Origin of the sequence: Albidovulum sediminis, assembly GCF_025380365.1 — a bacterium.
Lineage (GTDB): Bacteria > Pseudomonadota > Alphaproteobacteria > Rhodobacterales > Rhodobacteraceae > Albidovulum > Albidovulum sediminis.
Map to the genome: position 1 here is coordinate 1,496,538 of NZ_JAOCQF010000001.1, position 55,182 is coordinate 1,551,719.

The 55,182-nt window shown below is 66.6% G+C and carries 57 protein-coding genes, 1 tRNA gene and 1 pseudogene (2 of these 59 running past the window's edge); 17 read left to right on the forward strand and 42 right to left on the reverse strand.

Going from position 1 to position 55,182, the window contains the following annotated elements:
* Positions 1-531, reverse strand: the 5' portion of a protein-coding gene (locus N5I32_RS07480; protein ID WP_261494774.1) for a recombinase family protein. 159 nt of this gene lie to the left of the window's left edge; only the first 531 of its 690 coding nucleotides appear in the window; its start codon is at positions 529-531; its stop codon lies beyond the left edge, outside the window.
* A 252-nt stretch (positions 532-783) separates the two neighbouring features.
* On the opposite strand from N5I32_RS07480, the gene N5I32_RS07485 reads away from it, so the two are divergent.
* On the forward strand, positions 784-957 hold the full coding sequence (locus N5I32_RS07485; RefSeq protein WP_261494775.1) for a hypothetical protein: 174 nt from the start codon (positions 784-786) through the stop codon (positions 955-957).
* 173 nt (positions 958-1,130) lie between these two features.
* Here N5I32_RS07485 and N5I32_RS07490 read toward each other — a convergent pair whose 3' ends face one another.
* From N5I32_RS07490 to N5I32_RS07505, 4 genes are all read right to left on the reverse strand, one after another.
* The gene (locus N5I32_RS07490; protein ID WP_261494776.1) at positions 1,131-1,880 is read right to left on the reverse strand and encodes a nuclease-related domain-containing protein; all 750 of its coding nucleotides are present in this window, start codon (positions 1,878-1,880) and stop codon (positions 1,131-1,133) included.
* A 164-nt stretch (positions 1,881-2,044) separates the two neighbouring features.
* Complete coding sequence (locus N5I32_RS07495; RefSeq protein WP_261494777.1) at positions 2,045-2,587, reverse strand: phage terminase small subunit P27 family; 543 nt, start codon at positions 2,585-2,587, stop codon at positions 2,045-2,047.
* Positions 2,584-2,754 (reverse strand): hypothetical protein, encoded by a 171-nt coding sequence (locus N5I32_RS07500; protein ID WP_261494778.1) that lies wholly within the window; start codon positions 2,752-2,754, stop codon positions 2,584-2,586. Before N5I32_RS07500 ends, N5I32_RS07495 begins: the two co-directional genes overlap by 4 nt.
* Positions 2,751-4,037: a site-specific DNA-methyltransferase gene (locus N5I32_RS07505; protein ID WP_261494779.1), complete on the reverse strand. Its 1,287-nt coding sequence runs from the start codon at positions 4,035-4,037 to the stop codon at positions 2,751-2,753. Before N5I32_RS07505 ends, N5I32_RS07500 begins: the two co-directional genes overlap by 4 nt.
* Positions 4,038-4,287: 250 nt before the next feature.
* Here N5I32_RS07505 and N5I32_RS07510 point away from each other — a divergent pair, with 250 nt between their 5' ends.
* From N5I32_RS07510 to N5I32_RS07575, 14 genes and pseudogenes are all read left to right on the forward strand, one after another.
* On the forward strand, positions 4,288-4,923 hold the full coding sequence (locus N5I32_RS07510) for a sulfotransferase family protein (RefSeq protein ID WP_261494780.1): 636 nt from the start codon (positions 4,288-4,290) through the stop codon (positions 4,921-4,923).
* 636 nt (positions 4,924-5,559) lie between these two features.
* Positions 5,560-6,444, forward strand: a complete 885-nt coding sequence (locus tag N5I32_RS07515) for a hypothetical protein (RefSeq protein ID WP_261494781.1) — start codon at positions 5,560-5,562, stop codon at positions 6,442-6,444.
* A gap of 144 nt (positions 6,445-6,588) precedes the next feature.
* Complete coding sequence (locus tag N5I32_RS07520) at positions 6,589-6,822, forward strand: helix-turn-helix transcriptional regulator (RefSeq protein WP_261494782.1); 234 nt, start codon at positions 6,589-6,591, stop codon at positions 6,820-6,822.
* A 330-nt stretch (positions 6,823-7,152) separates the two neighbouring features.
* A pseudogene (locus tag N5I32_RS07525) lies at positions 7,153-7,587 on the forward strand (DUF2924 domain-containing protein); the annotation flags it as partial.
* A gap of 101 nt (positions 7,588-7,688) precedes the next feature.
* Positions 7,689-8,999, forward strand: coding sequence for a recombinase family protein (locus N5I32_RS07530; protein WP_261494783.1), 1,311 nt, complete (start codon positions 7,689-7,691; stop codon positions 8,997-8,999).
* Positions 8,996-9,379, forward strand: a complete 384-nt coding sequence (locus tag N5I32_RS07535) for a hypothetical protein (RefSeq protein ID WP_261494784.1) — start codon at positions 8,996-8,998, stop codon at positions 9,377-9,379. The genes N5I32_RS07530 and N5I32_RS07535 overlap by 4 nt, the downstream gene beginning before the upstream one ends.
* 468 nt (positions 9,380-9,847) lie before the next feature.
* On the forward strand, positions 9,848-10,732 hold the full coding sequence (locus tag N5I32_RS07540) for a LysR family transcriptional regulator (protein WP_261494785.1): 885 nt from the start codon (positions 9,848-9,850) through the stop codon (positions 10,730-10,732).
* Positions 10,733-11,218: 486 nt separating this feature from the next.
* Positions 11,219-12,136 carry an SH3 domain-containing protein gene (locus N5I32_RS07545; protein WP_261494786.1) on the forward strand — a complete coding sequence of 306 codons (918 nt, stop codon included), beginning with the start codon at positions 11,219-11,221 and terminating at the stop codon, positions 12,134-12,136.
* 5 nt (positions 12,137-12,141) lie between these two features.
* The gene (locus N5I32_RS07550; protein ID WP_261494787.1) at positions 12,142-12,483 is read left to right on the forward strand and encodes a GlsB/YeaQ/YmgE family stress response membrane protein; all 342 of its coding nucleotides are present in this window, start codon (positions 12,142-12,144) and stop codon (positions 12,481-12,483) included.
* Positions 12,467-13,465 carry an SH3 domain-containing protein gene (locus tag N5I32_RS07555; protein ID WP_261494788.1) on the forward strand — a complete coding sequence of 333 codons (999 nt, stop codon included), beginning with the start codon at positions 12,467-12,469 and terminating at the stop codon, positions 13,463-13,465. The genes N5I32_RS07550 and N5I32_RS07555 overlap by 17 nt, the downstream gene beginning before the upstream one ends.
* A 24-nt stretch (positions 13,466-13,489) precedes the next feature.
* On the forward strand, positions 13,490-14,182 hold the full coding sequence (locus N5I32_RS07560) for a hypothetical protein (RefSeq protein WP_261494789.1): 693 nt from the start codon (positions 13,490-13,492) through the stop codon (positions 14,180-14,182).
* A 51-nt stretch (positions 14,183-14,233) separates the two neighbouring features.
* Positions 14,234-14,566: a hypothetical protein gene (locus N5I32_RS07565; RefSeq protein WP_261494790.1), complete on the forward strand. Its 333-nt coding sequence runs from the start codon at positions 14,234-14,236 to the stop codon at positions 14,564-14,566.
* Positions 14,567-14,630: 64 nt separating this feature from the next.
* Positions 14,631-14,900, forward strand: coding sequence for a hypothetical protein (locus N5I32_RS07570; RefSeq protein WP_261494791.1), 270 nt, complete (start codon positions 14,631-14,633; stop codon positions 14,898-14,900).
* 91 nt (positions 14,901-14,991) lie between these two features.
* The gene (locus tag N5I32_RS07575; RefSeq protein WP_261494792.1) at positions 14,992-15,630 is read left to right on the forward strand and encodes an outer membrane protein; all 639 of its coding nucleotides are present in this window, start codon (positions 14,992-14,994) and stop codon (positions 15,628-15,630) included.
* 42 nt (positions 15,631-15,672) lie between these two features.
* On the opposite strand, the gene N5I32_RS07580 is transcribed toward N5I32_RS07575, so the two are convergent.
* Positions 15,673-15,843 (reverse strand): hypothetical protein, encoded by a 171-nt coding sequence (locus tag N5I32_RS07580; RefSeq protein ID WP_261494793.1) that lies wholly within the window; start codon positions 15,841-15,843, stop codon positions 15,673-15,675.
* A gap of 24 nt (positions 15,844-15,867) precedes the next feature.
* On the opposite strand from N5I32_RS07580, the gene N5I32_RS07585 reads away from it, so the two are divergent.
* On the forward strand, positions 15,868-17,511 hold the full coding sequence (locus N5I32_RS07585) for an alpha/beta fold hydrolase (RefSeq protein WP_261494794.1): 1,644 nt from the start codon (positions 15,868-15,870) through the stop codon (positions 17,509-17,511).
* 749 nt (positions 17,512-18,260) lie between these two features.
* Here N5I32_RS07585 and N5I32_RS07590 read toward each other — a convergent pair.
* The 35 genes from N5I32_RS07590 to N5I32_RS07760 form a co-directional block, all read right to left on the reverse strand.
* A tRNA-Ser gene (locus N5I32_RS07590) sits at positions 18,261-18,350 on the reverse strand.
* A 66-nt stretch (positions 18,351-18,416) separates the two neighbouring features.
* A complete protein-coding gene (locus tag N5I32_RS07595; protein ID WP_261494795.1) occupies positions 18,417-19,136 on the reverse strand; it encodes an alanyl-tRNA editing protein in 720 nt (239 codons plus the stop codon).
* Entirely contained in the window at positions 19,133-21,565 is a 2,433-nt protein-coding gene (locus N5I32_RS07600; RefSeq protein ID WP_261494796.1) for a DUF3772 domain-containing protein, read from the reverse strand. Before N5I32_RS07600 ends, N5I32_RS07595 begins: the two co-directional genes overlap by 4 nt.
* Positions 21,565-22,596, reverse strand: a complete 1,032-nt coding sequence (locus N5I32_RS07605; RefSeq protein ID WP_261494797.1) for a cysteine synthase A — start codon at positions 22,594-22,596, stop codon at positions 21,565-21,567. The genes N5I32_RS07600 and N5I32_RS07605 overlap by 1 nt, the downstream gene beginning before the upstream one ends.
* Positions 22,597-22,647: 51 nt before the next feature.
* Positions 22,648-23,775, reverse strand: coding sequence for an NUDIX domain-containing protein (locus N5I32_RS07610; protein ID WP_261494798.1), 1,128 nt, complete (start codon positions 23,773-23,775; stop codon positions 22,648-22,650).
* Positions 23,776-23,779: 4 nt separating this feature from the next.
* Complete coding sequence (locus tag N5I32_RS07615; RefSeq protein ID WP_261494799.1) at positions 23,780-24,220, reverse strand: TrgA family protein; 441 nt, start codon at positions 24,218-24,220, stop codon at positions 23,780-23,782.
* Complete coding sequence (locus N5I32_RS07620; RefSeq protein WP_261494800.1) at positions 24,220-25,434, reverse strand: SAM-dependent methyltransferase; 1,215 nt, start codon at positions 25,432-25,434, stop codon at positions 24,220-24,222. The genes N5I32_RS07615 and N5I32_RS07620 overlap by 1 nt, the downstream gene beginning before the upstream one ends.
* A gap of 41 nt (positions 25,435-25,475) precedes the next feature.
* A complete protein-coding gene (locus N5I32_RS07625) occupies positions 25,476-26,888 on the reverse strand; it encodes a cryptochrome/photolyase family protein (RefSeq protein WP_261494801.1) in 1,413 nt (470 codons plus the stop codon).
* A 10-nt stretch (positions 26,889-26,898) separates the two neighbouring features.
* Complete coding sequence (locus N5I32_RS07630) at positions 26,899-28,137, reverse strand: aminotransferase class V-fold PLP-dependent enzyme (RefSeq protein ID WP_261494802.1); 1,239 nt, start codon at positions 28,135-28,137, stop codon at positions 26,899-26,901.
* A 65-nt stretch (positions 28,138-28,202) separates the two neighbouring features.
* A complete protein-coding gene (locus N5I32_RS07635; protein WP_261494803.1) occupies positions 28,203-29,096 on the reverse strand; it encodes an amino acid ABC transporter permease in 894 nt (297 codons plus the stop codon).
* Positions 29,097-29,141: 45 nt separating this feature from the next.
* Positions 29,142-29,972, reverse strand: a complete 831-nt coding sequence (locus N5I32_RS07640) for a transporter substrate-binding domain-containing protein (protein ID WP_261494804.1) — start codon at positions 29,970-29,972, stop codon at positions 29,142-29,144.
* 28 nt (positions 29,973-30,000) lie between these two features.
* On the reverse strand, positions 30,001-30,840 hold the full coding sequence (locus N5I32_RS07645) for an amino acid ABC transporter permease (RefSeq protein ID WP_261494805.1): 840 nt from the start codon (positions 30,838-30,840) through the stop codon (positions 30,001-30,003).
* 2 nt (positions 30,841-30,842) lie between these two features.
* Complete coding sequence (locus N5I32_RS07650; RefSeq protein ID WP_304504753.1) at positions 30,843-31,586, reverse strand: amino acid ABC transporter ATP-binding protein; 744 nt, start codon at positions 31,584-31,586, stop codon at positions 30,843-30,845.
* A gap of 177 nt (positions 31,587-31,763) precedes the next feature.
* Positions 31,764-33,167: an MATE family efflux transporter gene (locus N5I32_RS07655; protein ID WP_261494806.1), complete on the reverse strand. Its 1,404-nt coding sequence runs from the start codon at positions 33,165-33,167 to the stop codon at positions 31,764-31,766.
* Between the two features lie 97 nt (positions 33,168-33,264).
* Entirely contained in the window at positions 33,265-33,597 is a 333-nt protein-coding gene (locus tag N5I32_RS07660) for a Rieske 2Fe-2S domain-containing protein (RefSeq protein WP_261494807.1), read from the reverse strand.
* On the reverse strand, positions 33,594-34,556 hold the full coding sequence (locus tag N5I32_RS07665) for a fatty acid desaturase family protein (protein ID WP_261494808.1): 963 nt from the start codon (positions 34,554-34,556) through the stop codon (positions 33,594-33,596). Before N5I32_RS07665 ends, N5I32_RS07660 begins: the two co-directional genes overlap by 4 nt.
* A 76-nt stretch (positions 34,557-34,632) precedes the next feature.
* Positions 34,633-35,214 carry a helix-turn-helix domain-containing protein gene (locus N5I32_RS07670; RefSeq protein WP_261494809.1) on the reverse strand — a complete coding sequence of 194 codons (582 nt, stop codon included), beginning with the start codon at positions 35,212-35,214 and terminating at the stop codon, positions 34,633-34,635.
* Positions 35,211-35,801, reverse strand: coding sequence for a VOC family protein (locus tag N5I32_RS07675; RefSeq protein WP_261494810.1), 591 nt, complete (start codon positions 35,799-35,801; stop codon positions 35,211-35,213). The genes N5I32_RS07670 and N5I32_RS07675 overlap by 4 nt, the downstream gene beginning before the upstream one ends.
* A 99-nt stretch (positions 35,802-35,900) precedes the next feature.
* The gene (gene recN / locus N5I32_RS07680; RefSeq protein ID WP_261494811.1) at positions 35,901-37,544 is read right to left on the reverse strand and encodes a DNA repair protein RecN; all 1,644 of its coding nucleotides are present in this window, start codon (positions 37,542-37,544) and stop codon (positions 35,901-35,903) included.
* Between the two features lie 34 nt (positions 37,545-37,578).
* Complete coding sequence (locus N5I32_RS07685) at positions 37,579-38,421, reverse strand: outer membrane protein assembly factor BamD (RefSeq protein WP_261494812.1); 843 nt, start codon at positions 38,419-38,421, stop codon at positions 37,579-37,581.
* A 118-nt stretch (positions 38,422-38,539) separates the two neighbouring features.
* A complete protein-coding gene (gene lpxC / locus N5I32_RS07690) occupies positions 38,540-39,460 on the reverse strand; it encodes a UDP-3-O-acyl-N-acetylglucosamine deacetylase (RefSeq protein WP_261494813.1) in 921 nt (306 codons plus the stop codon).
* Positions 39,461-39,695: 235 nt separating this feature from the next.
* Positions 39,696-41,297 carry a cell division protein FtsZ gene (gene ftsZ, locus N5I32_RS07695; RefSeq protein ID WP_261494814.1) on the reverse strand — a complete coding sequence of 534 codons (1,602 nt, stop codon included), beginning with the start codon at positions 41,295-41,297 and terminating at the stop codon, positions 39,696-39,698.
* Positions 41,298-41,466: 169 nt separating this feature from the next.
* Positions 41,467-42,798: a cell division protein FtsA gene (gene ftsA / locus N5I32_RS07700; protein ID WP_261494815.1), complete on the reverse strand. Its 1,332-nt coding sequence runs from the start codon at positions 42,796-42,798 to the stop codon at positions 41,467-41,469.
* Positions 42,795-43,688: a cell division protein FtsQ/DivIB gene (locus N5I32_RS07705; RefSeq protein WP_261494816.1), complete on the reverse strand. Its 894-nt coding sequence runs from the start codon at positions 43,686-43,688 to the stop codon at positions 42,795-42,797. Before N5I32_RS07705 ends, ftsA begins: the two co-directional genes overlap by 4 nt.
* Positions 43,676-44,599, reverse strand: a complete 924-nt coding sequence (locus tag N5I32_RS07710) for a D-alanine--D-alanine ligase (protein WP_261494817.1) — start codon at positions 44,597-44,599, stop codon at positions 43,676-43,678. The genes N5I32_RS07705 and N5I32_RS07710 overlap by 13 nt, the downstream gene beginning before the upstream one ends.
* 61 nt (positions 44,600-44,660) lie before the next feature.
* On the reverse strand, positions 44,661-45,590 hold the full coding sequence (gene murB / locus N5I32_RS07715) for a UDP-N-acetylmuramate dehydrogenase (RefSeq protein WP_261494818.1): 930 nt from the start codon (positions 45,588-45,590) through the stop codon (positions 44,661-44,663).
* A 94-nt stretch (positions 45,591-45,684) separates the two neighbouring features.
* Positions 45,685-45,912, reverse strand: coding sequence for a hypothetical protein (locus N5I32_RS07720; RefSeq protein WP_261494819.1), 228 nt, complete (start codon positions 45,910-45,912; stop codon positions 45,685-45,687).
* A 36-nt stretch (positions 45,913-45,948) separates the two neighbouring features.
* Positions 45,949-46,161, reverse strand: a complete 213-nt coding sequence (locus N5I32_RS07725) for a hypothetical protein (protein ID WP_261494820.1) — start codon at positions 46,159-46,161, stop codon at positions 45,949-45,951.
* 64 nt (positions 46,162-46,225) lie between these two features.
* Entirely contained in the window at positions 46,226-46,441 is a 216-nt protein-coding gene (locus N5I32_RS07730) for a hypothetical protein (RefSeq protein WP_261494821.1), read from the reverse strand.
* A gap of 35 nt (positions 46,442-46,476) precedes the next feature.
* Positions 46,477-46,689, reverse strand: coding sequence for a hypothetical protein (locus N5I32_RS07735; RefSeq protein WP_261494822.1), 213 nt, complete (start codon positions 46,687-46,689; stop codon positions 46,477-46,479).
* Positions 46,690-46,934: 245 nt separating this feature from the next.
* Positions 46,935-48,341, reverse strand: coding sequence for a UDP-N-acetylmuramate--L-alanine ligase (murC, locus tag N5I32_RS07740; protein WP_261494823.1), 1,407 nt, complete (start codon positions 48,339-48,341; stop codon positions 46,935-46,937).
* Positions 48,338-49,432: a UDP-N-acetylglucosamine--N-acetylmuramyl-(pentapeptide) pyrophosphoryl-undecaprenol N-acetylglucosamine transferase gene (locus tag N5I32_RS07745; protein WP_261494824.1), complete on the reverse strand. Its 1,095-nt coding sequence runs from the start codon at positions 49,430-49,432 to the stop codon at positions 48,338-48,340. The genes murC and N5I32_RS07745 overlap by 4 nt, the downstream gene beginning before the upstream one ends.
* A complete protein-coding gene (locus tag N5I32_RS07750; protein ID WP_261494825.1) occupies positions 49,432-50,598 on the reverse strand; it encodes an FtsW/RodA/SpoVE family cell cycle protein in 1,167 nt (388 codons plus the stop codon). Before N5I32_RS07750 ends, N5I32_RS07745 begins: the two co-directional genes overlap by 1 nt.
* A gap of 236 nt (positions 50,599-50,834) precedes the next feature.
* The gene (gene rpoH, locus N5I32_RS07755) at positions 50,835-51,728 is read right to left on the reverse strand and encodes an RNA polymerase sigma factor RpoH (RefSeq protein ID WP_261494826.1); all 894 of its coding nucleotides are present in this window, start codon (positions 51,726-51,728) and stop codon (positions 50,835-50,837) included.
* Positions 51,729-51,890: 162 nt separating this feature from the next.
* Positions 51,891-52,928 carry an RluA family pseudouridine synthase gene (locus N5I32_RS07760; RefSeq protein WP_261494827.1) on the reverse strand — a complete coding sequence of 346 codons (1,038 nt, stop codon included), beginning with the start codon at positions 52,926-52,928 and terminating at the stop codon, positions 51,891-51,893.
* On the opposite strand from N5I32_RS07760, the gene N5I32_RS07765 reads away from it, so the two are divergent.
* Complete coding sequence (locus N5I32_RS07765; RefSeq protein WP_261494828.1) at positions 52,927-53,247, forward strand: DUF6476 family protein; 321 nt, start codon at positions 52,927-52,929, stop codon at positions 53,245-53,247. The two genes, N5I32_RS07760 and N5I32_RS07765, sit on opposite strands and share 2 nt — an antisense overlap.
* Before the next feature lie 104 nt (positions 53,248-53,351).
* Here the strand turns inward: N5I32_RS07765 and N5I32_RS07770 are convergent, their stop codons facing one another.
* Positions 53,352-55,182, reverse strand: partial view of a beta-galactosidase gene (locus N5I32_RS07770; protein WP_261494829.1) — the 3' portion only. The gene runs 158 nt beyond the window's last position; only the last 1,831 of its 1,989 coding nucleotides appear in the window; the start codon falls outside the window, past its right edge; the stop codon is at positions 53,352-53,354.

A 55,182-nucleotide genomic window follows, 5' to 3' on the forward strand; every position in this document is an offset into this window, starting at 1 on the left:
GGCGAAGGCCTGCGCGTTGTCAGTAACCTGCGCTCGCAGCGCGGCTCCCCCTTTTCCCGCCCTCCTGAGCGCTGCCGCCCCGTTCGGGTTCCCCAGCTTCACGCCGCGCGCCTTGGCCACGGCCAGCGCCTCCTTCGTCCGGCGACTGATGGCTTCGCGTTCCTGCTGAGCGACGAGTGCCATGATGCCCACGGTCAGGTCATTAGCTTCCGGCATGTCGCAGGCGACGAACTTCACACCGGAGTCCCGAAGCGTCAGAAGGAAGGCTGCGTTGCGCGACAGCCGGTCGAGCTTGGCGATGACGAGCGTTGCGCCTGTGAGCCGGGCCAGCTGAATGGCCTTGCCGAGTTCGGGCCGATCGGGGTTGCGCCCGCTCTCGACCTCGGTGAAGCGGGCCAGGACGTCGGCCCCTCGCGACCCAGCGAAGGCGTCGATCGTGTTCCGCTGCGCCTCGAGCCCCAGACCCGACTGCCCTTGCCTGGCGGTGGAAACCCGCTCGTAGGCGATGAACCGGGGCGATGGGGCTGTCATGGGCGGGGTGTACACAACTGCCTAACGTTCGTTGCGCAGGTGTGTACCGTAGGTTTGAGACATCGCGTAGCAGTTTCTCCTGGTGGGGGAGCCTCTCAATTTCTCATTGTGCGCCAATGCCCTATGGGCTGTGATTTGGCCAAGTGGGGTGCTTACTGAAGCAGGCAGCCGATTAATGTATCTATTTGTCGAGCCCAAGCGTACACAGTGCCACAGGCGCGAATACTCGCTCCGAGGAAAGGCTCTCATCTGATGACGATGTTTTCCATGAAGCCGCAGTTCAACCTTGCGGAGTTTCTTGCCGCGAACGGCCCGCGAGAACGACCCACCGCCACGTCGAAGCCGAAGCGGCGAAGCCCAAAGGTTGCCGATCACAAGCCAACTGAAGGGCATGGTGCGGCAAAGCCTGAGAAAGACATGAAATAGGCACCGATGCCTCAAGACACCTCTACCTGTCGTCCGATCAGGATGCTTGATCTGCCCGAGTGCTCAGAGCCATTCGTCAGGTGTCGGCTATGCGGGACAGAGCGGTCGTTCATTTCCTCGGCCTCGAACGGCCGTTTCTGAGCCGGAACGAACATCAGTTATGTATCCGAGCTTCACCGAATCTGCCGCGAGCCTTGGCATTTCGGGTATCGCGAACAGCCGAAGAAGCTTTGGCCGGTTTTGCGATTTGCTCTCTCGACCATCTTAGCTCCGCATCGAGGGCAACCAAGCGGCTCAGTTTCTTTCTGGCTGACCTTCCCCCGGACGTGTTGGACGTGCGCTTGCCGAGTGTCCTTGCTTGCGTCCAAGGCGCTGCTTCGGAGTTTGTTGGCGAAATCGCGCACCTCAGTGTCGGTGAACCGAACGTTTTTCTGCGCAGAAATGTGATTGAGTAGATCGTTCCTGCTCCAAAACACTTTGCCGGGCATCTCGGTCCTCGGCTCGGCTGTGCCTACGAATGCGACCAGATTTTCGACTTGGTCAAGCTTTACTCCGAGTAACTGCTGGACGACCTTTACGTGAAGGTAGTTCTGGCGGAGGGGGTTTTGAAACCGTGCTTTGTGGCCTCGCATGACCTGCGTCCAACGCGCCTGACTCTCACCTCCGAAAATCCAACCCGACATGTTCTTGGTTTCAACGACGAATATGCCGAAGCGCGATAAGACGATGTGATCGATTTGTGTCGTTCCTTGCGTCGTAGGCAAGGTGAGGTCTTCGAGAAGGATGTAATCCTGAGCATCAAGGTTTCGGCTGAATGTCGCGTTAACCCGCCGTTCGCCCGCAGCTCCAATTACTGATGGGGAGCGAAGGTAAAGGTAGAGGGCCGCAACGCCGACTGTGAGTAAGACAACCAGGAGTTCCAAGTGCCCCTAATGCTCCGCCATGTCTCCAGCTTTCTTGACATTAGGCGATTTTGCTCGACCGGCAAATAAGGGCTCGAAGTGGACGTCTGGGGCATTGCAGCCGATGGCTGACTCCGGCGTCTTTCCGGGCGTGGTGAACGACAACCAGCAAGCCCTGCCATCCCCTAGATCCTGCTGTCGATGCAGGCATCGTGTTTCTCCTCCGGGACGAGATGGCCGTCCTGGTCGTGGACGGAACCGTCGGAAGACTGGAACAGGAGGCGGAACTCGAAGGGCTTGTTCTCCTGCGCGGCGGTGTAGGCCGCGACGCGCGAGCGGGAGGCGGGCGTGATGCCGAGCTCGGCCATGTAGCGGCCCATCAGTTCAAGCTGCTTGTTGGCGACCGAGAGCCAGGGCGACTGCTGCACATAGCCCGAGGGCGTCTTCAGCATCACCGGGGTTTCCTTCAGCTTCTCCTCCGCCTCGACCCAGCGTCCCCAGGCCTGGCAATAGGCGGCGAGCACCGCCCGGTCGACGGTCGTGACCACGCCCATCTGGTGGAGCGTTGCCGCGATGCGGTCCCACTCCGCGCGGGCAAGGTCGGTGAGGTGCGGCGGACAGTCCGGCAGTCCCTCCGGCGGCCGCGGCTCGGCGGCGTTGTAGCCGCGCTTGCCCGGGTTTCCGTCGAGGCGACGGATGGCTGTCGGCTTCGGCTTGCGACCCCTCATGCCACCGCCCCCCGTCTGACCCCCAGATGCCCCCGGCCCAGGCGGAAGGGCAGGTTAGCCAGCAGCAGCCAGCATCCCACCGGAGCGGAGAGCCCGGCGACGGGGCAGAGCAGACCCTGCAGCGCGAGGATCGCAAGACAGCGGGGGAGATCGCGGACATCGGTCATCGCACCTCTCCCGCCCGCACGGCGGCCACCTCGGCGAAGCAGCGCCCGTCGCCGCAAAGGACCGCGGCCTGTCCGGTGAAGGCCTGCCAGCGGGTGACCGCGACATCGACATAGGCCGGGTCGAGTTCGACCGCGTGGCAGGCCCGTCCGGTGGTCTCGGCGGCAATGAGCGTGGTCCCCGAGCCGCAGAAGGGCTCATAGACGGCCTGGCCGGGGGAGGAGTTGTTGAGGATCGGCCGGCGCATGCACTCGACCGGCTTCTGGGTGCCATGCACGGTCGCTGCATCCTGGTCCCGGCTCGGGATCTGCCAGAGCGTGGTCTGCTTGCGGTCCCCGGTCCAGTGCCCGGCGGCCCCTTTGCGGACCGCGTACCAGCAGGGCTCATGCTGCCAGTGATAGTGTCCGCGGGAGAGGACCAGCCGCTCCTTGGCCCAGATGATCTGCGACCGCACATCGAACCCCGTCGCAATGAGGCTCTCGGCCACCGTGGTGGCATGAAGCGCCCCGTGCCAGACATAGGCCACGTCGCCTGGAAAGAGCGCCCAGGCTTCGCGCCAGTCGGCCCGGTCGTCGTTCATCACCTTGCCCACGCGCTTCGTCTCCGCGGCGCCGGCACGATTGCGCCAGTCGGGATCGTAGTTCACCCCATAAGGCGGATCGCTGGCGAGGAGATGGGGCACCACCCCGTCGAGGACCCGTGACACCGTGTCCCGGTCCGTGGCATCCCCGCAGATCAGCCGGTGTCGGCCGAGCAGCCAGAGATCGCCGGGACGCGAGACGGGCTCCGCCGGAACCTCCGGTGTCTCCTCCTCGCGCGGATCGGCGACACCGGCATTCAGGAGCGCGTCGACTTCACCAGCCTCGAAGCCGAGGGAGGCCAGATCGATGCCGAGACCGGCGAGGTCTCCGGCTTCCAGCGCCAGCAGTTCCCGGTCCCAACCCGCCTGTTCGGCCAGCCGGTTGTCGGCGAGGATATAGGCCCGCTTCTGCGCCTCAGTGAGATGCGCCAGTTCGATCACCGGCACCCGCGTCAGTCCGAGCTTCCGTGCCGCCAGGACCCGCCCGTGCCCAGCGATGATGCCGTTCTCGCCATCAACCAGCACCGGGTTGGTGAACCCGTATTCCCGGATCGACCCCGCGATCAGCGCCACCTGCGCCTCCGAATGGGTGCGCGCGTTGCGGGCGTAGGGGATCAGATCTCCGACCGGGCGATATTCCACCGCCAGCCGCGCCCCTCGGATCTGCGCCTCTTCCGTCGTCTTCCGTTCTGCCCGCGCCGCCATCCTGCCCTCCGATCCCCCGCTTGCCAAATTCGCGGGGTGTGCCTGCCTCAGGCGCCAGTCTATCAGATCATCAAGCCATTGTATTCATGACAATAAATGACATTCTGTGACGGGAGGCGACAATCGACGCCGCCACCGTTCCGGCCGCGCCTCACCCGGTTGGCCCTCGTTTCCCGCTCCCCACGGTCAAAGGCGTAGACAGGCGCGGGGCCGAGGCAGATAGTCGTGCAATTCCTGGGGAGGGCAAAACATGGCACTCGAAGTGATCGGCTCGGGCTTCGGAAGGACTGGAACGAAATCCCTCAAGGCCGCGCTGGAGCGGTTGGGCTACGGGCAATGTCATCACATGCACGAGATCGTGGTGAACCCTGACCAGGTGGTCCATTGGCAAAGGCTGGCGGCCGGCGAGGCCGTCGACTGGGAAATCGTGTTCGCGGGATACAGGTCGCAAGTGGACTGGCCTGGGGCGCATGTCTGGCGCGAACTGGCCGATGCATTCCCGGACGCGAAGGTGGTTCACACGGTGCGTCCCGAGGACAAATGGTGGGCCAGCTTCGACAAGACCATCGGCAAGCTGATGGCCCGGTACGAAGACCTGCCGCTGCCACCCCACATCCATGCCATTCTCACGGCGTGGAACGATCTGGCCGGCAAGGCCACCTTCGGCGGCGTGCTCGACGACAGGGAGGTTGGACTGGCCGCCTATCGCCGCAGGACCGAGGAAGTGCGCGCGGCTCTGCCCGCCGATCGCGTGCTCGTCTTCGATGTCGCGGAGGGATGGGAGCCCCTCTGCGCCTTCCTCGGGGTCGAGGTGCCCGACGAACCCTTCCCGCACCACAACCTGAGGGCCGACTTCTGGGAAGTACTTGGCGGGGAACCGGCCTGACCTCAAGCGAAGCTGGCGCGCGCGTCACCGTGCGGGTTTCGAAGCGGGCCTGGCGATCTCTTCACGTCTTCCAGTTTTCTGCTTCACCCCCTCGTGTCGGTTGGTGAGTCCTGGAGCGAAGGCATAGGACGACCAGCCCCGGCATTCGCCGAAGCCGGTCCCCGCTGCCTTCAGCTGTCCGTGTCGGTCGGAGCCGCCCCGTCGCTTCGGGCCCTCGGGGTCACATCGATCCGTGCCCCAAGGTCGGCCGCTACTTGCGACACCGGATCTGGTGCCGGGGGACGCGCTTCGGCCTTTCGGACTGCGCTTGGGCCTTTGTCCCCGCCCCGTGGTGGGCCCTTCAGAGATCGATGCCACGGTCTTGCAACCCTCCGTCGATCCCGGGTCGCGCCGCTGGCAGAGAACAGTCTCCGCCGTCGACGCCACCGCCAGCGATCATAAAGTATCTTATAAGCTATTGATAGATTGACATTTTATGACAATCGCCGCCATCTGACGCCAGGGGATGACATGATGAGATCCCGGTCCGACCGCGAGGGGGGAACTGCACGCCGACCGGTCTGGTCAGCGCCGCCTGCAATCGGCAGAATGGTGGTGAACCTTTGGGCCTTTCGGAAGACGCGAGATGAGGTGCCGATGAGCGAAGCCCGCAAGCGGATGATGCGACGCAAGTTCGGCGATCTCTTCGGCTGGACCAGACCCGACATCGAGAAGACCGTGGGACCTTATGACCCTTTCGTCTTTGTGCGGTTCGACGAGCTAAGGTTGAAACTTCTGGATGACTGCGCCGCCAGGCTGAGTCACTTCGCCGAAGACGAAGTCGAGGACATGCTGGCCCAGAGACCTGAAGAAATGTCACAGGGGGCGAAGGCCTGGTGGGATCATCGTTCCGACGAAATCTCCAGGCTCGGGCGCATGATCCCTCCCTGGCACGCGGGCGGTTTCGGACACCCCGATTACGTTGCCGACTTCGATTACTGGTGCAAGAACTCGCGCCTGGAGATCGAGGAGGTGCTGTGCCTCTCCGTGGGAATTGAGCCCGAGAACTTCAGCAAAAGCGCCCTGGAGAACCTTGCCCGCGAGGAACCTTCGAAGCTCTCGAAGACGCAGCGTTTTCTCGTTCGGCGGTACAAACAGTTGAAACGCAAGTTTGACCCCGGAGAGAACAATTGGACCGTTCAACCGAAGCAATTCGTCGCCTGGGCTCAACAGGTCCAGTTCGAGACACACCCCGAGTTTCTGCGACTGCTGTCGCAATATCATCTGCCCCCGCAGCCGACCGAAACGCACGCAGGTGTGACCGCAGACGCCGACAAACGCGAAGTCGACAAGATCGCGCAACTCTTCACGGCCATGGCGATGGAATATCTAGGCTACGACCCGAGTCAGGCGAGAAGCCCGACTGCGAAGGAGATCGGCGACATCGCAGCGAAGATGGGGATGTCGATTTCTGAGGATACGATTCGAAAATACCTCAAACGCGGCGCCCAGTTCATCCCCAGGGACTGGAAACCCGATTAGCCACTATTCGTTAACCGAATATTGAGGATTTAAACAAGCATTTTCAATGGATTGACTCTGTTCCGGATGGGTCTGGACCTGTTCCGTTACAGGCACGCTGGATTGCGCAAAGGTTCCCTCAGATTGAGCAGATCGAGTGGAAAAATGGCCAGAAAGACCCAAAACGGAGAGCAGGACCTGCTGCCGCCCGCCTTCATGCTGATGCGCGAACGGGCGGTGGCCGAGCGGTGGAACAAGTCGATCAGGACGCTGCAGCGGTGGCGGGCGGAGGGCTACGGGCCCGCCCACATCTACATCGGAGGCACCATCCATTACCGGCTGGAAGACATTCTGGCCTTCGAGGAACGGATGCGTCGCGGCGGGGTGGTGGAGCAATGAACATGCATCCCCTGGGCTGGCCGACCCGAGTTCCGGACACGAACCATGGCACACACGGCGTTCAGAACCCGACCCAGCGCGATCGGGCCTGTTTCGTCTTCGCGCGGATCGACGATCTGCATGCGTGGCGAGGTGCGGCATGAATCCCTATCCCGCCGCCCTCATGTCGCCGCTGGAACGCCGTGCCGAACTGTGTCGGCTGCTGGCCCTTGGCCTGGTTCGGCTGCGAGCCCGGCAGTCAAGCGGTCTATCTTCCGAGGGCGGAGAAAGTTCGCTTCCCTTCGGCGGCCACCGGAGCGGTCATGCAACCCCGACGCAAGGGAGAGCCGCATGACGACGCACGATCCGATCCCCGCGCGCCTGGCCGCGCTGAAGTCCGCGCCGACGCCGGAGTTGAAGCGGCAGTGGCGCGACCTCTTCGACAGCGAGCCGCCGCCGTTCAACCGGCGCTACCTGGAAAGCCGCCTCGCGTACCGCATTCAGGAACTGGCCTATGGCGGGTTGAAGCCCGAGACGATCCGGCGGCTGGAACGGCTGGGCGAGGACCTGGACGGTGGGGACAAGAAGAAGCGCGGAATGCGCCTCGACCGCGACCGCCCGATCACTGGCACGCGGCTCCTGCGCGAATGGCAGGGGGTGGAGCATGTCGTCACCGTCACCACCGACGGCTTTGAATGGCAGGGGCGGCCCTACAAGTCGCTGTCGGCCATTGCCCGCGCCATCACCGGCACGCGTTGGAACGGCTGGGTCTTCTTTGGGTTAAGGCGCGATGGCCGCAGGCCAGCGGAGGCTCCAGTGGAGCGTCCGCAGAGCCGTACGCACGATGCGCAAGCATCGGGCCGGCAGAAGAACCATCGGGGGCGGACATGACCAAGCCCATCCTGCGCAAGCTGCGCTGCGCCGTCTATACCCGAAAATCCTCCGAGGAAGGGCTGGAGCAGGAGTTCAACAGCCTGCACGCCCAGCGGGAGGCCTGCGAGGCGTACATCGCCAGCCAGCGCTCCGAAGGCTGGGTGCTGGTCCGTGACCAGTACGACGACGGCGGCATATCGGGGGGCACTCTGGAACGTCCGGCGCTACGGCGGCTTCTTCAGGATATCGAGGACGGGCTCATCGACGTGGTGGTGGTCTACAAGATCGACCGGCTCTCGCGCTCGCTGATGGACTTCTCCAAGCTGGTCGAGGTCTTCGACCGGAACGGCGTCACCTTCGTCTCGGTCACACAGTCGTTCAACACGACCACCTCCATGGGTCGGCTGACGCTGAACATCCTGCTCAGCTTCGCCCAGTTCGAACGCGAGGTGACGGCGGAACGGATCCGCGACAAGTTCCGGGCCTCCCGACAGAAGGGCATGTGGATGGGGGGCGTGCCGCCGCTCGGCTATGTGGTGAAGGACCGCAAGCTGGTGGAAGATCCTGAAGCTGCCGCGCAGGTGCGCTGGGTCTTTGCCCGGTTCCTCGAGATCGGGTCCGGAACCGTGCTAGCGCGCGAACTGGCCGACCGCGGGGTCACCACCCGGCACGGGCACCGGATCGACAAGAAGTTCATCTATCGGATGCTGTCGAACCGCGCCTATATCGGCGAGGCGGTCTACAAGGGCGAGAGCTACCCCGGCGAGCACGACGCGATCATCGACCGCAAGACCTGGGACCGGGTCCACACCATCCTGACTGAAAGCCCCCGCAAGCGCGCCGCCCGGACCAGAGCTGACACGCCCGCGCTGCTGAAGGGGTTGCTGTTCGGACCGGACGGCGCAGCGTTCTCGCCAACCCACACCCGCAAGGGCGGGCGGCTCTACCGCTACTACGTGAGCCAGACGGTGCTGAAGCATGGCGCGGGTTCTTGTCCGGTGGGCCGCTTGCCCGCGGGCGATGTCGAAGCCGCCGTCATCGACAAGCTGCGCGCCGTCTTCCGACAGCCAGAGATCGTGGTGGGGACATGGAAGGCCGCCCGTGCCGAAGTCGCCGACATCACCGAGGCCGACGCCCGCGCGGCCCTGCAGCAACTCGACCCGCTTTGGGACGAACTGTTCCCCGCCGAGCAGGCGCGCATCGTGGCGCTGCTGGTCGAGCGCGTCGACATCGGCACTGACGGGCTCAACTTCCGGCTCCGGATGGACGGCCTCGGAGGGCTCGCGCGCGAGATGCTGTCTGGCAGCATCGGAGCAGCGGCATGACCCGCGCGACGGCGGTCCCTGAGACGGTCACAATCCACGTGCCATTCCGCATCGTGAAGCGCGGCGGGCGGAAGGAGATGCAGCTGCCAGAAGGCGGCACGCCCCCGGCGAGGGCCGACAGCACGCTGGTCAAGGCGCTAGCGCGTGCATTCCGCTGGAAGCGGATGCTGGAGTCGGGCGAGTTCACCACCATCGCCGAACTGGCCGAGCGTGAGGGGATCGCGCCGTCCTACATGACACGCGTCCTGCGCCTGACACTGCTCGCGCCCGACATCGTCGAGGCGATCCTGGACGGGAAGCACGGGCCAGCGGTGACGCTCGCGCAGGTGCTGGAGCCGTTTCCGTTGGAGTGGATGGAACAGCGATCAAGCCTTCGTTGACCGACGCGAACGGCCCTGAGCAGACGTTGGCACCGCCGCAGCAACCGTCCGCTTTGAGACTAATTGGTCGCATTTTTCCGTATTTCAGCCCAAAGTGCATCCATCTGCAATTCCAGTAAGCGTGAGGGAGCCTGTGCCTGCCAGAACGCGACAATCACAAGCACTGCTCCCAACAGTTGCAGATCATTTTCGGCTGCTAGAAGGACAGGGGCAGGGTCGCGACCCGCTACGACCGATCCGCCAGAATGTTCGTCTTCGCCGTTGACCTCTCCGCCAACATCATGTTCTGGCTACAATTCAAGAATGAGTCCGACCCTAGCGCAGGAATCTTCGCAACGCATGCTGCATTCCTCGGACCAAACTGGGGGGTGTCCTCGGCCAGAGATTGGCGATTGCATAGCGAAGCCGTTCTGGGTGAACACTCTCGAATGTTGATTCAGTCGCGGCCCTCTGCGGCTTGGAGACGCAATGGAACGGTTTCAGCGCAACCCGGGACTTCTGAGGAGCCTCCAACACCTCGACGCGTTCGCGCGTCGCGGAACGCTGGCCGAGGCAGCCGGCGAGCTCGGTGTTTCGGTCAGTGCTGTCAGTCATCAGTTGAACGAACTGGCGACGTTTATCGGTGAACCCCTGGTCGTGAAGACCGGGAGGCGGTTGACCCTGACCGACACCGGCAGACTTCTGGCGCAGGACGTGTCGCAGGTCCTGCGGTTGCTTGACGCAAGCCTCAATACCGCTGTGGGCAAGGGACGACATACACTCCGGATCTCGGTCTGTTCGGCCTTCGGTCCGTACTGGCTGGCGCCGCGCCTTCCCTTGTTCAGAACGGCCTACCCGGACGTCGACGTAGAATTGACGATGTACACGCTTGACCCGCAGACCATCGAAACGGGCTTTGACGTTGCCATCACGACAGCCACTTTGGGGGGCGGGGTCCAGGCCGTGCCGTTTCATGAAGAGACACTGGTTGCCGTCGCCTCTCCCGCAGCGCTCGCCGGTGGCGATCCCGAGGGGCTTGCCCTCATTACCACTGACACTCAGGCCACCGCGCCCGGCGCAGAATGGAACAGATTCGACGTGATGTCCGGCGGCATGATGGTTGCGAAGAAGCAGGGCGACTGGCTTTTCTGTTCGCACTACATCCTCGCCCGCGAAGCGGCGCGGGCTGGACTTGGCGCGGCACTTCTTCCGGACTTCATGGCCAAGGAGGGCCTTGCAGACGGAAGCCTGGTCACGATCCACCCGTTGTCCATGCCTGCTGGGCGGACATACCGGCTGTGCTTCAAGTCGGCCAGAGAGCAAGAGTACCCCATCAGGTTGTTTTCGCGGTGGATCCGTGCGCAGAAGTCCTGAATAGGCAGAGCAATCGAACGACTACGACAGTCAAAGTTTGATTTTGGCTCAACTATATACAAGATCGCTCAATTGACACCAGACCACCCATCCGGTTCCTTAGAGAAATCCGGAGGGTGGTACTAATGTCCCAAGAACTGCATGTTAATCAAAAGGTTCTGGCGCATTTTCGTGCAATGGGGCGCCGATTTCTTGTGCAGACTTTCCTGTATTCCAGCTCAACTCTTGTTCGGCAATCCAGTCGGAAAGTCGAGAAGGTTCTGATCTGTTTCAAGGCGCGGGGCCTTGTGTTCGTAGAGACTTACTCAGTTCTCTTCGCGCGTCGCCAATTCTTTGCAGCTGCGCGACGGGAAAGGGTGGCTTGATCCACCCAGCCGGTTGACGAGCAGACAGGTTAGTAGGTTCTGGCGCGCGTACCGCGCAATACCAAGGCGCCGAGCATTGCCAGCTCGGAACAGGAAACAGGTTCATGCAAGGGAGATGAAAATGGCGTTTCGTTCCTTCTTTCTGGTGACGGCAGTTATCCTTCCGTCTGCCGCTTTCGCCGAAATGCCGGTGTTTTCCGCCCAATGTCTTGAGAATTATGTCGACGCCGACAGCACTGGCACCGTCCGCATCAATGGTGCGGTGATGGACGTCGAGCGGTTCAACGAACACTATTATCAGGCCCGGATGGAGAGCCTGATCATCAGCATCAGCCATGAAGGCGGCGGTCGCGATCTGATTGTGAATTTTACCGGCCCCGGTGGGTCAAACGGGGTCTGCACGGTTCTGGGCGTCCAGAGTGCCGAGGCGCCGATGGAGCCGATGGCACCCGAGGGCGGCGCCGGCGGTCCGGACCATTTCACTGTCAGCGTCGATACAAGGCTTAAGGTGCACTCACAACCCTCCACGTTGTCGCCGACCGTCGGCATCCTTCCGAACGGGGCTGTGGTTGAGAACCGCGGGTGCCGGCAGTCGGACGGGCGCAGCTGGTGCCACATCTCGGATGGGGATGTTTCAGGTTGGGCGGCTTCGGAGTTTCTGGTCGAAGGCACCGGGCCGGTCCGTTCGGCGCGTGCAACGCCGGTCCATGCGGGCAAGGATGCCGGTCATACCGCCGAGCGCGTGCGCTTCCCGCGTGGCTCCTCGGGAACCGAGTTCACCGACAGTCTGGACGCGGGGAAATCGCACCGCTTCGTTGTGGGGGCTTCGAACGGGCAGGATCTCTATGTCCGCATCGACGCGGGCGGGCCAGGACTGTCCTACCGCATCCTCAACCCAAATCACACCGCACTGGTGGATGAGATCCGCGCCGACATGGAGTACCGCGGGCAGCTGTGGCAGTCCGGGGATCACGTCATCGAGGTGTTCAACCGCAGCGGAAGCACGATGACCTACGACGTCATCATCGGGGTGGAGTGAGGGCCATGCGATACGGAACCGGACTTCTCGCCGTATTGCTCGCGTCCCCAGCCTTCGCGCAGGTTTCTCCTGAGACGGTCGGTGCCGGAATCGGATTTGTCGCCGGAATGATCATGGCGATCCTGATCGGGGCGGTGATCGGCTGGCTGGCAAGCTTGATCGTCAAGGGCAGCGGTTCGGGCCTGTTAACCGACATCCTTGCGGGCGTGGGCGGCTCCATGCTGGCCAGCTACCTGCTGCCAAAACTCGGCATCACGCTCGGTGGCGGTTGGTTCGGTGCCTTCCTGGCCGCCCTTGCGGGAGCTGTCCTCATCCTGGTCGTCCTCAAGCTTGTCCGCCGGGCATGACGGCCCACTGAAAGGGAGACTTGCGACTATGTTCTATTCCAAGACATCCCAACCGCGCAGCCTACTCATTGGCGCTCTGGCCTGCCTCGCCCTGACTGCAACAGAAGCCCCGGCCCAGTCGGTCGATTTCATGCAGAACGAATGTTCAAGCGTGGCCCAGACCTTCTATCGCGACTTCACTGCGGCAACCGAAATGCAGTACAACGGGCGCCGGGTCGATGGAACGCATGCGATCAATGGCCGGATCTACCTGGAGACCCGGGCCGCCGACTTTGCCTGCTCCTACAACAGTTCCGGTCGCCGGATGGTCGAGTTCGTCGCTGAGGGCCGGAAGCAGAACGGCTTCCTTCCCGGCGGAAATGCAGGCGGGACCGGCGGGGCGACGGGGGTCGATGCCGCGATCGTCCGGGTTACAGGTCTATCTGCCGGAGACGTGCTGAACGTTCGCAGCGGCCCCGGGACCGGATTCCGGATCATCGGCGCGCTGGCGAATGGCGACAGGGTCAAGCGCCTGCGGTGTGAGAACCCAGGCGGCGCGACCTGGTGCCTGATCGAAATGCAGACGGACATGCGCGAGCAGGGCTGGGTCAGTGCCCGCTATCTGTCCAGGGGCGTGGCATCCGATGGCGGTACGGCCACCCAACTGCCCGAGCCGCCCGGTCCGGCAGCGACGACCACCGCCCGTATCCGCTTCCCGGCGGGGGAAACCGGCGTCCAGTTCAACGAGTCGCTCAAGGGGAACTCGGTCCGTCGCTATTTGCTGGGGGCAAGAAAGGGGCAGTTCCTTTTCTTCAATCTGGGATCGAGCAGTTCCTCGGTGACCTGGCGCATTCTCAATCCCGATGGCTCGCTCATGGACCGCGGTCCTGCCTCGAAGGGCTACCAGGGCCAACTCTGGCAGTCCGGCGACCATGTGATCGAGATCACCAACAGCGGCGACAGGACCCGGACATATCAGGTGATCCTGGGCGTCAAACGATAATCCTTTGAACGAAAGCAAGTCACTATGTCGCAAAGCACACAATCCATACGCCGTCGCCGTCTTCCAGAGGGCGTCATCGGCGCGTCATTGGCCTGTCTCATCCTCGCTGCGCCCGCATCTGCTCAGGACGACGTTGCCGGAGCCTGCGCGGATGCTGCCCGGCAGTTCTTCAACAACTTCGACGCCGTGGCCGACATGCGCGCCGACGATCCGCGCGTGGACGGCAGCCGCACGGCGGGTGGCACGTTGGATCTTGGAAACTATGTCGCGGAAGTCCGCTGTGGCTTCCCCGCCAAGGAGCTGCGGCTGACCGAGTTCTTCGTCGACGGGTCCGATCAGTTGGCGACGCTGCAGTCTGGTGGCGTCAGCGGCGGTGCCGACATGCCGAACTATGAGCGGCCAGTAGGCGGCGTCCTTCCCGAAGGCTCAAGCTTCACGGCAAGCTCCATCATCAATTGCGAACGGCCGGGAACCGGTGCCGGGCAATGTGATGCAGGCGTCGTGCGCGAAGGGAACGGCAACGGTGCCCTCTTCGTGTTCTGGCCCGATACCGGTAGCCGCGTCCTCTACTTCGAGAACGGCGAGATCATCCGGTACGACGAGTCCGAAGCCGATGGCGGCGCCAAGCTGAGCGTCACGCGCGACGGCGACATCCAGATCGTCACCGTGGGCGACGCACGTTTCGAGGTGGTCGACGCCCTACTGATCGGCGGTTGAGCCGCCAGCGACTGAGACACTGAGTTCAACAATGGGAACAAGGGGAAAGAAATGTTCCAATCCATCAAGGCCGTTCTTGCAGTCACCGCGCTGGCCGCCTTGGGGGCCTGCGTCGAAGATACGGGCATGCCGACCTCGCCTGCAGGGCCGTCGATGATCACGACCTTCGATCCCGCCGTGAGCAGCACGGCGGTAAATGTGTGCCAGAACACGCTGGCGCAGCAGGTCGACGGCAACGTCACTGTCGTCGGCACCGAGTACTCGGAAGCGAACGTGGGCGTCTACATGCGCGTGGGTGCGAACGGTGCGCCTTGGCGCTGCCTGGTCTCGAACGACGGGCGGGGCGCGTCGGTCATGTTCCTTGGCAGCGAAGGCGCGGCGTAGGGTTGGTAGCGAGTGAGGGCGGGCGGCGCGTGCCGCCCCCCGCGTTCCGAAAGGGACCGATGGGATGGCGCAAGGTGTCCTGATCTGCGGTTGGGTGCTGCGAGCTTTCGCAGTGCTGTACCTGCTTGCACTGGTGATCTTCCTTGTCGGGACGTTCGGGCTGTTCGGTCAGACCCGCGACCCGCTGTCCGGAGTGTTTCTGGTGCCACTGGGATGGCCGTGGAACCGGTTTGTGGACCTTGCGCCGCAATCGACCTGGCCTTGGCTCGCCGCGCTCGCGCCGCTTGTGAACATCGGCCTGCTGGCCCTCTTGTGCCGCTGGGCACGAAACTGAAGCCTCGCCCCCGGGAAAACTGGGGCGGAGAAAGTGATGCCTCCATTTGAGACGTCGCACGACCGGTACTTGTCAGAGAGAAAGGAATGAAATGAAGGTTGCACTAGCACTTGGCGCCCTGGCAATCGGATCATCGACGGCCTATGCCGGTGGCCCGGTCACGCCTGCGCCCGAGCCCGTAGTCATGGCTCCCGCCGCCCCCGCGCCAGCCGGCATCGACTGGACTGGATTCTATGCCGGTGGCCAATATGAAAACCTCACGGGTGGTGGTTCTCTTACACCGCCAGGGCTTGCTCTGGATCTCGATGGCAATGTGGCTGGCGTGTTTGCAGGATATCGGCGAGATTTCGGTCGGCTCGTTGTTGGCGGTGAGCTTGACTATGTGAAGGGCGACTTCACCTGGTCCGGCGGCGCGCTGCTGCCAACGGACCTCGACGTTGACAGCATGCTCAGGGTCGGTCCGGAAGTCGGCTTCGATCTCGGTCGCGTCCTGATCTACGGAACCGCTGGCTATGCAAAGATCGACATCACGAACCCGGCGGTGTCCCAGTCGGATTCCAGTAGTGGCTACTTCTACGGAATCGGTGCGGACGTGCTTGTCGGAAACCGTGTCACGGTCGGTGTAGAGGTCCTTCGGCACAAGTTCGACGATTTCGGCGGACCGCTTGCCATCTCGAACACCGTCGTGGAGCCGACGACGGCAGGATTGAACATCGCGATCCGGTTCTGATGACACACCACCGGGCTGAGCGGCCATCTTGACGATCTCCGCTCAGCCAGCGATGGCCTGCTCTTGGGTCATCGGCGACTGACCGCATGCAGGAATTGCATGGATGCATTCGCGCGTGCTTGCCGTGTGCCGCTGGGTCATCGGCGCATCTTTCTTGAATACTTCGCGCTTCGCAAATGCCCGGAGTTCCAGCAGTTGGGCAACCGTCAGCATTCCTAAGCCAAAGGACATCTCAGGATGAAACCGCTCGGGCCTCGTTCCATGACTTCACCCGTCTCGGCGGCAGATAGAGGCAAGGCGCTTTTGCCCCCATTCCTGACGAGTCTCATTCTGGGACTAGTTTCAATCCTCTTCAACTTGTCGATATTTCATCGCGCCGTGGCCGAGACTCAGGCGCCGATCGAAACCGTGCAGCCCTGTTTTGTGGCCCCGTTTCCAGAGATGAGGGAGCCTATCGGCCCATTCGAATGCGGCTACGTGGTCGTCCCGGAGAACCATGTCGCTCCCTCTGATCGTACAATCCGGCTGGGCTTCGTCCGCCTTCCCGCAAGGCGGCCTGCAGATGCTGCGCCGATCTTCATGTTGTCGGGCGGCCCGGGCAATTCCCTTTTGCAGCCCGTCACGTTCAGCTTGTTCTCAGACGAGATGCTTGGTCCTCTGCGCGAAGACCGCGACATCGTGATCCTGGAACAACGAGGATCGATGCACAGCGTCCCGCGACTTGATTGCCCGCTGGTGCACCGCCTGCCCTGGATGGTCAACCAGCTTGGGCTCGACCGGGAGGCTGGGCGCTCCCTTTCCCACTCGGTCCTCGCCGATTGTGTTGCGCAGGCACGAAGCCACGGAATCGATCTGTCGCAATACAACAGTCTTGCCATCGCCGCCGACATCGATCTTGCCCGCCAATCCCTCGGCTACGATCAGATCATCTATTACGGGGCGTCTTATGGTTCGCAGCTCGGCCAGCATATGATGCGGGATTATCCCGAGACGCTTGCAGCAGTAGTTCTCGACGGGGCCAGTGCGTTGTCGGTCCGAAGCTGGATGCAGGACCGGGTCATCAACGTCGACGAAGGGCTGGAGCACCTGGTTGCAACCTGCGAGGCCGATGGAAAGTGCGCAGAAGCCTACGACATCCGGGCACTGCTGGACCAGGCAATGGCGCTGTTTGCGGATGGCCCGATCCCGGCAAGCTTTACGGACCCGAGTAACCCAGAGACGACGGTCTCGCTGTCCCTGAACGAAGAGGACTTCGCCATGGCGGTCTACGAGATGCAGACCGGCCAGATCTTTATCCGGTCCCTGCCCGCAATGTTGCACATGGCAGTGGCGGACGGTCGGCAGTCCATGGCGACTGTTCTCGGCGAGGTTGTCGGCCCGAAAATCGTCGCTGCGCGCAACGCGCAAGGTGGTATTGTGACCCTGATGCACGCCGCTGTGGTCTGCTCCGACGACCCCGTCACCTCGGACAAGGACATGGTCATCCCCGAGGGGGCTTCCGCCTTCGCGCGTGTCTTCGGTGAGGCGGTTCTCGATGAATACCTGATGTATTGCGAGAGTGTCGATGTTCCGCCGCTTCCTGACGCAACCGATGTTGACCCCGTGGTTGATGTGCCTACGCTGATCCTCAGCGGCTGGCTGGACGTGCGCACGCCGACGGCGCGAAGCCTTGAGGTGGCCAAAGCGCTTCCCAAGGCTACCCTTGTGACGTTCTGGGAGGGAACGCATGTCCAACTGGCCGAGGTCAACACCTGTGCAGCCCAGATCGTTCGCGTGTTCGTTGCAGATCCTGAGGCGGAAGTCGATGCGAGCTGCGTAGGCGAGACTCCCAAACGCGGCTTCGTCTTGCCGGATTTCTCGATCAGCGTGGATCCCGATTGACTTTGTCTGCTCGCGCCGCGCAGCTGTCTAGGCCTGCCCCTTCAGCTTAACTTTCCCGTCGCAACTGGTAATTCACACCAAGCCAGAAGAGGCTGCGCATCGTTCAGCATGCGGCGCAGGTCTGAGCAGGACCTAAATCGCCCGAATGCGATGGTCCGCTGGCCATGACCGTTCACTTCGCGCTTGCCAACCTCGTGTCGGTCTACCTGATCGCCCATGCCGTTATGGCTACGATCCATCACTTTGCGAGGTCGGGACAGTTTGGCAAGATGTGTAAACTTTAGGAAGGAATGAAGACCGCAGGCTGAGTGCCCAATTCGCAGTGCAGACCTTGGAGATCAATGCAGCGAACTTCCGCTCTCCGCCCTTTTCGGCAAAGAGACTGGCCGCAGAAAAGGCACTTGTCTCCTTCACATTTGGCCGTCCGGATGACTGGCTTCACGCATGCTCATCGGCGAAGCGGCTCTTGGTTGGCACGCGGTATATGTTGGATTTCAGTTCCATTGCACCGGTCGCGATTTGTGTCGAAGTGTTCAGGTGGGGCGTCGGAAAAACCTATTAAGTTCTAATGGTTGAAAGCTATTCACCAAATCCGCGCAGTCATGAGGTTCTGAGAATATCGCCCCTGAGAGACCGCTTTCGGGCCTATTGGCACCTATGCCGGTGCTCAGCCCACCCTGCATAACCCTCGAAAAAAACGAAATAATCCGGCCGCAGCCGGATCGGGAGAACGCTTTCGCAAAGGCAAATGGCGGACAGAGAGGGATTCGAACCCTCGAGACGGTTCCCCGCCTACACACTTTCCAGGCGTGCGCCTTCGACCACTCGGCCATCTGTCCGTGGCGCGTTCTTTACAGGGGTAAAGTGGTGCCGCGCAAGGGGGGCGGCCGGAAATCCGCGACTTTTCAGGGGGCAAGCAGGATGTTCACGCGGCGGTTCTGGCGGCCCTTGTTCTCGATCTTGCCCAGCGTCACCCGTCCGATCTCGCCCGTGCGCGCGACATGGGTGCCGCCGCAGGGCTGCAGGTCCACCTGATCCGCCCCGGCCCCGATCCGAACGAGCCGGACCCGGCCCTGCCCCATCGGCGGCTGGACCGACATCGTCTTGACCAGCCCCGGGTTCGCCGCAAGTTCGGCGTCGGTGATCCAGTCGTCGGTCACCGGCAGGTCGCGGGCGATGAGCGCGTTCAGCGCCGCCTCGATCGCGGCGGGGTCGGCGGGCGGTTCCGGCATCAGGAAATCGAGCCGCCCCTTGTCGGCACCGATCTGCCCGCCGGTCACCGGCAGGGGGATCACCACCGACAGCAGGTGCAACGCGGTGTGCACGCGCATGTGGCGGTGACGGCGGTCCCAGTCGAGCGTCTGGGTCACCCCGGTGCCCGGCTCCGGCAGCGGGCCCGGCGCCTCGGGCACCAGAACGATGGCGCCGTCCTCGCCCTTGACGGCCGTCGCAATGGCGATCTGCGCATCCCCGAAGCCCAGCGTGCCGCTGTCGCCCGGCTGTCCGCCCGACGTCGGGTAGAAGATCGTCGCATCAAGCACGATCCCGCCCTCGGGCGTGTGGCCGACGACCCGTGCGGGCGCCTCACGCAGGTAGGCATCGGTTCGGAACACCGGGTCCGTCATCTGTCGCCTTCCTCGTCCTCGCTCGGGTCATTGTGGATCAGGCGCGGGTCGGGTGTCCTGCGCGCCTCGGGTGCGGCGGGCGTTGCGGGTGCGGGCGCGGCGACCCGCGCCTCGCCGCGCAGCGCCTCGGGGTTGCGGATCCAGATGTCGCGCTGGGCGAATGGAATCTCGATCCCCTCCTCGGCAAAGCGGCGGACGATCTCGTGGTTCATCTCCGACAGGACCACGTTCTTGAAGTTCACGTCCGACAGGATCGCGCGCACCTCGAAGTTCAGGGAATCGGCGCCGAGGTCGGTGAAGATCACCGCCGGCGCGGGATCGACAAGGACCAGAGGTTGGGCATTGGCGATCTCCTTCAGGATCGCCTCCACCCGCCGCGTGTCGCTGCCGTAGGCCACCCCGGCCTTGAGGATGAGGCGACCGGTCAGATTGCCCCGCGTCAGGTTGGTGACCACGCCCGACACGAGGTCGCCGTTCGGCACGATCACGTCGGTGCGGTCGAAGGTCTCGATCCAGGTCGAGCGGACCGAGATACCCTTGACGATGCCGAACTGGCCGTTGACCTCGATCATGTCGCCCTCGGAGATCGGCCGCTCGATCAGGAGGATGATGCCCGAGACGAAGTTCTGGACGATGTTCTGCAGGCCAAAGCCGATGCCCACCGACAGCGCGCCCGCGACGATGGCCAGCGAGGAAAGATCGAGCCCCGCGGCGGTGATCGAGACGAGCGCGGCCAGGAATATCCCGACATATCCCACGCCGGCGGCCAGCGCGTTCTGGACGCCCTTTTCCAGGTTGGTCCGCGGCAGGACCGAATACTTCAGCGCACCCTGCACTAGCCGGGTGGCGAGGTAGCCCATCACAAAGACCGCAACGAGCGTCAGGAACGAGGTCGGCGAGATCCGCGTCTCGCCCAGCACGATGCCGCCGCGGAAGCGATTCCAGGCCTCCCACAGGTCGGCGGTGCGCGCGCCCCAGATCAGCGCCAGCGCCGGCAGCGCCGACAGCGCCAGGACGAAGACGAGCAGGACCGGGACCAGCGCCTCGCGCCCCTCTTCGCCGGAGCGCGACACGACCAAGTAGATGTCGGTCAGGAAGCGGTGCAGGACGATGACGAGGCCAACGAGCGCCAGCGTGCCGAGCGCGGGCCAGATGAGCGCGTTCGACGCCGCCACATAGCCCACCGCGCCAAGCAGCGGCGAGACCACCGAGGCGGCGACAAGCGCGGTGCCGAACAGCTTCTGGATGCGCGCGCCAAAGGCGCGTTCGTCGGTGTCGAGCGCGCCTTCGCGGCGGCGGATGAGGTGGCCGAGACGGAACAGGAAGACGGCGACAAGGACGGCGACCGGGAAGGCCCAGACCGATTGCGCCGCCTGCGACAGCGGCGGGCGCACGTCGGTGGCGAAGGCCACCCGCATCACCTCGAGCGCGGCTGCGACGCCCAGCATGCTGGCGTGGAAGCGCGCCTCGGCCGGACGCTCCACCACGATGGGTGCCGTCGTGCCGCCGGTGAAGACCGAGGCACCGAGCCACCGCGCGAGGAAGAAGGCCGCCGCCGCCTCGGGCAGCGCCCCGATCAGTTCGCCCGACCTGAGCCCCGTCATGCCGGTCGCCCTGGTGGCCATGACCAGAAGGAGCACGCCGAGGACCGGCACGACGACTTGCCCCAGCGACAGGATCGTCGCGGCCAGCGCGCGGGTGCGCATCGAGTTCGAGCGATGAAGGCGCGCGGTCATGTTGCCGATGAAGCCCGGCGCGCGCAGGACGAGGATACCCGCGATTGCAAGGTAGAGGATGATGACGGGCAGGTTGTTGCGCAACTCCGTCCGCCGCGCGGGGTTTTCCCATGCCCCGACGGTTTCGCCCCAAAGGGTCTTCAGCCCCTGCGTCAGGACCGCCGCGCCGGCCGGCCAGTTGATCGGGTTCACCGGCGACGGCGACAGCTTCAGGAGCGCATCGGCCTGGCGGTCGCGGATCAGCGAGTCGATCTCGCGGATGATGCCTTCGGCGCGGCTGTGCGCCTCGACCGCGGCGATGCCCGGCGCCTCCAGCTTGGCAAGCTGATCGTTCAGCGCCGACCGGCGTTCCGCGATCTCGGGGGCTTCGGACTGGCCTTCGCTGGGCGCCGCGCCCAGCGCCGCGATCTGGCTGCGCAGGGTCTCGATCCGCTGCTGGTTGGCCGACTGGACCGCGGCGAACCGGGCGCGCCAGTCGACGATGCGCTGGCGCAGCTGTTCCATCGCCTGGTTCGAGGCGCGGTCTTCCTCCAGCACCTGTTCGGCCAGGGCCGCGTCCTTCTCCCACTGCGCATAGTCCGGCGCGGCCGGCGCCTCCTGCGCCATCGCCGCCCCGGCGAACGGACCGGTGAGCCCCGCCGGCGCCGCAAGTGCCGCGAGAAGAACGATCAGGAGAAGGCGCAGTCCCCGCATCAGCCTTCGAAGACCGAGGGCAGGTCCCGCGGCTCGCTGTCAAGCCAGGACGGAACCGGCAGGCCCTTGGCGCGCAGGAAATCGGGGTTGAACAGCTTGGACTGATAGCGGTTGCCGTAGTCGCAGAGCACGGTGACGATGGTGTGGCCTGGCCCCATCTCGCGCGCCATGCGGATGGCGCCCGCGACGTTGATGCCCGACGACCCGCCCAGGCACAGCCCCTCTTCCGCCAGAAGGTCGAAGACGATGGGTAGCGCCTCGCTGTCGGGGATGCGCCAGGCCATGTCGGGGGTGAACCCCTCGAGGTTGGCGGTGATGCGCCCCTGCCCGATCCCCTCGGTGATGGAGGAGCCTTCGGACTTGAGCACGCCCGTCGTGTAGAAACTGTAAAGCGCCGCCCCTTCGGGGTCGGCCAGACCGATCTTCACCCCCCTGGGCTGCAGCGCCATCGCCACGCCCGCCAGCGTACCCCCCGACCCCACGGCGCAGACGAAGCCGTCGACCTTGCCGCCGGTCTGCTCCCAGATCTCCGGCCCGGTCGTCTCGACATGGGCCTGGCGGTTGGCGACGTTGTCGAACTGGTTGGCCCAGATCGCGCCGTTCGGTTCGGTCTGCGCCAGCGCGGCGGCCAGTCGGCCGGAATAGCGGACGTAGTTGTTCGGGTTGGAATAGGGTGCTGCCGGCACCTGCACCAGTTCGGCGCCCGCGAGCCGCAGCATGTCCTTCTTTTCCTGGCTCTGCGTCTCGGGAATGACGATGACCGTGCGGAAGCCGAGCGAGGCGCCCACCAGCGCAAGCCCGATGCCGGTGTTGCCCGCCGTCCCCTCCACGATGGTGCCGCCGGGCTTCAGAAGCCCCTTCGCCACCGCGTCGCGGATGATGAAAAGCGCGGCGCGGTCCTTGACCGACTGGCCGGGGTTCATGAACTCGGCCTTGCCGAGAATCTCGCAACCCGTCTGCTCGCTCGCCCGGTGCAGGCGCACCAGCGGCGTGTTGCCGACCGCCTCGGCCAGATCCTTGTGAATGCGCATCCGCAACTCTCCCGTTGGTCGGTCCATACCTAGGACGGTGGGCGCTGGACCTCAAGCCCCGCGACCGTGGCGGGCCCGGATTGCCGCGCGCTCGCGCGCAAGCGTCATCCCGAGGATGAGGAGAGGCGCGTTGTTGACCTCGCCGCTCGCGATCAGGTCCATGAGATCGGGGAACCCCACCAGATGCGCGCGGATGTCCTCGGCCTCGCCCTCGACCCCGCCGAGCCCGGCCGCGCCGTCGGGCAGGTCGGCAAGACCGATGAAGGTATAAAGATACTCCGCCTTGGCGCCCGGCGTGGGATAGTAATGTGCGGCCGGGATCAGGTCCGACAGGACCAGTCCCGCCTCTTCCACGGCTTCGCGCCGGACGGCCTCCTCGGGCGTCTCGTCGGGATCGACCCGGCCCGCGATCGCCTCGATCAGCCAGGGTTCGCCGTCGCCCCGCGCGAAGGGGCCGGTGCGGAACTGCTCGATCAGGAGCACGCGGTCGCGGACCGGGTCGTAGGGCAGCACCACCGCCGCGTCGGAGGAGATGAAGGCCGCGCGGTTCACCGTCTCGCTCATCGTGCCGTCGAAGCGGCGGAAACCGAGGTCGTATTCCTCGACCGCGAAGAAGCGGGCATAGGGCTGGCGCCAGGCCGAGACCACGACATCGCCCTCAACGGCGCGGCGGCGCAGGCGCGCGGGCCCCCTCTCCCGCGCTCTCAGGCGCGAGGCCGCGTGCATCAGGATCATCCGGTAACGGCGCGCGATGTCGCGCGCGGAACGTGTCCCCATCAGCCTCATCACCTCGGCCGACGCCTCGACCGCGACCGCGCCCCAGTGCACCACCCAATCCTCAAGCCGCCAGGGCGCGCCCGGCTGCCACCGCCCGGCGTCGGGAAAATAGACGCGCGCCACCACCCGGCGCCCGCCCGCGTCCACCGCCAGGTCACGCGTGCGGTAGTCGAACCCGCCCTCGTAGTGATCCAGCCGCGCCAGGTCTTCGGGCCCCAGCCCTTCGGCCAGAACGCCCTCGGCGCCCGCGCCACCCTCCACGATCAGTGGAAAGTTCTGCCCCGCCGCCCAGAAGACCGAATGCCCGGCAAGCCGCGCAGGCGTGACCGGAACCTCGCGCCCCAGGACCGCCGCCAGCAGCGGAGGATGGCACAGGGTGCCGTAGAAGAAGAGATCGGCCAAGATGTCAGTCCCAGCGCTTGGCGGCCCATTCGGTCAGCATGCCGGCCAGCCCGCCGCCCACCAGCAGCACCGCCAGCACATCGGGGAACAGCACGAAGGCGCCGAACTTGATGAAGATCCGCGCAATGTCGACCACCGCCTCCATCGGGCCGTCGTACATGTTGCGCAGGGTCTGGCGCAGCATCTCCCCGATCGCGTAGACGAGCAGCGCCCAGGCCGTGGCGATCACCGCCGTCTTCATCCCCGATCCGACCGAGCGGACATAGCCCCGCCGGGTCATCGGCCCCATGATCATCCAGCCGCAGGCCATGCCGACCACGGCGGCGACCTGCCACATGTAATCATACTTGGTGCCTTCGGGCAGGTGCGGAACCACGATCTGCGCGGTGAAGAACGCGAGCAGGGCGAAGGCGAGCGCGCCGACAAGCTTGGCTGCCGTGGGCATCAGACGGCCGGCCTGGTGACGGTGATCTGCGTCACGTCGCAGTTGCCGCCGTGGAAGGCGCCCGCGCAGGACGTCAGGTAGAAGTTCCACATCCGCCTGAACCTTTCGTCGAATCCCATCTTGGAGACGTCCTCCCAGCGCGCGTTGAAGGTGTCATGCCAGCGGCGCAGGGTCTGGCTGTAGCTTTCCCCGAATTCGAACGATCCGACAAGACCCAGCCCCGCACGGGCGATTTCCCGGCGCAGCGCCGTGGGGCTGGGCAGCATGCCGCCGGGGAAGATGTACTTCTGGATGAAGTCCACGCCCTTGCGATAGGTGTCGAAGCGCCGGTCCTGGAGCGTGATGATCTGAAGCGTCGCGTTGCGCCCCGGCTTCAGCCGGTCGCGCACCGTATCGAAGTAGACGGGCCAGTATTTCTCGCCCACCGCCTCGAACATCTCGATCGAGGCGATGCCGTCATAGGTGCCGCGTTCGTCGCGATAGTCCTGCAGCTTGATCTCCACCCGGTCGGAAAGCCCGGCCCGCGCCATCCGCGCCAGCGCGTATTCGCGTTGCGCCTTCGAGATGGTCAGCGCGGTGACCTTCAACCCGCGTTCGCGCGCGGCGTATTCGCAGAACCCGCCCCAGCCGCAGCCGATTTCGAGGACGTGATCCCCCGGCTGCGCACCGATCCGGTCCACCATCGAGGCGTATTTGGCCTTCTGCGCCGCCTCCAGGCTTTCCTGCCCGCTGGTAAAGAGCGCGGAGGAATAGGTCATGCTCTCGTCGAGCCAGAGACGGTAGAAATCGTTTCCGAGGTCATAGTGATAGGCGATGTTCTTCTTCGCCTGCCGCTTGCTGTTCGATTTCAGGAAATGGCGCATCCGTTCGTAGAAGCGCACCAGCCCCATGCCCGGAAACCCGTCATACAGGCGTTCGTTGTGATCGTGGACAAGGTCCATGAAGGCCTGAAGGTCGGGCGTCGTCCAGCCGCCGTCGAGATAGGCATCGCAAAAGCCCAGATCCCCCTCGCGGATCAGGCGGGCGAAGACGTCGGGATCATGAACGCGGATCTCCGCGACATAGCCGGGCGCACGGCCCTCGGCGCGAAAGCACCGCCCGTCGTCGAGCACGAAATCGAGCCGCCCCCGCTCCAGCTCGCTGGCGATGCGGAAGGTCTGCGCGAAGTAACGTGGCAGGTTCTTCTGTCCCTCGGTCGAAGAAAGTGCGTCCATGGCTCCCCCCTCAGGCAGAATCAGTAACCGAAACCCCGGCCTCAGGGCAACAATTTCAGCGTCTTCCACTGCGCAAGCGCGTCAAGCGCGCGCTGGCGCCCCGCCGCGGGCTCGATCCGGCGCCGCGGATAGGGCGCATAGGGGTCAAGGCCCCAGGCCCTTGGCGCGGCCGCGAAGTAGGAAAGCGCCTCGGCCGGGGGGTGGGCCTGCCCCTCGGCGATCCAGCGGCGGCGGTAAAGCTGCAAGGGGTCGAACTTCTCGGCCTGCGTCTCGGGGTTGAAGACGCGGAAGTAGGGCGCGGCGTCGGGTCCGGAGCCTGCGACCCACTGCCAGCCCATCGCGTTGGAGGCAGGGTCCCAGTCGGTCAGGCAATCGGCGAACCAGGCAAGCCCGATGCGCCAGTCGGTCAGCAGGTGCTTGGTCAGGTAGGACGCCGCGACCATGCGCGCGCGGTTGTGCATCCGGCCCGTCACATACATCTCGCGCAGCGCGGCATCGACGAAGGGCTCCCCCGTCATGCCCCGCCGCCAGGCCTCCGCATCCGGGCTCTCGCCCCGCCAGGGAAAGCGGTCCCAGTCGCGGTTCCAGTTTTCCCGCGCCATGTCGGGGGAATGGTGGAGGAGGTGGTGGGCGAACTCGCGCCAGCCAAGCTCCGACAGGAACTTGCCGTTGCCGCCCGCCCGCGCGGTTTCGGCCCAGATGGTGCGGGGCGAAATCTCGCCCTGGGCCAGGTACTCCGACAGGCCCGACGTCGCCGCCTCGGCGGGGAAGTCCCGCCTTTCGGCATAGCGGGCGAGGGTGGTGCCCAGAAATTCCGCAAGGCGGTTCAGCGCCGCCGCCTCGCCGGGCGCGGAATGGCCGCGCACCACCGCCGCGCCCGACCTCAGCGCCGCGCCCGGCCGCCAATCGTCCAGCCGGTCCGATGCGGGCCAGGCAGAGGGCGCCGGCAGCGTGCCGGGCGCAGGCAGCGGCCGGCCGGGGTCGAGCCGCGAGGCCGCGCGCCAGTAGGCCGAAAACACCTTGAAGCCGGTCCCCTGCCCCGTCGCGACCGCCTCGGGCTCGAAAAGCAGGTGGCCCGGAAAGCTGCGCGCGGCCAGCCCTGCCGCCCTGAGCGCCGCCTTCACCGCCACGTCGCGCGCCCGCGCCTCGGGGTCGTAGGCGCGCGACCACCAGACGGCCTCCGCCCCGGTTTCCGCAGCCAGCCGCGCCAGCACCTCTGCCGCCCCGCCCCGCCTGAGGATCAGGCGGGACCCCTTCGCGGCCAGCGTCCCGGCGAAGACGCGCAGCCCCTCGCCCCAGCGCCACATCGCGGCCGCCCCCCAGCCTTCGGCCACCGGATCGAGGATCGCGACCGGGATCAGCGGCCGGCCCGCGCGCGCGGCCTCGTGCAGCATCGGATGGTCGGCCAGCCGCAGGTCGCGGCGGAACCACAGAAGGATCGGCCGCGTGCTCACCGCCCGCCGCTCACAGCACCTTGTCGAGTGCAGCGATCAGGCGCGCGACCTCGTCGGCGGTGGTGTAATGCGTGGCCGAGAGCCGAAGCACGCCCTTGTCGAGGTCGACGCCCATCGCCGTCAGCGGCCGCACCGCGTAGAAATCCCCCGCCCAGCAGTTGATGCCGTGCGCCGCAAGTGCTGCCGACACCGGCTCCGCACGCCGGTCGAGCGCCACCGCGACCGTCGGGGCGCGGCGGTCCGCATCGCGCGGGCCGATCAGGCGAAGATCGTTGCGCGCCGCCAGGTAGTCGAGCAGCGGCTGGATCAGCGCCACCTCATGCGCGCGGATCAGGTCGTGCACCTGCTGGCCACGCACCCGCGGGTCGGGTTCGGCGCGCAGGAAGTGGTGGGCGTGAAGCGCGTCGAAATAATCCGCCATGCCCGCGCTGGCCGCGATCTGCGCGTGGTCGGGACCGGCGGGCGTGAAGCGCTTGTAAAGCACCTCACCGTTGAACCAGTGGCCCTGGTTCGGCAACCGCATCCCGAGGTCGCGGCGAATGGCCATGATGCCCTGATGCGGCCCGTAGACCTTGTAGGCCGAGAAAAGATAGATGTCGGTGCCGAGCGCGCCGACATCGGGGATGCCGTGGGGCGCGTAGCTCACGCCATCGACGCAGGTCGCGGCCCCGGCCGCATGGGCGATCGCCACGATCTCGGCCACCGGGTTGATCTCGGCCACCACGTTCGAACAATGCGGGAAGGCGACCAGCCGCACCTTGCCGTCGGCCAGAAGGGGCGCCAGCCGCGCGGGGTCGAGATGCCCCGTCGCCGGGTCGATCTTCCATTCGCGGACCTCGACCCCCTCCTCCCCCAGCCGCCGCCAGGGGCCGGAGTTCGCCTCGTGGTCCTGATCGGTGACCACGATCGCCTCGCCCGGCTTCAGGTAGCGGCGGAAGGCCTGCGCCAGCACATAGGTGTTGGCGGTCGTCGAGGGGCCGAAGCTCAGCTCATCCTTGGCGATCCCCATCATCGCGGCCAGCCGCTGGCGCGCCTCGTCCATCTCCTCCCCGCCCAGGCGCCCGGCCTCGTAGGGCGCGTAGGGCTGCACCTTGCGTTCACGGTAGAACCTGGTCAGCCGGTCGATCACCGGGCCGCAGGCATAGGAACCGCCCGCATTCTCGAAGAACGCCTTGTCGGCAAGGGCAGGCTCGGAAAACGCCGGGAACTGGCTGCGGACATAGACGGAATCGAGCTGGAGCTGGGACATGTCGGACACCTCTTTCGTTGCGGGCGATCCTTGCCCGCGCCCTGTGCCTTCGCAAGGGGCAAAAGCTAGCGCTCGGCGCGTTCGAACCGGCGGAACAGGAGCGAGAGCAGAAAGCAGAGGCCGCCGTACAGCACCGCCGTGGTGATCCACGCCTCGAAGATCGCGCGGGTGGAGGACACAAGCTCGACCGTCTTGTAGGTCAGGTCGTGGACCGAGATCAGCGAGACGATGGCAGAGTTCTTCACCAGCGCGATGAACTCGTTCGCCAACGGCGGCACGACCTTGCGCATCGCCTGCGGCAGCACGACGAAACGCATCTCGTCCGCCCAGGTCATGCCGATCGCCTGCGCCGCCTCGCGCTGGCCGCGCGGGATCGACTGGATGCCGGCGCGCACGATTTCACCGACGAAGGCGCTTTCAAACAGCGCAAGCACGACGATCCCGGAGATGAGCGAGGGGAATCGCCGCATGTCGCCGAAGAACAGTTCCCAGATCCAGGCGTTTTCGCCCCGCGCGATGCCGCGCGCCCAGGCTTCGATCCTGAAGGCGGCGATCAGCTGTTCGGACAGGAAGAAGTAGAAGATGAAGATGACGACGACGGCGGGGATGTTGCGCAGAAACTCCAGGTAGGTCCGCGCCAGCATCCGGATCGTCAGGTTCTGCGCCACCCGCGCCAGCCCCAGCGCCGTGCCAAGGACCAGCGCCAGAAGACCGGCGAGGACCGAGATGCGGACAGTGTTGATCAGCCCCTGCATCAGGATGTTGGCGACCCAGCGGCCCTGTTCCTCGTCGTAGCGGAACAGGTATTGCGGGATGATTTCCCAGCGCCACTTGTACTTCAGCGTCCCGTCGATCTGGAACCAGACGTAGCCGAAGAACAGCCCCAGCAGGGCGAGGATCGCCCAGTCCGCCCAATGCAGTTTCCTCAGCCGTCGCACCGTGCCCGCGCCCCGTTTCACCGCCTGCCGGGTGCCCCGCCGGATGGTCCGGCGGGGCGCCTCGTATCATTCGACCTGATCGGCCCAGTCCTCGGTCGTGAACCAGTAGTCATGCCGCTCCTTCAGCCAGCCCGACCGCCAGTTCTGCGCGATCCAGTTGTTGAAGTAGTTCTCGGCGTCCGGGTCGCCCTTGCGGAAGACGAAGCCTTCGCCGCGCTGGTCGAAGAGATCGCTTTCCATCACGAAAAGCGTGTCGGGATGGTTGCGTGCCTCGCGCGACGGCGTGGGTTCGGACGCCATGGTGGCATGGGCGTTGCCGTTCAGCACCTCCTGCGTCGCCGCCCCGTCCTCGTCGAACTGCAGCAGCGTCGCGTTGGGGAACATGGCAGCGATGACGGTCGCGGGCGTCGCCCCGCGGCGCGCCGAGAAGGTGATCGCGGGATCGTTCAGATCCGCCACCGTCTTGCCTTCCAGCATGGCCTTGTTGCCAAGGATCTTCAGGCCGGAATAGGCGTAGGGGTCGGAGAAGTTGACCGTCAGGTTGCGCTGCGCCGTCCAGCTCATGCCAGAGATGATGACGTCGAACTTGCCCGACACCAGCGCCGGGATGATGCCGTCCCAGGCGGTCTCGACGAATTCGACCTCGACCCCCATGTCCTCGGCCAGCTTGCGCCCGACATCGAGCTCGAAGCCGATCAGGTCGCCGTTCTTGGCGCGCATCGACCAGGGCACGAACAGCGACAGACCGATCTTGATCACGCCGCGTTCCTTGATCCCCTCGATCACGCTTTCGCCCGCCAGCGCCTGCGCGGCCTGCTGGGCAACGGCGGGCAGCGCGACAAGGGCCGATGTCGCGATGGCGAAGGCCGCCGCCAGGAAGGTTCGTTTCGTTGTCATGGCAGTTCTCCTATGTTGGACTTGATCTTCAGGTCTTCACGGCATGGCGCTGCTCGAGACGGCTGACGAAGACCGACAGGCACAGCGTCACCACCAGGTAGACGAGCGCCACGGTGAACCAGATCTCGAAGCTCATGTAGGTGTCGGAGATGATGTTCCTGCCCGCCGTCGTCAATTCCGCGACCGCGATGACCGAGACGATGGCAGAGCTCTTTATCATGTTCACCGCCTCTCCGGTCAGCGGCGGCAGCATGAAGCGGATCGACTGCGGCAGGATGATGTAGCGGTAGGACTGGCCCCTTGTCATGCCGATCGACTTCGCCGCCTCCCACTGGCCGCGCCCGACCGAATTGATGCCGGCCCGGAAAATCTCCGACACGAGCGCGCCGTGAAAGACGCCAAGGCAGAGGACCGAGGCGGTATAGCGGTCGAAGCCGAAGATCGGCCCGCCGACGTAGTAGAAGACGTAGAGCAGCACCAGAAGCGGCATGTTGCGCACGATCTCCAGGAAGACGCGCGCCACCGCCTTGCCCACGACCAGGTCCGACAGGCGCAGCAGCGCAACTGCAAGCCCCACGATCAGCGCCAGCAGGAAGGCCACCGACGACAGCAGGAGCGAGGCGCCAAGCCCGGTGACAAGTTCCCCAAGCTCATACCCGCCCTCGGTCCGGCGCAGGAAATACTGCGGCACCCGGTACCATTGCCAGTTGTAGCCCATCGCCTCCGCCCCGGTGCGGGCGGTGCGGAAGATCAGCCAGATGATGATCGCGTAAAGCGCGATCGACACCACGCGGGAGGCGAACACCCGCCGCAGCGTCAGCCGCCGCCGGGGGCGGGCAGACGATGCGGGAAATGCAGCCTCGGCCATCGTCAATGCTCCAGGATCTGGTCGAGGAAGGCGCGGCAGCGCTCGCTTTTCGGCGCGGTGAAGAAGACGTCGGGTGGTGCGACCTCGACGATCTCGCCCCGCTCCATGAACACCATGCGGTCTGCGACCTTGCGGGCAAAGCCCATCTCGTGGGTGACGACGATCATGGTCATGCCGGTCCCGGCAAGCTCCACCATCACGTCGAGAACCTCGTTGATCATCTCCGGGTCGAGCGCCGATGTCGGTTCGTCGAACAGCATGATCCTTGGCTCCATGCAGAGCGAGCGGGCTATGGCCACGCGCTGCTGCTGGCCGCCGGAAAGTTGCGCGGGATACTTGTCGGCCTGTTCGGGGATGTGCACCCGTTCCAGGTACTTGCGCGCCCGCGCCTCCGCCTCGGCCTTCGCGATCTTGCGCACGCGCACCGGGCCGATGGTCAGGTTTTCCAGAACCGTCAGGTGCGGAAAGAGGTTGAACTGCTGGAACACCATGCCGACTTCCTGCCGGACGGCGCGGATGTCCTTGGTATCCTCGCCAAGCTCGATCCCGTCCACTACCAGTTCGCCCGAGGTATGCTCCTCCAGCCGGTTGATGCAGCGGATCAGCGTCGACTTGCCCGACCCCGACGGCCCGCAGATCACGATCCGCTCGCCCGAATGGACGTCGAGATTGATGTTCTTCAGCGCCTCGAATCCGTCATAGAACTTGCCGAGGCCGCGGATCTCGATGATCGGTCGCGCGGTCATTTCACCCCTTCTGCACAGGCCAGGCGGTCGTCCCGTTGATTTTGTCTACACTTATTCGATTCGCACAACCGGGATTCCCATGTCGCAAGCCTCGCGCAATACATGAGATATTCAACACATGATATTGTTATTCAAAGCAGAAGACAGCATCTGCGCAAATAACGATCATCCCCGATTTCACCTGTCGGCCTCCGTTGCGGTGTATGCAGCTACGTGCTTGGCAAGAAACAGACCGCCAATCATCCGGCCGGCGACGAACTCCGCGACCGCGATCGAGACGGCAAGGCCCGTTACCACCGCCGCCGCGATGCCCAGCCAGACCCCCCAGATGCCAAGCCCGAGGACGGTGGAGAAGAGCCAGGCGAACAGCGCCACCGCCACCGCCTGACGATAGATCCCGATCCAGAGCGTCCAGAGCGGTTGACGCAGGGCCTGCAGCAGCGAATTCACCGCGAACAGCATCATGTAGAGCGGCAGGATGACCACATCGACATGCAGGTATCCGGTGCCGATGGCGATCACTTCGGGGTCGTCCGTGAACAGGCCCAGCAACAGATGCGCCGAAAGCCACAGCGCCGGGCAGGCGATCGCCATGTAGGCCAGCCCGATCTTCCAGCAGTCGAACACCGCCCGCCGAACCCGGTGGTGGTGGCCTGCGCCAAAGTTCTGCGCCGCTATCGGCAGCAGCGCGCCGGTGACCCCGAAGGCCGGCAGCAGCACAAGCTGCTCGATCCGGAGACCAAGGCCGTAGGCCGCGACCGCCGCCGGGCCGAAGGACTTCATGTAGAACTGCACGACGAAGCCCGCGACCAGCATGACGGCCATGGCGAAGCTGACCGGGGCGAGTTGCACCGCGATTTGCCCCAGCGCGGCGGGTCGCGGCCGGAAATCGCCGCGCGAAAGTTCCCGCCCGAAGGGGCGGCGGAACAGCCGGAAGGCCAAAAAGGCCAGCACGCCGGTCTGGCTGGCCACGGTGGCCGCCGCGATGCCGTCGAAGCCGATCCCGCCAACGACGCCGGGCAGGCCGAACATGAACAGCGGATCAAGGACGAGGTTGGCGAAGAAGGCGGCAATCATCGCCCGGCTCATCGAGACGGTATCGCCCAGCGCCTGAAGGACGCCGTTCAGGCCGAAGCCCAGGACAAAGCCCGGCATGGCCAGCAGCATCACCCGGAAATAGGACAGCGCGAGGTCGCGGTAGGGGCCCGGCTCCGACACCAGCCCGATCAGCATCGGGCCGAGCCACAGCCCGGCGCCCATCAGGATCAGCGAGGCCGCCGCGCCGAAGACGATTCCCTGCCCCGCCAGGCGCCGCGCCTCGGCCCGGTCCTTGCGCCCGATGGCCTGACCGACCAGCGCGCCCATCGCGGAACTCAGCCCGAAACCGACGGTGGAGAGGATGAAGAAGGCGATGAAACCGATGGCAAGTGCTGCCTGCGCGTCGGTCCTGAGCAGCCCCGCGTACCAGACATCGACGACATTGTAGAGCGTGGAAAAGACCATGCCGATCGCCGCAGGCACGGCCAGCGCGCGGAAATGTCCGGGGATGGACCCCGTGGTCAGGTCGCGTTCACCCTCCATCGCCCTGCCCCCTGCCCTGTCCCGCGGGCCAGCCTACGGACGCGCCCTGCCGTCCGCAAGTCGGCTGGCGCACAGAGCGTCCGCGTCCCGCGCACGCTCAGAGACGCACCTGCACCATCCCGTCCTGCACGCGTGCCTCGACCATGCGCAGCGGCAAACGCGCCGGTGCCGCCAGAACCGCGCCCGTGCGCGCATCGAACAGCCCCTGATGCAGCGGGCATTCGATCCGCCGGCCGTCGAAGTAGCCGTCGCAGAGGTTTGCCGCGCCATGGGTGCAGCGGGCGTGAGAAACCGTGATTCCCTCGACGCCGTCGTAGACGGCCAGTTCGCGCGCGCCGAGGCTGACCGGCGTCACGTCCCCCTTCTCCAGATCCGCGACCGCGATCAGGTCTTGCCAGACCCTTTGGCGCGCGCCGGATGCGTCGTTCATTCCCCGGCCTCCGCCCGCAGGTCGGCGCGCGGGGTCCGCCCGGTCAGTTGCCGCAGAATTTCGCGGTGCGCGCCGATGTAGCCACCCGGCTCCACATGCACATATCCCTTCAGCTTGCGGTGCAGCCGGGGCAGCGCGTGGAACGGGACCGAGGCGGCATAGTGGTGTTCGGCGTGGTAGTTCATGTTCCAGCACAGGAAGCGGACGAAGGCGTTGGTCAGGTTCGTGCGGGTATTCTCGCGCATGTCGGCGATGTTGGGACGGCCCACATGCTCGGTCATGCGGATGGCGCGCATCACCGGCTGGCCCAGCAGCGATGGCACGATCCAGTACCAGAGTGCGGCGGTGCTGCCGGTCGCGACCGAACCGGCGAGGATGAGGGCATAGACCGCGACATAGGCGCGCGCCTCGGCGATGACGGTGGCGTGGGCCTCTTTCGGCAGGAACGTCTTGTCGGCGTCCGAGATCCGGCCAAGGGCGCGGGCGAACATGCCGCCGATGTTCGACCGCCAGTAGGGAATCGCGGTGATGTACCACATGTACTTCCAGACCGAGATCGGCAGTTCGATCAGTTCCGGGTCGCGGCCCTTCAGTTGCGTATGGGTGTGGTGGTCGCAGTGCTCATAGCGGAAATACTGGTGCGGGATGGCGATGATAAGGCCGCAAATAGTGCCGAAGACGTCGTTCAGCCAGCGCGTGCGGAACACGGTGTAGTGGCAGCATTCGTGCTGGAGCGCGAAGTGGTGGACGACGACGATCCCGTGCAGGAACATCGCCGGCCAGAGCCAGGGCGTGCCAAGCGTCGCATGCACCAGCGCGGTCGTCGCGGCCAGAAGTACGATCCATCCCGCGAGATGCCGGAAGGCCGGCAGGTCGGACCGCCGCATGAAGGATTTCAGGTCCTGCCGCGTCAGCACGCCGTCGTTCAGCGCCTGCGTTATCGGTGTCTTGACCTCCATCGCGCCGCTCCCCTGCCCTGTGCCGCCGATACCCTGTGAATATACCAGCGCGATAAAAATTTCTCAAAAGGAAATATCAGCCGTCTTCCGCCCGCGTCGAGACGACGGTGAGGAAGCGCACCATCGGCGCGGTCAGGCGGTCGGGCCCATGCGGAGCCTGCGCCTCGAAGGTGACGGTATCGCCGGGGCCAAGATCGAAGACCTCGGTCCCGATGCGGTAGGTCATGCCGCCGTCAAGCACATGGATCAGCTCGACGCCCGCGTTCTGGAACAGGGGCTGGCCCTCGGCCTTGCCCTCGATCGTGATTTCGTAGGCGGTCACCGCCTCGTCCTGCGACACCACCTTGCCGACCAGGCGGTAATCGTGGCCGTAGGTCGACCCCGACCGGCGCACCGCCATCCCCGCGCCCGCGCGGACAAAGGAGACCTCGCGCCGCTCGACCGATGCCGCAAAGAGGTTGGCGATGGGCACCGACAGCGCCCCCGCCAGCTGGTCGAGCGTGGAGAGAGAGGCCGACACCTGCCCCCGCTCGATCTTCGAGATCATGGCAGAGGACACCCGCGCCCGCTCCGCCAGATCGGCGAGCGTCAGGCCCGCGCGCGTGCGCAGCCGCCGCACCGCCTCTCCGACGTGATCCTCGACCCGGCGCCGAGTCATGCCGGCCGGTACGGGTTCTTCGCCGACCGGTCTGCCGACAGGCTTTGCTGGCGCCGTTCGACCAGCGCCTCGATCGCGCCCGCAAGGTGCACTTCCTGGATGTTGTAGTCCCCCCGCGCGACCCGCTGCCGGTGCGCCTCGATCATCACGTCGGCATGGGTGCAGCCCACCGGCGGCTCGAAGCGGTAGCAGGCAAGCTCGACCAGAAGGCCGAGCGGATCGCGGAAATAGATCGAGTCCATGAAGCCCCGGTCCTTCGGGCCGTAGACCTTCACGCCGCGCGCCTCGAGCCGTTCCTTCGCATGGGTAAACGTCGCGTGGCTGACGCTGAAGGCGATGTGGTGGACCGCGCCGGGATCGTTCGGCAGGCGGCGCGCCTCGGGCTTGCGGTCCTCGCTCGTGAAGACGGTGATAAGCCGCCCGTCGCCGGGGTCGAAGTAAAGGTGCCCCTCGCGCGGGTTGTCGAGGTTCGGCTGGTCGAAGACGAAGGGCATCCCCAGCACCCCTTCCCAGAAGTCGATCGAGGTCTGGCGGTCGGCCCCGTTCAGCGTGATGTGGTGAACGCCCTGGCTCTGGATCTTCTGCATCGTCCGGCCCTCCATCCCGGCAGTATGGGCGCCCGGCGCCGGCCGGACAAGCGCAGAGCGGCAAAGGCGCTGTGCGGGGATGCAGGGGTCGGCCGCGGCTCAGCCGGCCAGCAGGTCCTCTGCCGCGGCGCGGGCGGCCTCGGTGACGGTCTCGCCCGAGATCATTCGGGCCAGTTCGTCCACCCGCGCGGCCGGGCTCAGCGCGGTCACTGTCGAGGTGGTCGTGCCCCCCGTTACGCGCTTTTCCACGCGGAAATGGTGGCGGCCCCGCGCCGCGACCTGCGGGCTGTGGGTGACGACCAGGATCTGGGCGCCTTCGGACAGCCGTTCCAGCCTGCGGCCGACCGCGTCCGCGGTGGCCCCGCCCACGCCGCGGTCAATCTCGTCGAAGATCATCGTCAGCGCATCGCCGCCCCGCGCAAGGCAGACCTTGAGCGCAAGGAGAAAGCGCGACAGCTCGCCCCCCGAGGCGATGCGGTTCAAGGGCCCCGCCGGCGCGCCGGGGTTGGTGGCGACGGTGAAGGCCACCGTCTCGGTGCCCTCAGGCCCGGCTTCCGTATCCGTCACCTCGGTCCGGAACACCGCGCGCTCCATCTTCAGGGGGGCGAGTTCCGCGGCAATCGCGCGGTCCAGCGCCCCGGACGCCTTGCGGCGCGCGGCGGAAAGTGACGCTGCGGCCTGCGCATAGTCCCCGGCGGTGCGGTCCACCGCCGCACGCAGCCCCGCGATATCGCGCGCCCCGCCGTCAAGCGCGGCAAGACGGGCGCGCAGGTCGCCCGCGAAAGCGCCCAGATCGTCGGGCAGGACGCCGTGCTTGCGCGCCAGACCGCGGATCGCGAACAGGCGCTCCTCCACCCGCTCCATCTCGCGCGGGTCGTGCGCCAGCCGCTCCAGCGCGCCCTCGACCCCCTGCGCGGCCTCGCCAAGCTCGGTGATCGCCCGCGCAAGTGCCGCCAGCGGTTCGTCCAGCAGCCCCTCGGCCTTCGCTGCCGCGCCGTCGAGCCAGCGGGACGCATCGGCCAGAAGCCCCTCTGCCCCGTCGGGGCCCAGCGCCTGGAAGGCGCGCGCGATGTCCTCGCGGATGCGGACGCCGGCCTGCATCCGGCGGCGGCGGGTGTCAAGCTCCGCCTCCTCTCCCGGCTGGGGGTCGAGCCGGTCAAGCTCTGCCACCGCGTGGCGCAGGTAGTCCTCCTCGGCCCTGAGGGCCGCCAGCCCCGCCTCGGCCTCGGCCAGCGCCCGCCGCGCCTGCCCCAGCGCGGCCCAGGCCCGGCGCACGCCCTCCGTCGCGACCCCGGAGAAGGCATCCAGCATCGCCCGGTGGCCGCGCGGGTCCAGAAGCCCGCGGTCGTCCTGCTGGCCATGCAGCTCCACCAGCGTGTCGGAGAGCGCGCGCAGCACCTCTCCGGTCGTCCGGCGGTCGTTGACATAGGCGGTCTTGCGCCCGTCCGCGGCGTTGACCCGGCGCAGGATCAGTTCGTCCTCGGCGGCAAGCCCCGCCTCCTCCAGCACCCCGCGCGCGGGGTGGCCGGCCGGAAGGTCGAAGACGGCCGTCACCTCGCCCTGCGCGGCGCCCGCGCGCACGAGTTCGGCCCGCCCGCGCCAGCCCAGCACGAAACCCAGGCAGTCGAGCAGGATCGACTTGCCCGCGCCGGTCTCTCCGGTCAGCACGTTAAGTCCGGGCCCGAAGTCGAGCGCCAGCCGGTCGATGAGCAGCATGTCCCGAATCTCAAGCGACCGAAGCATCCTCGCCCCCCGAAGGCCGCGCTTCAGCGCACCGTCACAGCCATTCGCCCTTGACGACCCGGCGGTAGATCGTGGCCAGCCAGCCGTCGCCCTTCACCTCGGGCTGAAGGCCCTTCTGGGTCAGCAGGCGATAGCCGTCCTCGTACCAGACGGTGGACTGGTAGTTGTGGCCCAGGATCGCGCCCGCGGTCTGCGCCTCGTCGGTCAGGCCCAGCGAAAGATAGGCCTCGATCAGGCGGTAGAGCGCCTCGGCCGTGTGGGTGGTGGTCTGGTACTGTTCCACCACGACGCGGAAACGGTTGATGGCGGCAGTGAAATGGCCCCGGCGCAGGTAGTAGCGGCCGATCTCCATCTCCTTCGCCGCCAGGTGGTCGAAGGCAAGATCGAACTTCAGGATCGCCGACTTGGCATAATCGCTGTCGGGATATTCCTCGATCACCGCGCGCAGCGCCTGGAGCGCCTGGAAGGTCAGCCCCTGGTCCCGCCCGACCTCGTCGATCTGGTCATAATAGCTGAGCGCGAGGAGGTACTTGGCGTAGGCCGCATCCTCCTCGGCCGGATAGGTGTCGATGTAGCGTTGCGCGGCGGCGCGGCTATTCTCGTAGTCCTTGTCCTTGTGATAGCCGTAGGCCTGCATGATCAGCGCCCGCTTGGCCATTTCGGAATAGGGATAAAGCCGCTCCACCTCCGAGAAGTAGTGGACGGCGTTCTCGGCCTTGCGCTCAGTCTCGAGCGACTGCTCGCCAAGGCGGAAGATCGATTCGGCGTCCATCTGGTCGAGCGGTACGTCCTGGGTTTCGCCGCCACCGCAGCCGGCCAGTAACAGGACCAGCGCGAGGCCCGCGACACCCTTTGCCGTTCCAATGCCCCGCGCCATCTGCCGCCTACCCCGATTCCGCTTCAATTCTTGATCCGCCGCACCCTTGGGGCGCGCCGGTTCGCCACGTCCTAGCACAGAAAAATCCGGGGCGCAAAACGCCTTTGGCAGGCGCTGCTCAGGCAACGGCCGGGATATCGGCGCGGGTCACACCCACGCCGGGCAGGCGCGCGCGGCGGTCATCGGCGCAGTCGGTGACGCGGAACGCCGCGGGATCAGCGAAAAGCGCGCGCAGAAGACGGTTGGTCATCGCATGGCCGGCGCGGTTGCCGGTGTAGCGGCCAAGAATGGGCGCCCCCGCCAGCGACAGGTCGCCCAGGGCATCGAGCATCTTGTGGCGCACGGCCTCGTCGGCATGGCGCAGTCCGCCGGGGCTCAGCACGCGGTCGCCATCGACGACCACGGCGTTCTCGAACGTTCCCCCGAGCGCGAGGCCATTGGCGCGCATCGCCTCGACATCGCTCTTGCGGCAGAAGGTGCGGCTGTCGGAAAGTTCGCGCACGAAGGTGCCGTTGGCCAGCGTCAGGCGCTTTTCCTGGCGCCCGATGGCGGCATCCGCAAAGTCGATGCGGAAGTCGATCTCGAGCGTTTCGGCCGGCTCGAGCCGCGCGAAGGATGCACCGTTGCGCACCTCGACCGCGCGCAGAACCTCGAAGCAGCGGACACGTTCGCCCAACGACCGAAGCCCGCGCCCGAGGATGCCCGCGACGAAGGGCGCGGCAGAACCGTCGAGGATCGGCACCTCGGGCCCGTCGATCTCGATCAGGGCGTTGTGGATGCCGCAGCCGGCGAGCGCGGCCATGATGTGTTCGATCGTGGACACCGAGACGCCGGCGCCATTCTCGATCCGGGTGCAAAGCTGCGCCGGGATCACCGCGTCCCAGATCGCGGGCACCATCGCGTCGACGCCGACCACGTCGGTGCGGCGGAACCAGACGCCATAGTTGGCCGAGGCCGGGTGCACGCGCATCCGCGCGGGCCGGCCCGAATGCAGGCCGACGCCGGTGAAGGTCGCGGTGGATCTGATGGTCGCCTGCAAGACTGCCCCCGAGAAATTCTGCGCCGAGCGTCAGGCCACGCGGGGCCCGGTTTTCGGCAAGGATCAGGTAACCATCAGTCCTCAAACACACAATTCACTCTTTGCAACGACCTGAAACAAAACCGTCGCATTTTGGCAAAGCGCCGCCAACGACTCGCCCAAGAATCTCAAGGCATTGAATAAAAAAGAAAAAGGGCCGGATCGCTCCGGCCCAGGTAAATGAAATGTTACAGGTTCAGTTCGCTTGCCGGCGCAGGAATGCCGGGATTTCGATGCGCTCCTGATCCGGATCGACCTCCGCCTCCTCCTCGTAGGAGGTATTGACGCGCGGCTGCTGGCGCATGGCCGGCGCTGTCCGCTCGGTGTGTTCGGGCGAATGCCCGGTCATCCGGTTGATCAGCGTGTTGATGCCGAAGCGCGGCCGTTCGGCGGGCTGGGGCGCCCGCGTCGGGGCGACCGGCTGGGCCGCGCGCGGCGCGGGCTGGCGGTTGACCGCGGCCTGAAGCCGGGCCAGCGCCTCGGGGGTCGGCGTGCCGGGGGCACGCGGCCGCGGCGCCACGAAGGCAGAGGCGTCGTCGTCCACATGCACGCTGCGGGCCTGTGCCATCTGCGCCGCGGTCGGCTGCGGCTGATAGGCGGGCGCGGGCAGGTCGTCTTCGGCAGGGGCGTCGAACAGCGTGCGGTCCTGCGCCACGGCGGGCTGCGGCGCGGGTTCGGCACGGACGGATTCGGCTCGGGCGGGCACGGGTTCCGGCTGCGGCGCGGCGGCGGCGCGCGGCGCCTCGACAGGGGCGTGAACCGGGGTCTGCGCGCGCGGCGGCAGCGGTTCGGCCAGCGAGCGGCGCGGCGCCGGCGCTTCGGCCTCGGCCACGGCGGCGTCGATGCCGGTCGCCACGACCGACACCCGCATCACGCCTTCCATCCGGTCATCGAGCGTGGAGCCCACGATGATGTTGGCGTCGGGGTCCACCTCCTCGCGGATGCGGTTCGCGGCCTCGTCCAGTTCGAACAGCGTCAGGTCGGAGCCGCCGGTGATGTTGATCAGAACACCCTTGGCGCCGCGCAGGCTGATCTCGTCCAGCAGCGGGTTGGCAATCGCCTTCTCCGCGGCCTGGATCGCGCGGTCGTCGCCCGCGGCCTCGCCCGTGCCCATCATCGCCTTGCCCATCTCGTCCATTACCGAGCGGACGTCGGCGAAGTCGAGGTTGATCAGGCCCGGACGCACCATCAGGTCGGTCACGCCCTTGACGCCCTGGTAGAGCACGTCGTCGGCCATGGCGAAGGCCTCGGTGAACGTGGTTTTCTCGTTGGCCAGCCGGAACAGGTTCTGGTTGGGGATGATGATCAGCGTATCAACGACCCGCTGGAGCGCCTCGATCCCCTCGTTTGCCTGGCGCATCCGCTTGGCGCCTTCGAACTGGAAGGGTTTCGTCACGACGCCCACGGTCAGCACGCCAAGCTCGCGCGCGGCCTGGGCGATGATCGGGGCAGCGCCCGTGCCGGTGCCGCCGCCCATGCCTGCCGTGATGAAGCACATGTGCGCCCCGGCCAGGTGATCGACGATTTCCTCGATGGTCTCCTCGGCCGCCGCGGCGCCGACCGCCGGGCGCGCACCGGCGCCCAGGCCCTCGGTCACCTTGACACCCATCTGGATGCGCGCATGGGCCTTCGACTGCTGAAGCGCCTGCGCGTCGGTGTTCGCCACGACGAACTCGACCCCTTCGAGCGCCTTGGCGATCATGTTGTTGACCGCGTTGCCGCCCGCGCCGCCCACGCCGAAAACCGTGATCCGCGGCTTCAGTTCCTCGTGCTCGGTCATCGTCAGATTCAATGCCATCGGTTTCCGCCTGTCATGTCGGCCGTTATCGGCCATTTTCCCCCGCAATTGCGGTGATTTTACCGGCTTGCGCCGGCGAGGTCACGAAAAAAACGCCCGCAAGACACAAAATCTAGAGGTGTCGTGTTTGCTTTCGGCGGCATTTCGCCAAACCCTCACGATATTGCGCTTACCAGTTGTCCTTGAACCACCTGACGGCCCGCCGCAGCGACCGCGCTGGATAGCGTTCTGCCGGAATCTCGAAATCCCACCACTCGTCCTGCGGATGCGCGGCGAAAAGGCACAGGCCGACCGAGGAGGAAAACGCCGCCCCCGTGGCCGCCTGCGGCAGGCCCTGGACGCGCAGCGGGCGGCCGAGACGCACGTTCTGGCCGAGGATTCGCGCGGCCAGCCCATCGAGGCCGGGGATCTGGCTGGCGCCCCCGGTCAGCACGACCTGCTGGCTTGGCAACTGGTCGAATCCCGCCGCGTCGAGGATGGCGCGGACCTCCTCGAGGATCTCCTCCACCCGCGGGCGCATGATGCCGATCAGTTCGGTCCGGCTGACCCGGCGGCGGTCCTTTTCCCAGTCGCCGCTGTCGCCGCCGATCTCGATCATCTCGCGGTCGTCCATCCCGGTCGCATGCACCCCGCCGTGGACGGTCTTGATCCGCTCGGCGATGGCGAAGGGCACCTGGAGGCCCTTGGCGATGTCGGAGGTGACGTGATCGCCCCCCATTCGCACGCTTTCGGCAAAGATCATGTGCTTCTTGATGAAGATCGACAGGCCGGTGGCGCCGCCGCCCATGTCGATGCAGACCGCGCCCAGTTCCTGTTCGTCCTCGACAAGGCTCGAAAGACCCGAGGCATAGGCCGACGACGCGATCCCGGCAAGCTCCAGGTCGCAGCGCTTGATGCAGTAAAGCAGGTTCTGCACCGCGGCGGTGTCGATCGTCAGCAGGTGCATGTCGACGGCCAGCCGGTTGCCGACATGACCGCGCGGATCGCCGAAGCCGGTGCGGTGATCAACGGCGAAGTTGACCGGGTGGGCGTGCACCACCTCGCGCCCGCCGCCGTAGTCCGGCACGTCGCAGGCGGCGAGCACGCGCGCCACGTCATGCTCGCTGACCTGCCCTTCGGTCAGCTGGACCTCGCCGGCAAGCCCGTAGCTGCGCGGATGGGCGCCGGAGAAGCAGGCGATGACGTGGTCGACCCGGACCTGCGCCATCTTCTGCGCCGCCTGCACCGCGGTGCGGATCGCGCGTTCGGTTTCCGCCATCGCGTCGATCTCGCCGAATCGCACCCCGCGCGAGCGTGTGGTCGCCGCGCCGATGACGCGGAACTGCGACTGCCCGGCGAGCGGGCCAAGACCGTCCTCGCGGTCCGGTTCCGGCCCGTCGAACTTCAGCACGAGGCAGGCGATCTTCGACGTTCCCACGTCGAGGATCGCGATCACGCCCCGCTGCATGGCGGCGCGGCGCATGTTCCGCATGGCCCGTTGCGACTGATAGAGGTCCGTCATTGCCCGCTCACCTTCGTCTCGTCCAGAACCTCGCCCCGAAGCGTGGCCATCGCGGCCGCGCTCAACCGGATCGTGGGGCGGTAATCGTTGCGCAGATCAACCACGGCGACATCGCGCGCGAGCAGGTCCTCGGCGCGGTCCAGTTCGATCACCCGGTTCAGTGCCGCGATCGCACCCGTCTCGGGCAGCAGGATCCGCTGGTCGCGGTCCAGCACCAGGTCCCAGCGCCGCTCACCCATCAGCACCAGACCCCGCAGCCGTGGCGCAAGCGGCCGCGCCGCCGCCAGCAGCGTCAGCGCTTCGGGCACGCGGTCCTCCGCCCCCTCGCCCGCGATGACGGCCAGGTCGGGCCGCGCCTCGCGCGCGGTCAGCGTGGCCACGCGGTGCCCCCTCGCGTCCAGCATCTCGAGCCGGCCCGAGGCGGTGCGCCACAGGATCGCCGGCTGGCGTTCGGTAACGTCGACCTGCAGCACCCCGCCGGGGCGGATGCGCAGGTCGACCGCCGCGACGGCGTCGATCTGGGCGATGGCGGCGCGGAAGGTCTCGAGGTCGATGCGGAAGGACGAGGCCGGAAGCGCGACAGGCAGCATCGACCGGATGCCCTCCGCCACCGGCTCGGACGCACCGTCGATGCGCATCAGGGTGACCATGAATTCCGGCCGTTCCTGCAACTCCCGCTTGATGTCCGCGATGCCGGAGACCAGATCGCCGCGGCGCCCGTCGTCCTTCAGGTAGAGTCCGACGGAAAGCGCCAGCGCCAGCGCCGGCAGGCCGACCCGGGTGAAGCGACGGACGAGCGGCGTCAGCCAGAGACGGTTCAGCCGGTAGGCCAGACGCGACGGCGCCGGATCCTGCCAGCCTTCGCCCCGCTCTCCCTTCAGCGCCCGCATGACGCATCCTCCACGATCCAGCGGCAGAGGTCGGCAAAGCTCATCCCCTCGGCCGCCGCCTGTTCGGGGGCGAGCGAGGTGGGCGTCATGCCCGGCTGGGTGTTGGTCTCGAGGATGTAAAGCCCGCCGAGACCGCGGCTGTCGTCCCAGCGGAAGTCGGACCGGGAAAGCCCACTGCACCCCAGCGCGCGGTGGGCGCGCAGCGCGTAGTCGCGGCAGGCCGCCGTGATTTCGGCCGGAATCTCGGCCGGGCAGACGTGGCGCGACCCGCCGGGGGCATACTTGGCGTGGTAGTCGTACCAGCCCGCGGTGACGATCTCGGTCACGCAGAAGGCGCGGTCACCGAGGACCGCGCAGGTCAGCTCCCGCCCCGGAACATAGGTTTCCACCATCACCTCGTCCGGCATCTCGGGGCCAAGCTGCGGCGGCGTGTTGGCATTCGCCGGCACGATGTAGACGCCAACCGAAGACCCTTCGGCGTTCGGCTTGACGACATAGGGCGTCGCCATGACGTGGCGCGCCATCACCTCGGACCGGGGCGCGATCAGGCTTTCGACGACCGGCAGTCCGGCCGCGGCAAAGGCGGCCTTGGCGCGGGTCTTGTCCATGGCAAGCGCGGAGGCGAGAACGCCCGAGTGGGTATAGGCGAGCCCGAGCCATTCGAGCAGGCCCTGCACGCAGCCATCCTCTCCCCAGCGGCCATGCAGCGCGTTGAAGCAGACATCGGGGACGATCTCGGACAGGCGCGCGGCAAGGTCGCGGCCGGCATCGACCTCGACCACCTCGTAACCCGCCTCCCGCAGCGCGGCGGCGCATTCGCGCCCGCTGACAAGCGAAACCTCGCGCTCGGCCGAGCGCCCGCCCATCAGTACCGCAACCTTGGGGGCTGTCCTGCTCGACCTGCCCGCCAATTCCGCCTCTGCCCGGGGCTTTTGCGCCCCTGTTATCGGGCCTTTTCGGCCCTGATTTCGTTCACTTATCCGCCGCCGGTTCGCCGACGCGCATGATTTCCCACTCTAGCCTCAAACCGCTCTGTTGGAAAACCTTTTTTCTGACCTCCTCGCCCAATCCTTCCAGATCGGCGGCGGTGGCCCCGCCGGCGTTGATGAGGAAGTTCGAATGCTTCACGCTCATCTCCGCGCCGCCGCGCCGCGCGCCGCGCATTCCCGCGTCGTCGATCAGCTTCCACGCCTTGAGGTCGTGCGTGTCGTCCGCCCGCCCGGTCGAGGAAAACCCGGCCGGATTGCGGAAGGTGGAGCCTGCCGAGCGCTCCTTCGTCGGCTGGCTCGCGTCGCGCCGCGCGATCTGGTCCTCCATCTTCGCGGCCAGCGCGGCAGGGTCGCCCGAGGGCCCCTCGAAGGTGGCGCCGGTGATGACCCAGCCTTCGGGCAGGTCGGTCTGGCGATAGCGGAAGTTCAGGTCGCGCGCCGTCAGCGTGACGCGGCGGCCGTCCCGCGCGATAGCGGTGGCAGAGACGAAATGATCTGCGACATAGGACCCGTAGCAGCCCGCGTTCATGCGGACCGCGCCGCCGATGGCGCCGGGAATGGTGCGCAGGAAGGTCAGGTCCACCCCCGCCTCCGCCGCGCGGCGCGCGACATGGGCGTCGAGCGCCGCCGCCCCGGCCGTCACCCGCCGCCCCTGAACCTCGATCGCGTTGAAGCCGCGCCCCAGCCGGACGACCACTGCCCGGATGCCGCCATCGCGCACGATCAGGTTCGACCCGACCCCCATCGGAAACACCGCCACCCGCGGGTCGAGGGCGGCCAGGAAGGCGGCCAGGTCCGCCTCGTCCGCCGGCTGGAACAGCCAGTCCGCCGGCCCGCCCACGCGCAGCCAGGTCAGATCGGCCAGCGGCCGGTCGGGCGTCAGTTGCCCGCGCACGGGCGGCATTGCGGTCATCGGGCAGGTTCCGAACAGACAAAAGGGGCCGTCGCCGGCCCCTTGCCAGAAATCAGATCGGCAATCCGCACACAAGTGCGGGCATGCACGGAAATCAGAAGGCGGTATCCACGATGGTGCTGCCACCGCCACCGCCCGACGACGAAGCCGCCGCGGCAATCAGCAGCAAGAGCAGCAGGGGAATGACGATCCCCGCGTTCGAAGAGCTTGCGGCCTCGACGACCGGCTCTTCCTCCATGATCGGCTCGGCCATGCCGCCCGCGAAGGCCGCCCCCGAAACCAGGACCAGCGCCGCGGCGCCGGCCAGAACTTTCGACTTCATCTTTACCTCCAGCACAGGGTTGAGAACTGTCTTGCCTTAACGAACTTGCGCCGAACCGCCGCCCGAGGACGAAGCCGCCGCCGCGATCAGCAGCAGGAGCAGCAGGGGAATGACGATCCCCGCGTTCGACGAACTTGCGGCCTCGACGACCGGTTCCTCTTCCATGACCGGCTCGGCCATGCCGCCTGCATGACCCACACCCGACATCAGCATCAGGGCCGCAGCACCGGCCACCAGCTTCGACTTCATTCCGATCTCCCGATCCAGACGGTTGCCGTCACGCCAAGGCCACGGGGCCACGGCACCCTTCCTCTCAGCCCGGCGTCTGCACAGGTCCGCCACCACCCGACGAAGCCGCCGCCGCGATCAGCAGCAAGAGCAGCAGGGGAATGACGATCCCCGCGTTCGACGAACTTGCGGCCTCGACGACCGGTTCCTCTTCCATGACCGGCTCGGCCATGCCGCCTGCATGGCCCACACCCGACATCAGCATCAGGGCCGCAGCACTTCCTAGAAGTCTGGCTTTCATCAATCGCTCCTGTCCCAAAGCCCGGAAAGCGGATGCTATTCCGGGGAAATCCCGCTGCCGCCGCCCGAGGACGCCGCCGCAGCGACCAGAAGAAGCAGCAGCAGCGGAATGACGATCCCCGCGTTCGAGGCGCTTGCCGCCTCGACCACGGGCTCATCCTCCATGATCGGCTCGGCCATGCCGCCCGCCAGACCCGGCCCCGCCGTCAGCGCAAAGATCGCCAGCGCCGCAACAATCTTACCCCGCATCACGTTCTCCCCTGTCCCCGAATGGGCAAATACAACGTAAGGCTGCGTCCATCACGAGATTGTGTCAATCGTGATGATGCGGGGAGGCGCTTTTTGCAGGCAGATGATGCGCGTTTGTCCCCGGGACAAAGGGCGCGACCATGCGATCGGCGTTCGGGACGGCACGGCGGGCCGCCGGCCGCGCCAGTTTGCCGCCCTTGCGGCGGCGCGTCCCCGGCGAGGGGAACGCGACGGGAATCGGCGCCTCAGCCGTTCAGGCGGCCGGGCAAGGCATTTGCCCAGGCGCTGATCGTGCCCGCGCCCAGACAGACGACCATGTCGCCCGGGCGGGCCTGCTCGCGCACCAGGCGTTCGAGGTCCGCCTCGTCCATGATGGCGCGGGCGTGGCGGTGGCCGTGGGCGATCAGCCCGGCCACCAGGTCGTCGCGCGAGGCGCCGGGGATCGGGTCCTCTCCGGCGGCGTAGACTTCGGCGATGGCGACCACGTCGGCCTCGTTGAAGCAGGTGCAGAAATCCTCGAACAGGCTCGACAGCCGGGTGTAGCGGTGCGGCTGATGGACGGCGATGACGCGGCCCTTCGTCGCCTGCCGCGCGGCCCGGAGCACAGCAGCGATTTCCACCGGGTGATGGCCGTAGTCGTCGATGATGGTGACGCCGCCCACCTCGCCCACCTTGGTGAAGCGGCGGTTGACGCCGCCGAAGGCCGCCAGCGCCTCGCGTATCTCGTCCTTCTTCATGCCGAGGTGCCGTGCGACCGCGATCGCGGCCAGCGCGTTCGAGACGTTGTGGTCGCCCGGCATCGGCAGGGTGCAGCCTTCGATGTGCGAATCCGCGCCTTCGCCCTGAAGCAGCACATCGAAGAGCGACTTGCCGTCCTTGAAGGTCAGGTTCACGGCACGCACATCGGCCTGCGCGTTGAAGCCGAAGGTGACGATGCGGCGGTCGGTGACCCGGCCCACCAGCGCCTGCACCTCGGGGTGATCGGTGCAGCAGACCGCGAGCCCGTAGAAGGGAATGTTGGAGACGAAGTCGTAGAAGCCCTTTCGCAGCGCCTCGATCGTGCCCCAGTGTTCCATGTGCTCGGGGTCGATGTTGGTGACGATCGCGATGGTGGCGGGCAGGCGGTTGAAGCTGCCGTCGCTTTCGTCGGCCTCGACCACCATCCATTCGCCCGCCCCCGCCCGCGCGTTCGAGCCGTAGGCGTGGATGATGCCGCCGTTGATCACGGTCGGGTCGAAGCCGCCCTTGTCCAGCAGCGTGGCGACCATCGTCGTCGTCGTGGTCTTGCCGTGCGTCCCGGCGATGGCGACGTTCGACTTGAGCCGCATGAGTTCGGCCAGCATCTCGGCCCGGCGCACGACGGGCAGGCCGCGGCGGCGCGCCTCCTCAAGCTCGGGATTGCCCTTGCGGATCGCCGAGGAGATCACGACCACGGCCGCCTCGCCGACGTTCTCGGCCCGCTGGCCCTCGAAGACCACGGCGCCGAGCGAGGCGAGCCGCTCGGTGATCTTCGAGGCCTTCGCATCCGACCCCTGCACCCGGTAGCCCAGCGTCATCAGCACCTCGGCGATACCCGACATGCCAATGCCGCCGATGCCGACGAAATGGATGGGGCCAAGCTCTCCGGGAAGTTTCGTCGCTGCTGCGCTCATCTCGCTTCTTTCGCTGCCAGGGACTCGACCATCGCGGCAAGGCGCCCGGTCGCGTCCGGGATGCCGTAGGCGAGCGCCGCATGGGCCATCTTCACCGCGGCATCGGGGTGTTCGAGGATCGCGGCGACATGGCCGGAAAGCGTGGCCGCGTCAAGCCGGCTTTCGGGGATCAGCACCGCGGCGTCGGCGGCGGCAAGGCCATGCGCGTTGGCGCTCTGATGATCGCCCGCGGCGGCGGCGAAGGGAACGAGGATGGAAGGGCGGCCGATCACCGTGATGTCGGCGACCGAGGACGCCCCCGCGCGCGAGATGACCAGTTGCGCCTCGCACAGGCGGCGGGGCACGTCGGCGAAGAATGGCGCCACCTCGGCCTTGATCCCGGCCGCGGCATAGGCGGCCTCGACGCGGTCGCGGTCCTCGGGACGGGCCTGGTGGGCGACGCGCAGAAGCCCGCGCAGGCCCTCGGGCAGCGCGCCAAGGGCGACGGGCACGACATCGGACAGGATGCGCGCGCCCTGGCTGCCGCCGATCACCAGAAGGCTGAGCGGATAGTCCCCCGGCGGAATGTAGGGCGACCCCGCGCGGTCCAGCACCGCGGCGCGGACGGGGTTGCCGGTATGGCTGGCATCGACGCCCTCGGGAAGCTGGGTGGGCCAGGTGCCGCAGGCGATCCGGTGGACCCGGCGCGCGAAGATCCGGTTCACGCGGCCGAGGACGCCGTTCTGTTCATGGATCATCCGCGGCAGGCGCAGGATCGTCGCCGCGGCCAGCGCGGGAATGGTCGGATAGCCGCCGAAGCCGACGACGACGGCGGGCCGGTCACGGCGGAGCGCCCAGAGCGCCGAAAGCACGCCGCCCGCGATGCGGAACGGCGCGATGAGCTTGGCCGCCACGCCGCCCCTCGCGAAGGTGGCGGAGGCGACCGTCTCGATCTCCACGTCCTTCGGGAACCCGCCGACATAGCGCGCGCCGCGCTCGTCGGTGGAAAGCTTTACCCGCCAGCCCTGCGCCAGCATCGCCTCGGCCAGGGCCTGGGCCGGAAACATGTGCCCGCCGGTGCCCCCGGCAGCGATCAGCAGCAAGCGCGCCATCAGCGCCCCCGCCGGCCGATGATGTCGCCCATCCGGCCCTGCGGCCGCGCGCGGGTGAAGGCCAGGAGCATCCCCACCGCGATGCCGCTGGCGATGACCGAGGAGCCGCCGTAGCTGACGAAGGGCAGCGTCATGCCCTTGGCCGGCAGCAGCCGCACCGCGACGCCCATGTTGATCAGCGCCTGCACCCCGAAGGCGCAGGCCAGGCCGGTGCCGGCGATGCGGATGAAGGGATCGCGTTCCCTCATCAGCCGGAAGAGCGAGCGCACGGTGACGAAGGCATAAAGCGCGATGATCGCCAGAACCATGATCAGGCCGTATTCCTCGGCCGCGACGGCGATGATGAAGTCGGTATGCGCGTCGGGCAGCGACCACTTTACCGTCCCCTCGCCCACGCCGACGCCGAAGATGCCGCCTTCCTGGATCGCGTTCGTGGCATAGCCGATCTGCGTGCGCGGGTCTATTTCCGATGACAGGAACCCGTCGATCCGGCGGGCGAAATGCTCCGACCCGTTGTAGGCGGCGAGGCCGCCCGCGACGACCATGCCGGCCACCACCGTCAGCAGGAGGAAGGGCGCGCCGCCGACGAAATACATCACCCCCCAGGCGAAGAGGACAAGGCAGGCCTGCCCGAAGTCCGGCTGCAGCGCGAGGAAGAGGACGATGACGAGCGTCAGCACGAAGGAATAGAGCCGCCCCGGCGGGCCGTTGATTTCCTGCGCCGCCGCCATCAGCCAGGCGGTCAGGACGACATAGCCGGGCTTGAGGAACTCCGAGGGCTGGAACGAGGCGAAACCGAGCGAATACCAGCGCACCGCGCCCTTGCCGAAATCGGTGCCGAAGAGCGGCAGGAAGACGAGCGCGGCGAAGGCGACCAGAAAACCGAGGACACCCAGCCGCCGCACCATGTCGGGCGACAACATCGAGGTGACGGTCATCGCCACGATGGCCATGATCCCGAAGGCCGCCTGCCGGGTGACGTAGTAGAACGGGTTCAGGCCGTTCTTCTCCGCCAGCGGCACCGAGGCCGCCAGCCCGAGTAGAAGACCAAGGCCGAAAAGCGCGATCACCGCACCCAGCGCCCAACGGTCGATCGTGCGCCACCAGCGTGGAAGAATGGGCTCACCCGCGCGCGCGGGGATGGAGCCAAAGACCATCTCAGTCATGGGATACCGCCGTCACTGCCTCTGTCCGCCCGTTTTCCGGGTCTGTGGCAAAGTCTAGCGAAGTGTCGGTGGAAACGCCAGAAAAGTCTTTCCCCGGCAAAGCGGGAAACGCGGCGCCGGCGGGCATCCGCGCGCAGGCCGGCGCGGGGTGGCGGGGAAATGGAAAGGCCGCCGGCAGGGAACCGGCGGCCATGTATGGAAAGGGCGTGACTGGGGCGTTTACGGGGGGGGGCGGATCAGCCCGAGGTCAGCATGCCCCGTTCCTTCGCCAATTGCTTCATCCGCGCTTGCAGCTTCTCGAACGCCCTGACCTCGATCTGGCGGATGCGTTCACGGCTGACGTCGTAGCGCGCCGACAGGTCTTCAAGCGTGACCGGATCGTCGCGCAGGCGCCGTTCGATCAGGATGTCGCGCTCCCGCTCGTTCAGCGTGTCCATCGCGCGTTCCAGAAGCGCGCGGCGCGCATCCATTTCTTCCGCCTCGGCGAAGGCGCCGGCCTGGTCCGCGTCCTCGTCCTCGAGCCAGTCCTGCCACTGGCTGCCGCCATCCTCGGACCCGACCTGCGCGTTGAGCGAGGCGTCCGAGCCCGCGAGGCGCCGGTTCATGTCGATCACCTCGCCCTCGGTCACGTTGAGGTCCCGGGCGATCTGGGCGACGTTTTCAGGCCTCAGGTCGCCCTCTTCCAGCGCGCCGATCTTCGACTTGGCCTTGCGCAGGTTGAAGAACAGCTTCTTCTGCGCCGAGGTCGTGCCCAGCTTGACCAGGCTCCAGGACCTGAGGATGTATTCCTGGATCGAGGCGCGGATCCACCACATCGCATAGGTCGCCAGCCGGAACCCACGTTCGGGATCGAAGCGCTTGACCGCCTGCATCAGGCCCACGTTGGCCTCCGACACGACCTCGGCCTGCGGCAGGCCGTAGCCGCGGTAGCCCATGGCGATCTTGGCGGCGAGGCGAAGGTGAGAGGTCACCAGCCGGTGCGCGGCCTGCGGATCCTCGTGGTCCGCCCAGCGCTTTGCCAGCATGTATTCCTCTTCCGGCTCCAGCAGCGGAAACTTGCGGATCTCCTGGAGATACCGGTTCAGCCCCTGTTCGGGGCTGGGCGCGGGAAGGTTGGCATAACTCGTCATTCTGACCCCACTTGTCCCATCGGACCCGTGAAACTAGGTCCGCGTTCGTTGATCTGCAAGACGTATCGGGCACGCCTGGCACAGATAGTTTAACGTCAGATGACCATCGCTCCGTCGCGATGCGAGGATTGTGTCACCCCGCTCACAGGCTTGTCAGGCGTGTTACGCCGCGCCCAGCGCGGACAGCAGGCCCGCCATGTCCGCCGGCAGCGGGCTTTCGAAGTCGAGCCGCTCGCCGCTGACCGGGTGGTCAAAGCCCAGCGTGGCGGCGTGCAGCGCCTGACGGGGAAAGGCCGTCGCCGCTTCGGCCGCCGCATCGCCCACCGCGCGCGCCGACAGCTTGCGGCGCCCGCCGTAGGTCTGGTCGCCGATCAGCCCGTGGCCCACGTGGGCCATGTGCACGCGGATCTGGTGCGTCCGCCCGGTTTCCAGCCAGCATTCGACCAGCGCCGCGACGGGCGGCACGCCGAAGCTTTCGATCACCCGGACCCGCGTCACCGCATGGCGCCCGCCGTGGAACAGCACCGCCTGGCGCTGGCGGTCGGTCTTGTGGCGCGCAAGCTGGGTGGTGATCTTCAGGATGCCGCCCGGCTCGAAGCTGGTCCCCTTCACCCCGTGCAGGCGCGGATCGTTCGCATCGGGCACGCCGTGAACAACGGCCAGATAGCGCCGCGTCACCGTGTGCTTTTCGAACTGCTTGGCAAGCGCGTGGTGCGCCCGGTCCGACTTCGCCACCACCAGAAGGCCGGTCGTGTCCTTGTCGATCCGGTGGACGATACCCGGCCGGCGTTCCCCCCCGATCCCCGACAGCGTGTCGCCGCAGTGATGCAGAAGCGCGTTGACCAGCGTGCCCTCGTGCGAGCCCGGCGCGGGATGGACGACCATGCCGGCGGGCTTGTCGATCACGATCAGGTCGGCGTCTTCCCAGACGACGTTGAGCGGGATCGCCTCGGCCCGCGTCTCCACCGCCTCGGCCGGGCCGAGGGCGATCTCGTAGACCTCGCCCGCCGCGACGCGGGCCTTGGGGTTGTCGATCACCTGACCCGCGCGGGAAACCGCCCCCTCGGCCAGAAGCCTGGCCAGCCGCGACCGCGACAGCGCCGCTTCCTCTGGCACATCGCGGGCCAGCGCCTTATCAAGGCGGTCGGGCGGGTTTTCCCCGATCGTCACGCTCAGGATACGGTCCGAAAGGTCAGACATGAACGATGCTCCGGAGACCGGGACGGGTGTCAGCCCCGCCGATCTGAGATTTCTCAAAGGGCTCGTCACGGTTCTTGCCGGGACGATGGTTGTCGGCCTGATAGCGGTGATCGTGCTGCTTGTCATCCGCCTGCAGGCGATCCCGTCGCAGGCGCCGCTGCTGCCCGACACGGTCAGCCTGCCCGACGGCGTCACCGCCGGGGCGATCACCTTCGGGCGCGGCTGGTACGCGGTGGTGACCACGGACGACCGCATCCTGATCTTCGACGCGGAAAGCCACGCGCTTCTGTCCGAAACGCAGGTGACCCTGCCGGAGTAGCGCCCGCCCGGCGTGGGCCCCCAGCCGTTCGCCATCCCGCGCTTCCCCCGTCGTGGGGGAGGGAGAGGGCCATCCGGGCAGTGGGGGCCAAAGAGCCCCTGCGTTCACCGCGCTTCAGGGCCGGCGCGCTCGCTCCCCTCCCAGGCGGCGACGCCTGCGGGCGGAAGGACGCGTCCGCCGATCAGGAACCGCGCGCCCGCGGGGGCCGGGGCCGTGGCGGGGTCCGGCCCGTAGTTGAAGGCAAAGGTGACCTCGCCCCGGCGGGTCAGGCGGATGTCGCCCAGGTCGGGTTGCCAGGCCACCCCCGCCCAGTCGAGCGCGCCGGTGATGACCGGCAAAAGCCCCTCGGGCGGCATCAGCGCGGCCAGATAGCGCGCGCGGTCGTTGCCCAGAAGCGCCGGGCTCCCGCCGCGATGGTCGCCCGCGAAGGTGGCCAGCACCTCCTCCCGCGTCTCGACCGTCTCGCGCCAGCGGTGGGCGGGCAGCGCAAGGTTGCCCAGCATCACCGTCTCGGCGTGGTAGCCGGGCAGGCTTTCCACCCGGCTCACCCGCATGTCGAGCATCGCGCGCAAGGGGCCGGGGGCCAACCCCTCGGGCGTCTGCATCTCTGCGGTCTTCGACCCCGACCGCGGGCCGAACAGGATCTTCGCGCCCGCGGCCTTCACCCGGCCGAGGAAGCCCGCGTCCGCCATGATCAGGTCGGGCGCCAGGATCAGGTCATAACCCTCAGGGTCCGAATGCTGGCCGATGATGTCGACCTCTACCCCGTGCCGCCGCGCCGCCGCATACCAGTCGAGCGCGACGTGGGCGGGGTTGCAGCCCTGCCCCTGCGGCAGCGCCTGCCCCGCCCAGCGCGAGGGATAGTCGAGCACCAGCGCCACCCGCGCCTGCGCGCGGGGCGGCAGCGGCGGCAGCGCCTGCGCCTCGGCCACCACCGCCGCCACCTCGTGAAACGCCTGGTCGGGGGTGGAGTCGGGGTGAAGCAGGCCCGTGTGATACTGTTCCTGCGCGAAGGGCGCCTGGCGCCAGCGGAAGTAGCTGACCATCTCGCAGCCATGCGCGAAGGCAAGCCAGGTCCAGAGCCGCACCATCCCGTCCCGCGGCGCGGGGTTCGCCACCGCCCAGTTGACCGGCCCCGGCTGCTGTTCCATCACCCAGACCCGCCCCCTCCCGACGGCGCGGTAAAGGTCGTGGTTGAACGCGGTCTGGTCGGGGTCGCCGGTGCGCAGATAACGCGCCTTCATCGCCTCGGGCAGGCGTCCGTGGACAAGCCCGCCCAGCGGATACACATCCCAGGATGCCAGGTCGAGATCCTCGCCCACCGCGAAATGGTCGAAATCCGTGTTCTGGTTCATGTAGTTGTGCGTCACCGGCCGGCCGGGGCTCAAGCGCCGGATGATCCCGACCTGGGCGCGGTTGAAGCTGCGCACCTGGTCGGAGGAAAAGCGCAGGAAGTCGACGCGGTGGGTAGGCGAGGGTTCCTCCACCAGGTTGTTGGGCAGCTCGATCTGGCCGAAATCGCTGTAGGCCATCGACCAGAAGCTGGTGCCCCAGGCCCGGTTCAGCGCGCCGATGGTGCCGTAGCGGGCGCGAAGCCAGTCACGGAACGCGGCCAGGGCTGCGGGCGAGTAGGAATGGACGGTGTCGTGATCGCCGTACTCGTTGTCGGTCTGCCAGGCCTGGACATGCGGATTGCGGCCATAGCGTTCGGCGACCGCGCGGGTGATCCGCGCCGCCTCCTCGCGGTAGCGGGGGGAGGAAAAGCAGTAGTGCCGCCGCGCGCCGAACTTCCGGACCGTGCCGTCCGCCGCCACCGGCAGGATGTCGGGGTGAAGGTCCACCAGCCACTTGGGCGGTGCCGCCGTCGGCGTGCAGAGGATGACCTTCAGCCCGGCGCTCCCCAGCACCTCCACCGCCCGGTCGAGCCAGCCCCAG

Excerpts from the sequence above, each read along its gene's own strand:
- N5I32_RS07485 (WP_261494775.1), top strand. The coding sequence starts at position 784 with ATGACGATGTTTTCCATGAAGCCGCAGTTCAACCTTGCGGAGTTTCTT.
- N5I32_RS07495 (WP_261494777.1), bottom strand. The coding sequence starts at position 2,587 with ATGAGGGGTCGCAAGCCGAAGCCGACAGCCATCCGTCGCCTCGACGGA.
- N5I32_RS07500 (WP_261494778.1), bottom strand. The coding sequence starts at position 2,754 with ATGACCGATGTCCGCGATCTCCCCCGCTGTCTTGCGATCCTCGCGCTG.
- N5I32_RS07505 (WP_261494779.1), bottom strand. The coding sequence starts at position 4,037 with ATGGCGGCGCGGGCAGAACGGAAGACGACGGAAGAGGCGCAGATCCGA.
- N5I32_RS07510 (WP_261494780.1), top strand. The coding sequence starts at position 4,288 with ATGGCACTCGAAGTGATCGGCTCGGGCTTCGGAAGGACTGGAACGAAA.
- N5I32_RS07515 (WP_261494781.1), top strand. The coding sequence starts at position 5,560 with ATGAGCGAAGCCCGCAAGCGGATGATGCGACGCAAGTTCGGCGATCTC.
- N5I32_RS07520 (WP_261494782.1), top strand. The coding sequence starts at position 6,589 with ATGGCCAGAAAGACCCAAAACGGAGAGCAGGACCTGCTGCCGCCCGCC.
- N5I32_RS07530 (WP_261494783.1), top strand. The coding sequence starts at position 7,689 with ATGACCAAGCCCATCCTGCGCAAGCTGCGCTGCGCCGTCTATACCCGA.
- N5I32_RS07535 (WP_261494784.1), top strand. The coding sequence starts at position 8,996 with ATGACCCGCGCGACGGCGGTCCCTGAGACGGTCACAATCCACGTGCCA.
- N5I32_RS07540 (WP_261494785.1), top strand. The coding sequence starts at position 9,848 with ATGGAACGGTTTCAGCGCAACCCGGGACTTCTGAGGAGCCTCCAACAC.
- N5I32_RS07545 (WP_261494786.1), top strand. The coding sequence starts at position 11,219 with ATGGCGTTTCGTTCCTTCTTTCTGGTGACGGCAGTTATCCTTCCGTCT.
- N5I32_RS07550 (WP_261494787.1), top strand. The coding sequence starts at position 12,142 with ATGCGATACGGAACCGGACTTCTCGCCGTATTGCTCGCGTCCCCAGCC.
- N5I32_RS07560 (WP_261494789.1), top strand. The coding sequence starts at position 13,490 with ATGTCGCAAAGCACACAATCCATACGCCGTCGCCGTCTTCCAGAGGGC.
- N5I32_RS07565 (WP_261494790.1), top strand. The coding sequence starts at position 14,234 with ATGTTCCAATCCATCAAGGCCGTTCTTGCAGTCACCGCGCTGGCCGCC.
- N5I32_RS07570 (WP_261494791.1), top strand. The coding sequence starts at position 14,631 with ATGGCGCAAGGTGTCCTGATCTGCGGTTGGGTGCTGCGAGCTTTCGCA.
- N5I32_RS07575 (WP_261494792.1), top strand. The coding sequence starts at position 14,992 with ATGAAGGTTGCACTAGCACTTGGCGCCCTGGCAATCGGATCATCGACG.
- N5I32_RS07580 (WP_261494793.1), bottom strand. The coding sequence starts at position 15,843 with ATGCTGACGGTTGCCCAACTGCTGGAACTCCGGGCATTTGCGAAGCGC.
- N5I32_RS07585 (WP_261494794.1), top strand. The coding sequence starts at position 15,868 with ATGAAACCGCTCGGGCCTCGTTCCATGACTTCACCCGTCTCGGCGGCA.
- N5I32_RS07595 (WP_261494795.1), bottom strand. The coding sequence starts at position 19,136 with ATGACGGACCCGGTGTTCCGAACCGATGCCTACCTGCGTGAGGCGCCC.
- N5I32_RS07600 (WP_261494796.1), bottom strand. The coding sequence starts at position 21,565 with ATGCGGGGACTGCGCCTTCTCCTGATCGTTCTTCTCGCGGCACTTGCG.
- N5I32_RS07605 (WP_261494797.1), bottom strand. The coding sequence starts at position 22,596 with ATGCGCATTCACAAGGATCTGGCCGAGGCGGTCGGCAACACGCCGCTG.
- N5I32_RS07615 (WP_261494799.1), bottom strand. The coding sequence starts at position 24,220 with ATGCCCACGGCAGCCAAGCTTGTCGGCGCGCTCGCCTTCGCCCTGCTC.
- N5I32_RS07620 (WP_261494800.1), bottom strand. The coding sequence starts at position 25,434 with ATGGACGCACTTTCTTCGACCGAGGGACAGAAGAACCTGCCACGTTAC.
- N5I32_RS07630 (WP_261494802.1), bottom strand. The coding sequence starts at position 28,137 with ATGTCCCAGCTCCAGCTCGATTCCGTCTATGTCCGCAGCCAGTTCCCG.
- N5I32_RS07640 (WP_261494804.1), bottom strand. The coding sequence starts at position 29,972 with ATGACAACGAAACGAACCTTCCTGGCGGCGGCCTTCGCCATCGCGACA.
- N5I32_RS07645 (WP_261494805.1), bottom strand. The coding sequence starts at position 30,840 with ATGGCCGAGGCTGCATTTCCCGCATCGTCTGCCCGCCCCCGGCGGCGG.
- N5I32_RS07650 (WP_304504753.1), bottom strand. The coding sequence starts at position 31,586 with ATGACCGCGCGACCGATCATCGAGATCCGCGGCCTCGGCAAGTTCTAT.
- N5I32_RS07655 (WP_261494806.1), bottom strand. The coding sequence starts at position 33,167 with ATGGAGGGTGAACGCGACCTGACCACGGGGTCCATCCCCGGACATTTC.
- N5I32_RS07660 (WP_261494807.1), bottom strand. The coding sequence starts at position 33,597 with ATGAACGACGCATCCGGCGCGCGCCAAAGGGTCTGGCAAGACCTGATC.
- N5I32_RS07665 (WP_261494808.1), bottom strand. The coding sequence starts at position 34,556 with ATGGAGGTCAAGACACCGATAACGCAGGCGCTGAACGACGGCGTGCTG.
- N5I32_RS07670 (WP_261494809.1), bottom strand. The coding sequence starts at position 35,214 with ATGACTCGGCGCCGGGTCGAGGATCACGTCGGAGAGGCGGTGCGGCGG.
- N5I32_RS07675 (WP_261494810.1), bottom strand. The coding sequence starts at position 35,801 with ATGCAGAAGATCCAGAGCCAGGGCGTTCACCACATCACGCTGAACGGG.
- recN (WP_261494811.1), bottom strand. The coding sequence starts at position 37,544 with ATGCTTCGGTCGCTTGAGATTCGGGACATGCTGCTCATCGACCGGCTG.
- N5I32_RS07685 (WP_261494812.1), bottom strand. The coding sequence starts at position 38,421 with ATGGCGCGGGGCATTGGAACGGCAAAGGGTGTCGCGGGCCTCGCGCTG.
- ftsZ (WP_261494814.1), bottom strand. The coding sequence starts at position 41,297 with ATGGCATTGAATCTGACGATGACCGAGCACGAGGAACTGAAGCCGCGG.
- ftsA (WP_261494815.1), bottom strand. The coding sequence starts at position 42,798 with ATGACGGACCTCTATCAGTCGCAACGGGCCATGCGGAACATGCGCCGC.
- N5I32_RS07705 (WP_261494816.1), bottom strand. The coding sequence starts at position 43,688 with ATGCGGGCGCTGAAGGGAGAGCGGGGCGAAGGCTGGCAGGATCCGGCG.
- murB (WP_261494818.1), bottom strand. The coding sequence starts at position 45,590 with ATGACCGCAATGCCGCCCGTGCGCGGGCAACTGACGCCCGACCGGCCG.
- N5I32_RS07720 (WP_261494819.1), bottom strand. The coding sequence starts at position 45,912 with ATGAAGTCGAAAGTTCTGGCCGGCGCCGCGGCGCTGGTCCTGGTTTCG.
- N5I32_RS07725 (WP_261494820.1), bottom strand. The coding sequence starts at position 46,161 with ATGAAGTCGAAGCTGGTGGCCGGTGCTGCGGCCCTGATGCTGATGTCG.
- N5I32_RS07730 (WP_261494821.1), bottom strand. The coding sequence starts at position 46,441 with ATGAAAGCCAGACTTCTAGGAAGTGCTGCGGCCCTGATGCTGATGTCG.
- N5I32_RS07735 (WP_261494822.1), bottom strand. The coding sequence starts at position 46,689 with ATGCGGGGTAAGATTGTTGCGGCGCTGGCGATCTTTGCGCTGACGGCG.
- murC (WP_261494823.1), bottom strand. The coding sequence starts at position 48,341 with ATGAGCGCAGCAGCGACGAAACTTCCCGGAGAGCTTGGCCCCATCCAT.
- N5I32_RS07745 (WP_261494824.1), bottom strand. The coding sequence starts at position 49,432 with ATGGCGCGCTTGCTGCTGATCGCTGCCGGGGGCACCGGCGGGCACATG.
- N5I32_RS07750 (WP_261494825.1), bottom strand. The coding sequence starts at position 50,598 with ATGACTGAGATGGTCTTTGGCTCCATCCCCGCGCGCGCGGGTGAGCCC.
- rpoH (WP_261494826.1), bottom strand. The coding sequence starts at position 51,728 with ATGACGAGTTATGCCAACCTTCCCGCGCCCAGCCCCGAACAGGGGCTG.
- N5I32_RS07765 (WP_261494828.1), top strand. The coding sequence starts at position 52,927 with ATGAACGATGCTCCGGAGACCGGGACGGGTGTCAGCCCCGCCGATCTG.
- N5I32_RS07760 (WP_261494827.1), bottom strand. The coding sequence starts at position 52,928 with ATGTCTGACCTTTCGGACCGTATCCTGAGCGTGACGATCGGGGAAAAC.